Source organism: Aliiruegeria lutimaris, assembly GCF_900099935.1.
Lineage (GTDB): Bacteria > Pseudomonadota > Alphaproteobacteria > Rhodobacterales > Rhodobacteraceae > Tropicimonas > Tropicimonas lutimaris.
Map to the genome: position 1 here is coordinate 1 of NZ_FNEK01000029.1, position 57,061 is coordinate 57,061.

54 protein-coding genes and 2 pseudogenes (1 of these 56 cut by a window edge) are annotated in these 57,061 nt (G+C 63.0%); 24 read left to right on the forward strand and 32 right to left on the reverse strand.

All coding sequences use genetic code 11. The annotated features are described in order from the left end of the window. From BLR85_RS14475 to BLR85_RS30250, 3 genes are all read right to left on the reverse strand, one after another. On the reverse strand, positions 1–273 hold a 273-nt coding region (locus BLR85_RS14475), incomplete at its 3' end, for a helix-turn-helix domain-containing protein (RefSeq protein WP_139188403.1). Positions 274–842: 569 nt separating this feature from the next. Further along, complete coding sequence (locus tag BLR85_RS29155) at positions 843–1,013, reverse strand: hypothetical protein (RefSeq protein WP_170844579.1); 171 nt, start codon at positions 1,011–1,013, stop codon at positions 843–845. A gap of 10 nt (positions 1,014–1,023) precedes the next feature. Further along, positions 1,024–1,152, reverse strand: a complete 129-nt coding sequence (locus tag BLR85_RS30250; RefSeq protein ID WP_280138482.1) for a hypothetical protein — start codon at positions 1,150–1,152, stop codon at positions 1,024–1,026. Positions 1,153–1,640: 488 nt separating this feature from the next. On the opposite strand from BLR85_RS30250, the gene BLR85_RS14480 reads away from it, so the two are divergent. From BLR85_RS14480 to BLR85_RS14490, 3 genes are all read left to right on the forward strand, one after another. Next, positions 1,641–2,573 carry a DnaJ C-terminal domain-containing protein gene (locus BLR85_RS14480; protein WP_244520739.1) on the forward strand — a complete coding sequence of 311 codons (933 nt, stop codon included), beginning with the start codon at positions 1,641–1,643 and terminating at the stop codon, positions 2,571–2,573. Next, positions 2,570–2,923, forward strand: coding sequence for a hypothetical protein (locus BLR85_RS14485; RefSeq protein ID WP_093157338.1), 354 nt, complete (start codon positions 2,570–2,572; stop codon positions 2,921–2,923). The genes BLR85_RS14480 and BLR85_RS14485 overlap by 4 nt, the downstream gene beginning before the upstream one ends. Positions 2,924–3,395: 472 nt before the next feature. Continuing rightward, positions 3,396–4,334, forward strand: coding sequence for a DMT family transporter (locus tag BLR85_RS14490; protein WP_244520740.1), 939 nt, complete (start codon positions 3,396–3,398; stop codon positions 4,332–4,334). Here BLR85_RS14490 and BLR85_RS28520 read toward each other — a convergent pair. The 5 genes from BLR85_RS28520 to BLR85_RS14510 all read right to left on the reverse strand — a co-directional run bounded on the left by BLR85_RS28520 (position 4,265) and on the right by BLR85_RS14510 (position 8,871). Then, on the reverse strand, positions 4,265–4,705 hold the full coding sequence (locus BLR85_RS28520; protein WP_139188404.1) for a hypothetical protein: 441 nt from the start codon (positions 4,703–4,705) through the stop codon (positions 4,265–4,267). The two genes, BLR85_RS14490 and BLR85_RS28520, sit on opposite strands and share 70 nt — an antisense overlap. Positions 4,706–5,148: 443 nt before the next feature. Continuing rightward, complete coding sequence (locus BLR85_RS14495) at positions 5,149–6,444, reverse strand: TRAP transporter large permease (protein WP_093157341.1); 1,296 nt, start codon at positions 6,442–6,444, stop codon at positions 5,149–5,151. Further along, on the reverse strand, positions 6,444–6,977 hold the full coding sequence (locus BLR85_RS14500) for a TRAP transporter small permease (protein WP_093157344.1): 534 nt from the start codon (positions 6,975–6,977) through the stop codon (positions 6,444–6,446). The genes BLR85_RS14495 and BLR85_RS14500 overlap by 1 nt, the downstream gene beginning before the upstream one ends. A gap of 70 nt (positions 6,978–7,047) precedes the next feature. Beyond that, complete coding sequence (gene dctP / locus BLR85_RS14505; RefSeq protein WP_093157347.1) at positions 7,048–8,046, reverse strand: TRAP transporter substrate-binding protein DctP; 999 nt, start codon at positions 8,044–8,046, stop codon at positions 7,048–7,050. A gap of 129 nt (positions 8,047–8,175) precedes the next feature. Then, a complete protein-coding gene (locus BLR85_RS14510) occupies positions 8,176–8,871 on the reverse strand; it encodes a hypothetical protein (protein WP_093157350.1) in 696 nt (231 codons plus the stop codon). A gap of 245 nt (positions 8,872–9,116) precedes the next feature. Between BLR85_RS14510 and BLR85_RS14515 the strand changes: the two genes are divergently transcribed. From BLR85_RS14515 to BLR85_RS14545, 7 genes are read left to right on the forward strand one after another with little or no spacing between them, the layout of a single operon-like run. Continuing rightward, on the forward strand, positions 9,117–10,094 hold the full coding sequence (locus BLR85_RS14515) for a Bug family tripartite tricarboxylate transporter substrate binding protein (protein WP_093157353.1): 978 nt from the start codon (positions 9,117–9,119) through the stop codon (positions 10,092–10,094). A 12-nt stretch (positions 10,095–10,106) separates the two neighbouring features. Continuing rightward, positions 10,107–10,577, forward strand: coding sequence for a tripartite tricarboxylate transporter TctB family protein (locus BLR85_RS14520; RefSeq protein WP_093157356.1), 471 nt, complete (start codon positions 10,107–10,109; stop codon positions 10,575–10,577). A 17-nt stretch (positions 10,578–10,594) separates the two neighbouring features. After that, positions 10,595–12,100: a tripartite tricarboxylate transporter permease gene (locus BLR85_RS14525; RefSeq protein WP_170844580.1), complete on the forward strand. Its 1,506-nt coding sequence runs from the start codon at positions 10,595–10,597 to the stop codon at positions 12,098–12,100. A gap of 43 nt (positions 12,101–12,143) precedes the next feature. Next, positions 12,144–12,962, forward strand: coding sequence for an SDR family oxidoreductase (locus BLR85_RS14530; protein WP_170844581.1), 819 nt, complete (start codon positions 12,144–12,146; stop codon positions 12,960–12,962). Beyond that, the gene (locus BLR85_RS14535; protein WP_093157361.1) at positions 12,956–13,705 is read left to right on the forward strand and encodes a FadR/GntR family transcriptional regulator; all 750 of its coding nucleotides are present in this window, start codon (positions 12,956–12,958) and stop codon (positions 13,703–13,705) included. Before BLR85_RS14530 ends, BLR85_RS14535 begins: the two co-directional genes overlap by 7 nt. A 1-nt stretch (position 13,706) precedes the next feature. After that, on the forward strand, positions 13,707–14,369 hold the full coding sequence (locus BLR85_RS14540; protein ID WP_093157364.1) for an RraA family protein: 663 nt from the start codon (positions 13,707–13,709) through the stop codon (positions 14,367–14,369). Between the two features lie 23 nt (positions 14,370–14,392). Next, positions 14,393–15,982 carry a fucose isomerase gene (locus tag BLR85_RS14545; RefSeq protein ID WP_093157367.1) on the forward strand — a complete coding sequence of 530 codons (1,590 nt, stop codon included), beginning with the start codon at positions 14,393–14,395 and terminating at the stop codon, positions 15,980–15,982. A gap of 265 nt (positions 15,983–16,247) precedes the next feature. On the opposite strand, the gene BLR85_RS14550 is transcribed toward BLR85_RS14545, so the two are convergent. Next, complete coding sequence (locus BLR85_RS14550; RefSeq protein ID WP_093157370.1) at positions 16,248–17,642, reverse strand: ATP-binding protein; 1,395 nt, start codon at positions 17,640–17,642, stop codon at positions 16,248–16,250. After that, positions 17,639–18,360 (reverse strand): annotated as a pseudogene (locus BLR85_RS14555) (response regulator). Before BLR85_RS14555 ends, BLR85_RS14550 begins: the two are co-directional and overlap by 4 nt. A 173-nt stretch (positions 18,361–18,533) precedes the next feature. On the opposite strand from BLR85_RS14555, the gene BLR85_RS29880 reads away from it, so the two are divergent. The 5 genes from BLR85_RS29880 (at position 18,534) to BLR85_RS29885 (ending at position 21,506) form a co-directional block, all read left to right on the forward strand. Continuing rightward, positions 18,534–19,184, forward strand: coding sequence for an EF-hand domain-containing protein (locus tag BLR85_RS29880; protein ID WP_093157373.1), 651 nt, complete (start codon positions 18,534–18,536; stop codon positions 19,182–19,184). Between the two features lie 63 nt (positions 19,185–19,247). Next, a complete protein-coding gene (locus BLR85_RS14565) occupies positions 19,248–19,577 on the forward strand; it encodes a hypothetical protein (RefSeq protein ID WP_139188406.1) in 330 nt (109 codons plus the stop codon). Positions 19,578–19,584: 7 nt separating this feature from the next. Beyond that, positions 19,585–19,752, forward strand: coding sequence for a hypothetical protein (locus BLR85_RS29160; RefSeq protein WP_170844578.1), 168 nt, complete (start codon positions 19,585–19,587; stop codon positions 19,750–19,752). Positions 19,753–19,784: 32 nt separating this feature from the next. After that, the gene (locus tag BLR85_RS14570; RefSeq protein ID WP_093157379.1) at positions 19,785–20,171 is read left to right on the forward strand and encodes a DUF302 domain-containing protein; all 387 of its coding nucleotides are present in this window, start codon (positions 19,785–19,787) and stop codon (positions 20,169–20,171) included. A gap of 558 nt (positions 20,172–20,729) precedes the next feature. Further along, positions 20,730–21,506, forward strand: coding sequence for a hypothetical protein (locus tag BLR85_RS29885; RefSeq protein WP_244520741.1), 777 nt, complete (start codon positions 20,730–20,732; stop codon positions 21,504–21,506). A 3-nt stretch (positions 21,507–21,509) separates the two neighbouring features. Here BLR85_RS29885 and BLR85_RS14580 read toward each other — a convergent pair whose 3' ends face one another. From BLR85_RS14580 to BLR85_RS14605, 6 genes are all read right to left on the reverse strand, one after another. Continuing rightward, positions 21,510–22,157: a response regulator gene (locus BLR85_RS14580; protein WP_093157382.1), complete on the reverse strand. Its 648-nt coding sequence runs from the start codon at positions 22,155–22,157 to the stop codon at positions 21,510–21,512. After that, entirely contained in the window at positions 22,154–23,545 is a 1,392-nt protein-coding gene (locus BLR85_RS14585) for a sensor histidine kinase (protein ID WP_093157385.1), read from the reverse strand. The genes BLR85_RS14580 and BLR85_RS14585 overlap by 4 nt, the downstream gene beginning before the upstream one ends. A 70-nt stretch (positions 23,546–23,615) precedes the next feature. After that, positions 23,616–23,813 carry a YgaP family membrane protein gene (locus BLR85_RS14590; protein ID WP_093157388.1) on the reverse strand — a complete coding sequence of 66 codons (198 nt, stop codon included), beginning with the start codon at positions 23,811–23,813 and terminating at the stop codon, positions 23,616–23,618. Positions 23,814–23,879: 66 nt separating this feature from the next. Beyond that, positions 23,880–24,482 carry a Crp/Fnr family transcriptional regulator gene (locus BLR85_RS14595; RefSeq protein WP_093157391.1) on the reverse strand — a complete coding sequence of 201 codons (603 nt, stop codon included), beginning with the start codon at positions 24,480–24,482 and terminating at the stop codon, positions 23,880–23,882. Between the two features lie 99 nt (positions 24,483–24,581). Beyond that, positions 24,582–25,475, reverse strand: coding sequence for a c-type cytochrome (locus BLR85_RS14600; RefSeq protein WP_093157394.1), 894 nt, complete (start codon positions 25,473–25,475; stop codon positions 24,582–24,584). An 8-nt stretch (positions 25,476–25,483) separates the two neighbouring features. Continuing rightward, on the reverse strand, positions 25,484–25,948 hold the full coding sequence (locus BLR85_RS14605) for a c-type cytochrome (RefSeq protein ID WP_093157397.1): 465 nt from the start codon (positions 25,946–25,948) through the stop codon (positions 25,484–25,486). A gap of 97 nt (positions 25,949–26,045) precedes the next feature. On the opposite strand from BLR85_RS14605, the gene BLR85_RS14610 reads away from it, so the two are divergent. Further along, positions 26,046–26,906 carry a LysR family transcriptional regulator gene (locus BLR85_RS14610; RefSeq protein ID WP_093157400.1) on the forward strand — a complete coding sequence of 287 codons (861 nt, stop codon included), beginning with the start codon at positions 26,046–26,048 and terminating at the stop codon, positions 26,904–26,906. 122 nt (positions 26,907–27,028) lie between these two features. On the opposite strand, the gene ilvD is transcribed toward BLR85_RS14610, so the two are convergent. Then, positions 27,029–28,723, reverse strand: a complete 1,695-nt coding sequence (gene ilvD, locus BLR85_RS14615; RefSeq protein WP_093157408.1) for a dihydroxy-acid dehydratase — start codon at positions 28,721–28,723, stop codon at positions 27,029–27,031. A gap of 288 nt (positions 28,724–29,011) precedes the next feature. On the opposite strand from ilvD, the gene BLR85_RS14620 reads away from it, so the two are divergent. Next, a complete protein-coding gene (locus BLR85_RS14620) occupies positions 29,012–29,944 on the forward strand; it encodes a LysR family transcriptional regulator (protein WP_212635092.1) in 933 nt (310 codons plus the stop codon). Positions 29,945–30,021: 77 nt separating this feature from the next. On the opposite strand, the gene BLR85_RS14625 is transcribed toward BLR85_RS14620, so the two are convergent. Next, positions 30,022–32,736, reverse strand: a complete 2,715-nt coding sequence (locus BLR85_RS14625) for a cation-transporting P-type ATPase (RefSeq protein ID WP_093157415.1) — start codon at positions 32,734–32,736, stop codon at positions 30,022–30,024. A gap of 380 nt (positions 32,737–33,116) precedes the next feature. Between BLR85_RS14625 and BLR85_RS14630 the strand changes: the two genes are divergently transcribed. The 7 genes from BLR85_RS14630 to BLR85_RS14660 all read left to right on the forward strand — a co-directional run bounded on the left by BLR85_RS14630 (position 33,117) and on the right by BLR85_RS14660 (position 43,607). After that, positions 33,117–35,693 carry a Hint domain-containing protein gene (locus BLR85_RS14630; protein WP_093157418.1) on the forward strand — a complete coding sequence of 859 codons (2,577 nt, stop codon included), beginning with the start codon at positions 33,117–33,119 and terminating at the stop codon, positions 35,691–35,693. 382 nt (positions 35,694–36,075) lie between these two features. Next, positions 36,076–38,505, forward strand: coding sequence for a Lon protease family protein (locus BLR85_RS14635; protein ID WP_093157421.1), 2,430 nt, complete (start codon positions 36,076–36,078; stop codon positions 38,503–38,505). Continuing rightward, on the forward strand, positions 38,502–39,287 hold the full coding sequence (locus tag BLR85_RS14640; protein WP_093157423.1) for a hypothetical protein: 786 nt from the start codon (positions 38,502–38,504) through the stop codon (positions 39,285–39,287). The genes BLR85_RS14635 and BLR85_RS14640 overlap by 4 nt, the downstream gene beginning before the upstream one ends. Before the next feature lie 115 nt (positions 39,288–39,402). Further along, positions 39,403–40,455 carry a pyruvate dehydrogenase (acetyl-transferring) E1 component subunit alpha gene (gene pdhA, locus BLR85_RS14645; protein WP_093157426.1) on the forward strand — a complete coding sequence of 351 codons (1,053 nt, stop codon included), beginning with the start codon at positions 39,403–39,405 and terminating at the stop codon, positions 40,453–40,455. Beyond that, a complete protein-coding gene (locus BLR85_RS14650) occupies positions 40,448–41,428 on the forward strand; it encodes an alpha-ketoacid dehydrogenase subunit beta (RefSeq protein ID WP_093157429.1) in 981 nt (326 codons plus the stop codon). Before pdhA ends, BLR85_RS14650 begins: the two co-directional genes overlap by 8 nt. Further along, positions 41,425–42,504 carry a dihydrolipoamide acetyltransferase family protein gene (locus tag BLR85_RS14655; protein ID WP_093157432.1) on the forward strand — a complete coding sequence of 360 codons (1,080 nt, stop codon included), beginning with the start codon at positions 41,425–41,427 and terminating at the stop codon, positions 42,502–42,504. The genes BLR85_RS14650 and BLR85_RS14655 overlap by 4 nt, the downstream gene beginning before the upstream one ends. Further along, a complete protein-coding gene (locus BLR85_RS14660) occupies positions 42,501–43,607 on the forward strand; it encodes a Glu/Leu/Phe/Val family dehydrogenase (protein ID WP_093157435.1) in 1,107 nt (368 codons plus the stop codon). The genes BLR85_RS14655 and BLR85_RS14660 overlap by 4 nt, the downstream gene beginning before the upstream one ends. 17 nt (positions 43,608–43,624) lie before the next feature. Here the strand turns inward: BLR85_RS14660 and BLR85_RS14665 are convergent, their stop codons facing one another. The 14 genes and pseudogenes from BLR85_RS14665 to BLR85_RS14735 all read right to left on the reverse strand — a co-directional run. Beyond that, the gene (locus BLR85_RS14665; protein ID WP_244520742.1) at positions 43,625–44,332 is read right to left on the reverse strand and encodes a DUF5765 domain-containing protein; all 708 of its coding nucleotides are present in this window, start codon (positions 44,330–44,332) and stop codon (positions 43,625–43,627) included. 121 nt (positions 44,333–44,453) lie between these two features. Further along, positions 44,454–44,933, reverse strand: coding sequence for an Hsp20/alpha crystallin family protein (locus BLR85_RS14670; RefSeq protein WP_093157441.1), 480 nt, complete (start codon positions 44,931–44,933; stop codon positions 44,454–44,456). A 300-nt stretch (positions 44,934–45,233) separates the two neighbouring features. Continuing rightward, positions 45,234–46,331, reverse strand: a complete 1,098-nt coding sequence (locus tag BLR85_RS14675; protein WP_093157443.1) for an ABC transporter permease — start codon at positions 46,329–46,331, stop codon at positions 45,234–45,236. Beyond that, complete coding sequence (locus BLR85_RS14680) at positions 46,331–47,449, reverse strand: ABC transporter permease (protein ID WP_093157446.1); 1,119 nt, start codon at positions 47,447–47,449, stop codon at positions 46,331–46,333. Before BLR85_RS14680 ends, BLR85_RS14675 begins: the two co-directional genes overlap by 1 nt. Next, positions 47,446–49,146: an ATP-binding cassette domain-containing protein gene (locus BLR85_RS14685; protein WP_093157449.1), complete on the reverse strand. Its 1,701-nt coding sequence runs from the start codon at positions 49,144–49,146 to the stop codon at positions 47,446–47,448. The genes BLR85_RS14680 and BLR85_RS14685 overlap by 4 nt, the downstream gene beginning before the upstream one ends. Continuing rightward, complete coding sequence (hlyD, locus tag BLR85_RS14690) at positions 49,146–50,141, reverse strand: secretion protein HlyD (RefSeq protein ID WP_093157506.1); 996 nt, start codon at positions 50,139–50,141, stop codon at positions 49,146–49,148. The genes BLR85_RS14685 and hlyD overlap by 1 nt, the downstream gene beginning before the upstream one ends. A gap of 658 nt (positions 50,142–50,799) precedes the next feature. Continuing rightward, positions 50,800–51,705 (reverse strand): NAD-dependent epimerase/dehydratase family protein, encoded by a 906-nt coding sequence (locus tag BLR85_RS14700; protein WP_093157456.1) that lies wholly within the window; start codon positions 51,703–51,705, stop codon positions 50,800–50,802. A 199-nt stretch (positions 51,706–51,904) separates the two neighbouring features. Further along, positions 51,905–52,342, reverse strand: coding sequence for a diheme cytochrome c (locus BLR85_RS14705; RefSeq protein ID WP_093157459.1), 438 nt, complete (start codon positions 52,340–52,342; stop codon positions 51,905–51,907). A gap of 18 nt (positions 52,343–52,360) precedes the next feature. Further along, positions 52,361–52,753: a DUF1924 domain-containing protein gene (locus tag BLR85_RS14710; protein WP_244520743.1), complete on the reverse strand. Its 393-nt coding sequence runs from the start codon at positions 52,751–52,753 to the stop codon at positions 52,361–52,363. Beyond that, entirely contained in the window at positions 52,750–53,880 is a 1,131-nt protein-coding gene (locus BLR85_RS14715; protein WP_093157465.1) for a cytochrome b/b6 domain-containing protein, read from the reverse strand. Before BLR85_RS14715 ends, BLR85_RS14710 begins: the two co-directional genes overlap by 4 nt. Before the next feature lie 90 nt (positions 53,881–53,970). Beyond that, positions 53,971–55,281 (reverse strand): sensor histidine kinase, encoded by a 1,311-nt coding sequence (locus BLR85_RS14720; RefSeq protein WP_139188407.1) that lies wholly within the window; start codon positions 55,279–55,281, stop codon positions 53,971–53,973. A gap of 41 nt (positions 55,282–55,322) precedes the next feature. Then, positions 55,323–55,994: a response regulator transcription factor gene (locus BLR85_RS14725; protein WP_093157471.1), complete on the reverse strand. Its 672-nt coding sequence runs from the start codon at positions 55,992–55,994 to the stop codon at positions 55,323–55,325. A gap of 5 nt (positions 55,995–55,999) precedes the next feature. After that, on the reverse strand, positions 56,000–56,377 hold the full coding sequence (locus BLR85_RS14730) for a PepSY domain-containing protein (protein ID WP_093157474.1): 378 nt from the start codon (positions 56,375–56,377) through the stop codon (positions 56,000–56,002). Then, a pseudogene (locus tag BLR85_RS14735) lies at positions 56,374–57,061 on the reverse strand (efflux RND transporter permease subunit); it runs 2,496 nt beyond the window's last position. The gene BLR85_RS14730 and the pseudogene BLR85_RS14735 overlap by 4 nt, the downstream one beginning before the upstream one ends.

The window sequence follows — 57,061 nt, forward strand, 5'->3', positions numbered from 1 at the left end:
GTCCGATACCGTGCGGGGCCTTCCAGGGCGATATTCGTCGGTCAGACCCTCGATCCGGTCCTTCACGAACCGCCTGCGCCACTTGCCCACCGTGTGCTCATGCACCCCAAGTCGCGCACCGACCTCCTTGCTTTGAAGCCCCTCCGCACAGAGCAGGATCATCCGACACCGGTCCGACAGCGAGCGCGGAGCCTTGTGCCGTCGGATCTGAGCCTCGAGAAAGCTGCGCTCATCGGCACTCAGAATCACCTCGTCTGCAACCCGGCCAACCATATCATCCCCCCGAAATCACTCGGATCAATGATACGAACTACAGTTCCAGGTGACTAGATATATGTATTTTTGTAGAATCTTTTGCAGCATATTGAGGTACTTGAGAATCCCGCAAGACGTCCTCCATGCCCCCGCCACGCCAGGTACACAGCTTCCCTGCTCGCGGATATACGATCCCTGTTCCGTCAGAAAATTTCCCTGTTAGGCTTCAAGAAATTCCCTGTTCCGGATTCAAGCAAAATCCCCACAAACCATTGATACTAATGGTACAAAGCACGAAATACTGCCGGAATGCCCCCTGTTTTTCCTGAGTTTTCCCTGTATTTTCTCTGTTTTCGGGGAATTTCGGCCCAGACCGGTTAGCCTCAGACTGCCTGCACTGCCACTCCCCCCTGAAAGCCTTACGATATTGGTGGTTTCGCCCTCTTGTGTCCCACGCTCTGGGGCCGATGGGACACCTTCGTTCCAGGCGCGTTTCTGCGCGGCCTCGGCGGCGAGCTTCCGGCTGTCGTTTTTTCCGTGAAGCGCTGCGTGGTTTTCGTCCCGGCATGGACCAGAACCGCGCCGATCTAACAGACCGAGGCACCGGCCTCCGCCATCATCTCGGCGACGCCCTCGGGGATGCCGTGCTGCGAGCGGGTCGCCTTCTTCACGGTCTCGCCCTCGGCGTTCTCCGCCTCGAAGCAGAGACCGGCCCGTATGATCCATTGGCGGACCCGGTTGCCGAGCCCGACTGCCATTCCAGAAACCTCACGCCGTTGGTGACCCGCTCGTTTTCCGGCCTGAGATCAGCGTGTCGCCGATCCGGTTGGCCAAGGCATAGGAGAGGCGGAACCAGAGCCGCGCCATGGTGCCGAGGCCATGCCACTTCTGGAACATCGCGATGTCCGCCGGTGATCAGGAAACCGCTCCTCCGCCCTCTTCATGGCTGCCAGAGACCTGCGGAGATTGCGGAGGCGGGGCAACAATCGATGCTGGTTCATCGAAGAGTCAGTGAACGAAGAAGAACAGGATGCACGAGGGGCTCCCGCGTCGCGAAGACCGCCTCCCTGTCGCCAATAGTTGCAAATTTGAGACACATCTTCCCCAATTTCTGGTAAAAGGTGAACCTCATGGCCAACGCGCTAGGTGGTCGATTGCAGCCGGCACACGGCTCATCCCCAATTTGCCGGTTGGGTTCGAACTGTCCCGTTGCGAGCAGTCACGCGCCTTTTGACCCTCTGTGCTGGCGGCACCCCGACAAGGCCGATCTGCCGTTCTGTTCCGCGATCACGCGAGGCGTGGTAGCGCAATCCGCTGGCAATAGTTCGTTTTGTCGCCAATAGTATTGGCGAACTGACTGCGACGACGTTTGCATGGGACACGCCATGAATCCCTATGAAGCCCTTGGTGTTAAGAAGACGGCGACAGCGGAAGAGATCAAGAAAGCTTACCGCAAGATCGTGAAGGAAAGCCATCCGGACCTGAATCCCGGCGACTCGGCCGGCGAAGAACGCTTCAAGGCCGCTTCTTCGGCCTATGACCTCCTGAAGGACCCCAAGAAACGCGAGCGGTTTGACCGCGGCGAGATTGACGCGCAAGGGCATGAGCGGCCGGAAGCGCATTTCTACCGCAACTATGCCGGCGCACGGGACAATCCCTATGCCGGCGGACAGAAATTCGACGACTACGAGGATGTCTCGGATTTCTTCACCGATTTCATGCGCAGCGCGCATGGTACCCGTGGCGGCGCCGGGCACGAACATCTGCACGGATTCCATGCCGACGGCGCGGATGTGCGGTACCGGCTTGAGGTTCCCTTCATGGACGCCGCGCTTGGCGGCACTACGCGGATCATGCTTCCCGACGGCGCGTCGCTCGAAGTGCAGATCCCGCGTGGCATTTCCGAGGGTCAGACGATCCGGCTGCGTGGCAAGGGCGGCCAACCGATTGGCAAAGGGCGTGTGGGGGACGCGCTCATCACCATTTCCGTGGCGCCCCACAAGCTGTTCACCCGGGAGGGTGATACGGTCCGCATGGTTCTGCCGATTAACATCTACGAGGCCGTGAACGGCGCCAAGGTCGAGGTCCCGACGATCAGTGGTCCGGTCAGTCTGAGCATTCCCAAAGGCGCCAGTTCCGGGCAGGTACTTCGGCTGCGTGGCCGGGGCATCGCCCCGCGTGGCCGCGAAGAGCGTGGCGATCAATTGGTGGAGCTGAAGATCGTCGCGCCCCCGAGGATCGACGACGAACTCGCCGAGTTCATGGAACGCTGGAGACGCAAACACTCCTATAATCCGCGGGAGGGGATGAAGCCATGACGGTTGTCTTCACAGACGAGCAGATCATCGCGGAAGTGCCCGGGCTCGACCGGACGATGCTCATGCGCTTCGTGCAGGCGCGTATCGTTATCCCCGTGGACAGGCCGGCGGAAAAGGCGAAAGGCTTCCTGCCGGTCGATGTGGCGCGCTTGCGGCTCGCCTGCGAACTTTGCGAGAGTTTCGAATTCGAGGACGACGCACTCGGCGTCGTGATGGGGTTGGTGGACCGGCTGCACGCGACGAGGTCGAAACTCCAGGCGGTCCTGGAGGCGGTCGAAGACCTCCCGGAGGAACAGAAGCTGAAGGTGGCCGAAGCCGTCAAAAGCAGATGGTCCCAAGGAACCGACTAACCCGACTGGCTGGCAGCGCAGGACGCCAGAAGACGTTAGATCGATCGGGCTGCCGTTTTCGATTAGGCCGCTTTGATCGAGGTGCACCGGAGAAGGTGCGCAGCCGTCCTTGAACAAGAGACTGTTCTAGGAAGGGGCTTTCATAGATCCCGAGCAGCCGGGCTCCGCAAGGGAAAGAGAGCGCTTTGGCATGGATGTCGATGAGGTTCTCGCGGGTTTCACGAGCATAAACCTTGACGCATTTCTTCCGGTCGTCATTGTGCCGGCTTGGGAGACGGTGACCGTTGTCGTCCGTCGATTGCCGCCGCTTCGTGGCTCCATCGCCTGCAGTGCAGAATGCTGTGGTAGTCGACGGGGCTCTGTGCTTCACTCGCCCGGCATATGATCTCCCCACAGATTGCACCGTTCACAGGTTCGCGCTGCTTCCGCCATTCCAGCGTATTGACAGTGCGGCGCCGGAGCCAAGAAACCGATGACAACCACGCCAACGGCACCACTCAACTCACAGCCCACGGCCCCCCAGATCGACAATATCCGCGGCGTCGTGTTGATGGCTCTTGCCTTCGCGCTGTTCTCGGTCTGCGACATGCAGGCAAAGCTGCTCACCGGGGAATTCCATCCTGTGCAGATCGTCTGGACGCGCCAGCTTGCTCTTCTCGCCGGTGTCGTGGTTGCGCTCGGCGTCCATGGGCCGGGCTTGTTTCGATCACGTCACCCGGCGCTGCAGGTGGTTCGCGGTCTTCTGGTCGTCGCGTCCGCGGCCTCCTTTATCTCTGCCATTCGCTTCGTGCCGCTGGCTGACGCAGTGGCGGTGACCTTTATCGCGCCCTTCATCGTGACGATCCTGAGCGCCCGCCTGCTCGGCGAGCATGTTAGCTGGCAGCGGTGGATGGCAGTGGCGGTGGGCTTTCTTGGCGCAATGATCGTGATCAGGCCGGGCATGGGGGTGATGCATCCGGCGATGCTGCTCATCGTGGTCGCGGCAACCTGTTTCGCGCTCCGCCAGGTCCTCTCGCGCCGCCTCGCAGCATCCGACCGCACGATCACCACTGTTGCCTACACCGCGATCGTCAGTGTCGCCACGCTCTCGCTGCCGCTCTTCCTGTTCTGGCAGTCCCCCGAAACCGGCCGCCAATGGGCGCTGCTCGGCGGCATGGCCCTGACCGCCGCACTGGGGGAATGGTTGGTCATCCGGGCATTGGAAATCGGCCAGGCCGTCGTCCTCGCGCCAATCCATTACAGCATGATGATCTGGGCCACGTTCTGGGGTTGGTTGATCTTCGACGACCTGCCAGACGGCTGGACCGTCACCGGAACTGCAGTCATCATGATCACCGGGCTTTACATCCTGCGCGGAGAACGCTCCGGAAATCGCCTTTTCTCGTTTGGAAAGCTCTCATCGAAGCGCTGAGGACCTCCGAAAAAGCGAAACCATCGCATTCCGAAAGGCTGCGCATCGTTGACGGCGTGTGGGCTATCCATGACGTCCTCTCCACTCAGCGTCACACGCATCCTCGCCTTGAGATAGAACGTCTCGGCATCGCATGTCATGTCGGTATAGAGAGCCGACGCACTCAACCAGCCCGCAAGCCCCATCTCGTATTCCAGGTGCAGCTTGAAAAATGCCGAAAGAGGGTCGTTCGAATGGGTACGGATCTCGCGCCGCAGGTTGTGTGAAAGCAGAGTGCCGTTCTCGTAAAAACGCAGCACGCCTTCCCCGAAAATGCCCCCCTTTACATCGGTGACACAGGTCACCTCGCCAGTGAGGATGTCGGTCGCCACACCGCGTTCCAGTTCCGCAGGACGGAGCATGGTGATTGGACAGGATGGCTCGGCGAACGGATCTGCAAGCGCACGGGCGCATCGGGGCGATTGTTCAGTCGGCCATCGCCGGTCAGTTGCATGCTTGTCACGGCGCGGCCACCGGCCAGTGGGAAACTGCCCACCTGCCCGGCTTTAATGGGCGTGTCGCGTCCGGTTCGACAGGATCGTCGATGTAGGCGCGCAGCTCTGGCTCCTCCATGAAGCCGGTATCGCGCCCCTCGAGCAACTGATCCCAGCAGCGCGTTGCCTCCCGAAGAAAACCTATCGCCGGATCTGGCGCGCAGTCATGCGGAGAGACATGGCCCAGGTGTCCGATGATCCCCGCGCAGGCACGTTCAGGTTCTCCAGCAGACGCGGAACGGAATTGATGTACTGGAACTTTCACTACACCGAACGTGTCTCTAGCCACCGTATCCGTAGAGACGCGGCAGTGCGAGCACGATGCCGGGCGCAAATGTGATCACCGCCAACCCAACGATCAGAATGAACAGGAACGGCAAAAGGCTTTGGATCGTCTGCCCGATCGGCGCCTTGGTAATACCGCTCACGACAAAGAGAAGGAGCCCATACGGGGGCGTGGCAAGTCCGATCATTGTGTTGACGACGACGACGACCCCGAAATGGACCGGATCCACTCCGAGCGCGAGCGCCGTTGGCAGGAAGATCGGCACAATCACCAGCAGGATCGTGCTGGCTTCCAGCAGGCAGCCCAGGCCGAGAAGCAAAACGTTGACCATCAGCAGGAAGCCGATCTGGCCAAGATTCGTATCTGCCAGCCCAGCCCGGATCGTGTTGGGAACTTGCTCGACGGTGACCACGTAGTTGAAAGCGAGCGCTCCGGCGATCAGGATACCAACCGAAGCGGTTGAGCGCGCACTCTGGCGGACGGTGTTGTAGGCTTGTGAAAGGCTGACCGAGCGATAGAACACCGTTGAGACGACGAAGGCGTAGAGCGCGGCGACAGCGGCCGCCTCGGTCGGAGTCGTTACGCCGCCATATATCCCAACAAGCAGGATTACAGGCATCATGAGCGCTGGCACCGAGCGCAGCGTGATCCGGGGAATCTCGCGCAGCGGCACCGGATCGTCCTTGGGGAAATCGTACCGGCGCGCGAGCGTCGCGTTCATGATCATCAGCAGCACACCCAGGATCAGCCCCGGCGCGACTCCGGCGAGGAACAGGTAGCCGATGGAAGTATCCGAGACGAGGGCATAGAGCACCATCGGGATCGAGGGCGGAATGATCGGGCCGATAATGGCGGACGCCGCGGTGATCGCACCGGCATAGGCGGGAGTGAATTTACCATCCCGAGTCATGAGGTTGATGATGATCCGCCCCATGCCGACCGCATCGGCGATGGCCGAGCCGGACATGCCCGAGAAGATCAGCGAGGCGACGACATTGACATGTCCCAGACCACCTCGAAACCGGCCGACGGCGGCACGGCAGAAATCAAGCAGCCGGTCGGACAGTGAGCCGACATTCATCAGGTCCGCGGCCAGGATGAAGAGCGGGATGGCGAGCAGGACATAGGACCCGTAGAGGCCCCGCATCATCTGTTCCGCCGCGATGCCCATATCCTGCCCAACGATCAGCAGGTAGAAGAGCGAAGCTGCCAGAAGGGCATGTCCGATCGGCAGGCCGACCAGCGCGGTGAGCACGATTACCGCGATCGTCAGCGAGAATTCCCAACTCATCAGACGTCGTCCTCCGATGAAATGTGACGCACCTCGGCGACGGGGTCCTCTGCCGGCATCCGGCCGAGCAAGGCGGTGCCGAAAATCCAGGCGTAGCGAAGGATCGATCCGAAGAGGAAGATCACGAAGGCGAAGAAGACGTAGTTATAGGGGATGTCGAGATAAGCGGTATCTTCGATCTTCATGAAGGTGACGTAGTCCCAGGAAGCCGGGAAGGCGATGACGTAAATGCCTACGAGAAATAGCGAAAAGATCAGGCGGAAGACCCGGCGGATTTTCGGAGGCACGCTTGCGTAAATGATATCGAAGCGGATCTCGTCCCGCTCGCTGACAGAAACGGACTGGCCCCACATGATTACCCAAAGCCAGGCAATGACACAGACCTCGACAGTCCAACTCACGGGCTTGTCGACCACGTAACGCATGAACACCTGGATGATGAACGCGACGAACATGGATCCCAGCAAGATAGTTGGAACCGCGTCGGCCGCGTATCGCGCCCATGTCAAAAGCCGGCTCTTACCTGCGCTCATGTGATCTCCGTGTATTCTTCCCGCGGGCCCGTTTTTTTTGGACCCGCGGGTTTGTCTCTTCCGGGGAACGTTACTGGCTCGCGCCCAGGGCGTTGATCGCTTCCAGCATACCCTCGGGCCAGGACCCGGCGAACTCGGATTCAAGATATTTCGCCTGCGCGAATTTGCGGAAGGCATCACGATCCGGCTCATAGACCTTCAGGCCTTCGCCCTCGAAGAAGGAGACCAGTTCCGCTTCCCGCTCCTGGTGACGCGCCGTGCTCTTGGCAATGGCCTCGTCCACGGCCGTTTGCAGCAGTTCCTGCTGTTCGGGCGTCATGTCGTTCCAAACCTTGGAGCCGATGCTGAGAACATCGAACCCGACAAGGTGGCTGGTCAGAACGATCTGCTTCGTCACCTCGTAGAACTTCATGTTGTAGTCGTTCGGAAGCGGGTTGTCCTGGCCGTCGATGGCGCCGGTCTGCAGGGCGGTGTAAACTTCGCCATAGGCCAGCGGCGTCGGGTTGGCGCCAATCGCCTCGCCGAGGAACTGCCAGGCATCGCCGCCGGGCATCCGCAGGGTGATCCCGTCGAGATCTTCCGGCGTCATCACTTCCTCGTCGCCCCGCAGGTTGACCTGCCGGCTGCCAAAATAGACCGGAGCGAGGACGTGCAGGCCGATGCCCTCTGCAATCGCGTTAAGCTGGTCGCCGACCTCGCTGTCGAAGACCTTCTCGAGGTGATCGACATCCTGAAGCACGTAGGCCGCGGTCAGGATCGACCATTCCGGAACCTGGTTGGCAAGTGCCTGCGGCGCGACCAGCCCCATTTCGAGGTTGCCCCGCTGGATAGCCGTGAGTTCGGAACCCTGCGGTACGAGTGTCGAGGCATTGTAGACTTGCAGGTCGAAGACTTCGGACACCGCCTCGGAGATTTCCGCGAAGGCTTCTGCGCGGATGTCGTTTTCCGAAACAACCGAGGACAGCCTGAGGACCGGAAGGTCCTGGGCAAGCGCCGCGGGAACGACGGTCAGCATGGTCGTGGTGGCGAACGCTGCGGCAAGTGTCGCGCGGCGTGTCATGTTTTTCATGTGTTCCTCCCTGGTTCACTGACAAATTGGACCGCATGGTCCAATTGACATGCCAAATACCCCACTGTTGGCGCAATAAGTCAATACCTTTGAAAATCGGCTCGGAGCGGAATCGCTCCGCACGCAGCGTTAAGAGCTCGCCAAACCGCGCCCGAACGCGGCCCGGGCGGAGCGACACGCCTCCTCCGCGGTGGCCGTATGGTGAAGATCATAGCAGCCCGTGGTGATGTCCGGCATTGCTCCGATTTTCCGCAATTCGTCGGACGAAATGGTTCCTGCAATGGCGCGATCGAGCGCCGCTGCATCATAGGCACTGGCGATCAGAAGCCATGGCATGGCCTGGTCGGGACCGCGCAGGGATTGCTCCCGGGTCATCGGAGGGGGTTGGTCCGGCTTCAGGAAATGAGCGCCGACTATTGCCTTTTCCCGCGTGACGGAAGGGAGCACCTGCTGCTCGATGTCGCGCGTCAGTTCCGCCTCGGCTCCTTGCTCGGGGTTGAACCTGATTGCAACGGCGGCGGTTCCAAGCCCGAATCCAGAACTCGCGACAACATTACAGAAACCCCGCACCATGCCACGAAAGCGTGGCATCATTTCTTGGGTCCACGGCGAGGGGTTGTTCAACCGGGCGAGATACGGCTCGGATGTGGCAACGGCAACATCCAAGACTTCGTATGTCACGAGGTATCTTGGAGAACCTTTTGTCGCCACCCAGCGTATTGCCCGCAAGAAACCGTCGACAGAAAGCCGTTCCTGAAAATGCTCCCGGCTGTGCCAATCGTCGTGATCGGCGACATCTCCTGCGATGTCGTAGAACAGAACCATTGCCGCGTCACTGCATAGCGCCAATTCAGCCACCCCCCCTGGTCGACGTCGCTCCCTGATAGCCTTCGATTGACGCGATCGCAACGGATCGGACGAAACAGCCAGCGCCCCCGGACGGAGCCGCGACAAGATGGCCCTCAGTCACCCCATCTCTTGACATATGACTTATGTCATAAGATGGTTTTCACCGTTCGCAAGAGCCACATGAAATCGGCCGGGAGGGCCGGCTTGAGGAGGAACTCATCATGAAAAAAACTATGATCGCCATATCGGCGGGCCTGTTTGCCGTTGTCGGCCTCGCCGGCGCAGCCCAGGCTGAATGGCCCGAACGGGCCGTGACCATCGTCGTTCCCTGGTCCGCCGGCGGCGGCACGGACGCCACCGCGCGCACGCTCGCCCAGCAGCTCGAAGCGCGCTTCGGCCAGCCCTTCAACGTCGTCAACCGCACCGGCGGCGGAGGGCTCGTGGGCCATATCACCATCGCCAACGCCCCGGCCGATGGCTACACGCTGGGCGTCATCACCATCGAGACGACGATGTACAAGGCGCAGGGCATCCCCGGCGCCGAGCCCGAGAACTACACCCTGATCGGCCGCTTCAACGCCGACCCGATCGGCATCAACGTGCGCGCGGATGCGCCCTACGAGTCGGTCGAGGATCTTGTCGCTGAAGTGAAGGCCAATCCCGGCGCGATCAAGGCCTCAGGCGCCAACCGGGGCGGCCTCTCGCACCTCGCCTGGGTCGGCATGCTGAAGGAACTGGGAGTCGACACCGAGGCCAGCCCGTGGGTTGCCTCCGCCGGCTCCGCCCCCGCGATGCAGCAGCTTGCCGCCGGCGCGATCGACGTCGTTTCCACCTCCCCCGCCGAGGCGCGCGCGCTGGTGGAGGCCGGCGAGGCCAAGACGCTCGCGGTCATTTCCGGGGAACGCACCGAGGTCTTCCCGGACCTTCCGACGACGGACGAGATCTTCGGCATCAAGTGGTCTCCCCTGCCCTTCCGCGGCCTGGCCGGCCCGGCCGACCTGCCCGAGGAAGTAACCGCCACCCTGTCTGACGCGCTGGCAGAAATCACCGCCGATCCGGAATTCAAGGAATTCATGGCCTCGCGCGGCTTCTCGGTCGCCTATCAGGACGCAGCCACCTTCACCGACACCGTCATGACCTCCCGCACCGGGCTGGTCGAGGCGATGAAGGCTGTCGGCCTCGCCGTCGAAGAGAAGTAACGGGAGGACGCCGTGCGTATTGATGACAGACTTGTCGGGCTATTCTTTTCGCTTCTCGGCCTGGCGACGATCCTCGCCGCGCGGCGCCTTTCGTCTGTACCGGGCACGGTTTACGGGCCCGATCTCATGCCGATACTGATCGGGCTCGGCATGACAGGCTTCGGCCTCAAGATCCTCTGGGCGGGCTTTGCCACGGCCGGCAACGCCCCCTGGATCGACCTGAACGCCTGGAATGGCCGCACGCGCGGCATCCTCTCGGCACTCTGGACAGTACTCGGGGTAGCTGCCTCGATCCCGCTTCTGAGCACGCTCGGCCTTCCGCTCTACGGGCTGCTCTTTTGCCTGCCGCTGATGATCCTCGCCCGCGCAAGGCTGATCGTCGCCGTTCCTTCCGTGCTGGGGACCGTCCTCGTCGCACAGTACATCTTCGGCGAGATGCTGCATGTACCGCTGCCCGCCGGCCTGATCCCGCTTCCCTGGTGAGAAAGAGGTGACCTCGGATGACTCCTGACACGCTTCTTACCGCCCTCGGCATCGTGATGCAGACCGACGTTCTGCTGGCCGTGCTTGGCGGTGCGGTCTACGGCCTCTTCATCGGCGCGGTGCCCGGGCTGACCGCCACCATGGCGACGGCCCTTCTGGTGCCGGTCACGTTCTACATGGCGCCCGTTCCCGCCATCGCAACCATCGTCGCCACCACCGCCATGGCGATCACCGCGGGCGACATTCCCGGCGCGCTGCTGCGGATACCCGGCACGCCCGCCTCCGCGGCCTATGTCGACGAAGCCTACGCGATGACGCTCAAGGGCAAGGCCGAGCCCGCCATGTCGATCTCGATCTTCTTCTCCGCCTGCGGAGGCCTCTTCGGCGCGCTGGCGCTGCTCGTCATCGGCCCGGCGCTGGCGCGGATCGCGCTCAACTTCTCCAGCTTCGAATTCTTCTGGCTGGCCATGCTCGGCTTGATGACCTCGGCCCTTGTCTCATCGCGAGACCCTGCCCACGGCTTCATCTCGCTGCTGATCGGCCTTCTAATCGCCACCGTGGGGCTCGACGTGACCTCCGGCCAGCCGCGCTTCACCTTCGGCTCGGTCGAACTCATGGGCGGGGTGAGCTTCATCCCCGTGATGATCGGCATGTTTGCCTTTGCCGAGATCCTCCGCGGCTATTCTTCCAACGCGACCCTTCCGCCTCCTCCCGACGTCGGCGCGGCACGGCCCTTCAAGGGCATCGGCGGGTTGTTCAAGCGCTATCCGTTCAGCTTCCTGCGCGGCGTGACGCTTGGCACATCCGTCGGCGCGCTGCCCGGCGTTGGCGGCGACGTGGGTGCCTGGATCGCCTATGGCATGTCGCGGCGCTTCTCCAAGACGCCGGAGAAATACGGAACCGGCCACGAGGAAGGGCTCATGGAAGCGACGTCGTGCAACAATGCCGGCCTCTCCTCCGCCTGGATCCCCGCGCTTGTCTTCGGCATCCCCGGCGACGCCGTGACCGCCATCGCGGTGGGCGTGCTGTTCATGAAGGGGCTGAACCCCGGCCCGCGGCTCTTCGCCGAGAACCCCTCGATGCCGACCGCGATCATCATGACCTTCTTCCTCGCGAACCTGCTGCTCTTCCCCCTGGGCTATCTCGCCATCCGTTCCGCGCGCCACATCCTGTCCGTACCCCGGGCGGTGATCGTGCCGATCATCCTGATTTTCTCCATCTTCGGCAGTTTCGCCATCAACAACACGATGTTCGGCGTCGGCGTCATGCTGGCCGCGGGTCTCGCCGGCTACCTGCTGGAGGAAAACGGCTTCCCCATCGCGCCGATCATCCTCGGGCTCGTGCTCGGGCCGGTGCTGGAACGCAACTTCATCATGTCGATGCAGATCGCCGACGGCAATCTCCTCGGCTTCTTCGAACGCCCCATTGCCGCCGTGCTTGGCGTCGTGGTCTGCGCACTGCTGCTCCTGCCGCTTCTGCGCGGGCTGCTGCGCAGGCGCAGCCGCACGGCGAATGCCTCCTGAATCCCCCGGCGGCTTCTCAAGATACAAGGAAAGCGAAACCATCATGGAAAATCCGTTCAGCGTCAAAGACAAGGTTGCCGTCGTGACCGGCGGGCTTGGCCAGCTCGGCACGCAATTCACCACCTCGCTCGTCGAGGCCGGCGCCAAGGCGGCGATCTTCTCCCGCCGTCCCTTCTCCCGTGAACAGATCGCCGAGAAGTTCGGAGACATGGCCGACAGCATCCGCGTCTACGAGGCCAGCGTGCGCGACAAGGCCGCGCTGGAAGCCGCAACCGAGCAGCTCATCGCCGACTGGGGCGTGCCGCATATCCTCGTCAACAATGCCGGCATCGATTCCAAGCCCGACGGCGGCGCCGAGCAGAACGCGCCCTTCGAGGTCTACCCGCAGAAATTCTGGGACGAGATCATCGACACCAACCTGACCGGCGTCATGCTGACCACGCAGGTTGTGGGCTCGAAAATGGCCGAAGCCGGGCGCGGTTCGATCATCATGGTGGGCTCGATGTACGGCATGGTCTCGCCCAACCAGGCGCTTTATGCCTACCGCGAGGAGCGCGACGGCGAGCCCTTCGTCAAGGCGATCTCCTATGCCGCGTCTAAATCCGGACTGCTGAACATGACGCGCTATCTCGCCACCTACTGGGCGAAAAAGGGCGTTCGGGTGAACCTCGTGACCTTCGGTGGCGTCAAGACCGGCTCCTTCGACAAGGAGTTCATCGACGCCTTCCTCGAACGCGTCCCGATGGGCCGTCAGGCCGAGATTGAGGAATTCGGGCCAATCGTGCAGTTTCTGGGTTCCGAGGCTTCGAGCTATATGACGGGAGCCAATCTCGTACTGGATGGAGGATTCACGGCGTGGTGACACCGAGGGACTTGCGCAAGCCGCCGGCACGGGAGCGTCTGCACGCGACCGTCGCCGAGGAGCTGGAAGAACAGATACTCACCGGCGAGCTTTCCGTCGGCGACAGGCTTCCCTCCGAAAGTGCGATTGCGCAATCCTTCGGTGTGTCCACCCGTTCGGTGCGCGAGGCGATCCAGGTTCTGGAGACAAAGGGCCTCGTGCGGCGGCGACATGGCGAGCGCACGGTGGTCGTGCGCAACGATGTCTCGCATTTCCTCGGCACACTGGCGATCAACCTGCACCAGCTTTTCGCCTCCGATCCAGCCTATCTGCGCCAACTCATGGATGTGCGGCGGATGATCGAAGTGGAAGTCGCCGAGAGCCTCGCCCGCCGCGAAGTGCCCATCGGTCCAGAATTTTCTCAGGCTCTAGCCGAGTTGCGCGCAGCGGCCGATTCCGGCGATCACGAGCTCTTTGCGGAGCGCGACGCGGGCTTTCACGCCGCTCTCGTGGCCTCGGCAGGAAACGCCGTGCTGACGGAGCTCTACCGCCATCTCTTCGATCTGATCATCAGCGTCATCCGGGTATCGAGCCGGGTGCCCACAAAATCCCTGGAGCGGGCCTACGAGGAACACGCCCGCATCCACGACAGGATCGCCTCGCGCGATCCCGCTGCGGCCGCGCAGGCGGTCCGCGAGCATATCGACAACAGCGCCTCCTATCTGGAAATCGCACTCAGGCAGGCGCAGGAAAAGGACGACTGAGATGGACAAGTTCGACTATTCGGACACCGACTGGCAGGCGATCGAGCGCCTGAAGAAATGGTATTCCGGCGATCTGCATGATAGCATGGAAAGCCTTGGCTTGTGGGGCTACCTGCCGGGCCTGTCGCTCTTCGGCGCGCTTGAGCCCGGCGCCGTGGTCTGCGGACCGGCCGTGACGGTTCAGTTCGGCCCGTCGCAGCGGCGCGGCGAGCCTCAGGACGTCTATCACAACGCCATCGACAACGCGCCCGAAGGCGGGATCATGGTGGTCGAAGCCTCCTGCGCGGCGGGCTCCTGCACCGGCGGGCTGATGTCCACCGGTGCCAAGACCCGCGGTCTGGCCGCGACCATCGTCAACAGCACCGTTCGAGACATCGCGGAGGTCCGCGAGATGGGCTACCCGCTCTTCGCCACCGGCCTCAGCCCGGTCGGCGTGACCGGCAAGAAAGAACCCAGAGAGAGCCAGGTCCCGATCCAGATCGGCGGCGTGACGATCTGTCCGGGCGACGTGATCTTCGCCGATATTGACGGAGCGGTCGTGATCCCGAAGGAAAAACTGCGCGCCGTGGTCGAGGCCGCCGAAGCGCTCGGCAAGAACGAGGCCGCCTGCCGCGTCCGGCTGCTCGCGGGCGAAAAGCTGCAATCGGTCTGGCCGGCAGCCTGAGCGCCAGACGGAAGGAGAAACCAATGAGCGAGATCATTCTTGTTGCCAGCGGGGATTTGCGGGAGAGCGCGAACGTGCGGTGCTGGCCGGCGCAGAACGCGATGGAAGCGAAACTGGCAAAGGTGCTGGCGGGGATGGGGCACGAGCTGAAGCGTGCTCACCCGGTCAAACCCGAGGGGCATGGCTTCATCGCCAGCCAGCGCGAGGGCATGGATGTCTTCGCCGGTATTGACTCGAAGGCACCGCTGATCGTCGCCGAGGCGGTCTGGCAATATTCGCACCACGTTCTGGCCGGGCTGGTCTCGCACAAGGGGCCGATCCTGACAGTCGCCAACTGGTCCGGGCAATGGCCGGGGCTGGTGGGGCTGCTCAACCTCAACGGCTCGCTGACCAAGGCAGGCGTGGCCTATGCCTCGCTCTGGAGCGTGGATTTCGAGGATGACTTCTTCCTCAACGGCCTGCGCGAGTGGCTCGACACCGGCACCGTCACCCACGATGCCAGCCATGTCACGCCCTTCGATGCCAGCAGCGTTTCCGAAGCCGACCGGGCGCTCGTCGCCGGAATCGCCGACGATCTGCGGCGCAACAAGGCGATCCTTGGCGTCTTCGACGAGGGCTGCATGGGCATGTACAATGCCATCATCCCCGACGAACTCCTGATGCCGCTCGGCATCTACAAGGAACGGCTGTCACAATCAGCGCTCTACTTCGCCACCAAGCAGGTGCCCGAGGCCGAGGCCTGGGCGGCCTATGAATGGATGCTGGACCGCGGAATGACCTTCCATCTCGGCACCGACCCGGCAACCGAACTGACCGAGGCGCAGGTACTCGACCAGTGCCGGATGTATATTGCGGCAGTGCGGCTGGCCGAGCAGTTCGGCTGCGAGGCAATCGGCATCCAGTACCAGCAGGGCCTGAAAGACCTTCTGCCGGCCTCGGACCTTGTGGAGGGCATGCTCAATAACGACGACCGTCCGGACGTGACCGGTGCCGATGGCACGGTCATCCGCCCGGGCCAGGCGATCGTGCATTTCAACGAGGTGGACGAATGCGCCGGCCTCGACGCGCTGCTGACCAACCGCGTTCACCGCGCCCTGTGCCAGCCGGTCGAGACCACGCTGCACGACCTCCGCTGGGGCGATGCCGACCTGTCCGGCAGCCGCGACGATTTCATATGGGTGTTCGAGATCTCCGGCGCCGTGCCGCCGGCGCATAACGAAGGCGGCTGGGCCGGTTCCGAAAGCCTGCGGCAACCGGCAATGTTCTTCCCGGCCGGTGGCGGCACGCTCAAGGGGATCGCAAAGGCGGGCGAAATCGTCTGGTCGCGTATCTTCGTCGAGGGCGGTGCGCTGCACATGGATATCGGCCGCGGTCAGGCGGTAAGCCTGCCGGCGGAGGAAACCGAGCGCCGCAGCCGGTCGACCAATTACGAGTGGCCGATCATGCATGGCGTCCTGACCGGCGTCAGCCGGGACCAGATGATGGCCCGCCACAAGGCGAACCACATCCAGGTGGTCTATGGCAATTCCGCGGAAGAAGCTGACCGTGCCATGAAGGCGAAGGCAGCGCTCGCCAGGGAACTCGGTCTGAACGTGTCGATCTGCGGGGTCTGAAACACCCCGGGACAGGGACTGGAATGCCCCTCTGAGCCGGTCCAGCGTCTGGTTCCGGCAAACGGAGGAGAGGAGATGGCGAGCACGCGGCACGATGCGGCTCGCCATTCGTGGCTTTCGTTGCCCGAACTACAAAGGGAAAATTCGGCGGCCCTGGGGCTCTCTGGAATGTCCTGGCCATTACACGCTCATCATTCCAAGGCGCTTCTCCGGCCATCTCTTTCCTGAAGCTCTGACCTCGCCAATTGCCCGTGAAAGAGAAGCTTCAAGCGAGCGGCAAGGTCACCGTGGCTTTCAGCCCGCCACCTTCCCGGTTCTCAAGCGAAATGTCGCCGCCATGAGACTGGACGATTGTCCGGGCGATAGACAGCCCCAGGCCTGTACCGCCCGTATCCCGGGATCGAGAGGATTCCAACCGGACAAAGGGGGCGAACACATGCTCAAGTTGATCCTCGGCAATCCCCGGTCCGCGATCCTGGACGGCGACGCACACCGACTCCCCGTTACGCCAGACGCGAATGTCGGCGCCGCCGCCATAGCGAATGGCGTTCTCGATCAGGTTTCTCAACGCACGGCGCATCGATGTCTGGCGGAGTTGGACGTCGACCTTTCCGGGAATGGTCTGGAATTCCAAATTACCCAAGGTCGTGCCCATGTCGGCAACGAGGGCCGCGACCAGCTCCCCAAGGTCAACCGTTTCGACAGGATCGGAAGTCGAGACACCACGGGCGAAGGCGAGCGTGCTTTCGACCATCTCCTGCATTTCCTCGGTGATCGCGACGATCCGCTCGCGGGTCTCGTCCTCCTCGATCATCTCGGCCTGGACGCGCAGTGCGGTCAGCGGCGAGCGCAGATCGTGGCTCAAAGCCGCCAACAGCCGCGTCCGGTCATCGACGAAGCGCCGGATCCGCTCCTGCATCCTGTTGAAGGCGCTGGTCAGGCTGCGTAATTCGTTCGGGCCGGACGGAGCGATGCTTTGTGCCTCGGCGCCTCGTCCGAACTCCTGCGCGGACCGGGCCAGCACCCGAAGTGGGCCGGTCAAACGCCCCAGGGTGATCCAGACCGTAACCCCGATAAGGATTGCGGAAATGGCAAAGGTCGCGATCGCCGTCCAGGCAAGCTGATAGGGCGGGCGATGGAAGCGTGTGACGACGTTGAGCCAGGAGCCATTCGCCATCGCGATGGAGATCTTCATCTCTACCGAGGATATCGGGACTGGCTGCATCGCTCGGTGCATCTGGGCCATCTGGCCCGACATGCCCGGCATGCCGGGCATCGGTGGCGGTTGGTCGTCGGTCTGATGCAACTCCAGGCGGACCTCCGGTAGAGGGCTCGTCCCGATCTGCCCTGCGATCTGCCCGGCCAGCATTTCGGTGCCATGGTCCGCATCATCCACGGCGGGCGCGGCAGCCAGCGAAAAGCGCACCAGGGGGGAATCGGCCGCCCGCAGGACCGAACCATGCAGATCCTCGGGCGCCTCGGCGATCAGGCGGGCCACGTTCGCCGCACGGCTGGCGGCCTCCTGCCCGAGCGCAGTACGCAGCGCCATCTCGCGCTCGTCGGCGAAGAGCCACGCAACAAGCGCCTGCGCCAGCGCAAGCGTCAGCAGGATCAGCAACAGCAGCTGCCCCCGCAGGGATCCTGGCAGAAACCGGCTCATGTCTCGACCTTCACATCGCTGGCGAAGCTGTAGCCACCGCCCCGGACAGTGGTGATCAGGCCGGGCCGGGCCGGGTCTTCCTGGATCTTCTTGCGCAGGCGGCTCACCCGGTTGTCGATGGTGCGGTCGAAGACATGGGCGGCACGGCCGGACGTCAGTTCCAGCAACTGTTCGCGGCTCAGCACGAAGCGCGGGCGTTCAAGAAAGACCGTCAAAAGCCGGAATTCCGCGGTGGTCAGGTGGACCTCGCGTCCGTCGGCGTGGCGCAATTCTGCCGGTCGGTGTCGAGCGTCCAGCCCGCGAAATGCACACGGCGGCTGGTCAGGCTGCCGGCATGTGTCTCGGCACGCCCGCTGCGTCTCAGGATTGCCTTGATCCGCGCCAACAGCTCACGTGGGTTGAAGGGTTTGGGCAGGTAGTCGTCCGCGCCCACCTCCAACCCAATGATCCGGTCGGTCTCCTCGCCCAGTGCCGTCAGCATGAGGATCGGTACGGTACCTTCCGCGCTCAGCCGACGGCAGACAGAGATCCCGTCCTCGCCGGGCATCATGACGTCAAGCACAACGAGGTTGAAGCGACCGGTCTTCAGCTTCGCGTCCATCTCCACGGCGTCGCGGGCATTGCTAGTACGCATGCCGTTGCGCTCCAGATACCGGCTCACGGCATCGCGGATCTCGCGGTGATCATCGACGATCAGGATATGCGGTGCGTCCGTCATGTTCCCCACATAGCGCATCGAAACGGGGGCGGCGCGGGAATTTGGTCGCGGGAGGTATCAACCCGCCGCTGCTGCGACAAACCGAAACAATTCTCTTCCCTATTGGCATCATGCTGCGACACGCGTCGCCCAGATTGGAGTCATCAGAACGAAGACACACAGGAGACGTGGTCATGAAACGCTCAAGGAAAATCGCAGTCGCGCTGATCTCGTTCACCGCGGTCGGCGCAGCCGTCGCCATTCCGGCACTGGCCCACGGCCCACAGGGCGGTGGCTGGATGCAGAACCTTCAGGGCGGCCCCGGCGGAATGATGCAAGGCTGGCAAGGCGGGCCAGGAATGATGCGCGGTCAAGGAGGTTACGGCGGAATGGAACCGGGCGCGATGCGTGGCATGAGTCCGGCAATGATGGGCGGCCCCGGAATGATGGGTCGGCCGGCTGGTCCTGGCATGATGCCGGGTTTCGGTGGCCCCGGAATGATGGGCGGCGTCTTCGGCGATCTCGATGCGAATGACGATGCCACCGTGACAGCAGACGAAGCCCGCGATGGCATGGCGGCGGCGCTGGCGGAAAATGACGGCAACGGCGACGGCACCCTCTCACTGGAGGAGTTCAAGGCGCTTCACGATCAGGCGATCCGCCCGCAGATGGTGGACCGGTTCCAGGCCCTGGACGAAGACGGTGACGGCCAACTGACCCAGGACGAAGTCACGGCGCCGGCCGACTGGATGGCCCGGATGCAGGCCCGTCGCGCCGCGTTCTGGCAGGATTGCCCCTGGTTGCAGGATGACAGCCAGGCGGATGCCCCCGAAGGCAAAAACTGATCTCGCGTCAGGACGGCCCGGCTGAGGGCCGTCCGCAGCTGATTTGTAGCACGGGAGGAGAAAATGGCACGTGAGCTGAGACGAGGTTTTATGGTTTTCGCTGCGCTGGCGGTTCCTTCGTTTGCACTGGCCCATGGTCCGGGTCCCGGCAATCAGCATCCCCTCGGTGGGACAGGCTGGCAAAACTCGCCCTGCGCCACGACGGGCACCACGGCACCGCCCTGCGGGGCGGCGCCAGGAACCGGGGCACTTGGCCCCTACGGCAACGGGATGCCAGGCCCGGCCGCCGGTCGCGGGCCGCAGATGATGCAGGAATACGGCATTTCTCCACGCCGGGGCACGAACTGGCAGCACCAGCCGGGCAACGGCCCCGGCATGAACTGGCGCAATTGATACGGTGATGGAACCCATCGCCGCCGGACGCGTTATCGACAGGAAAGGGAATCAGAGGATGATGAGTGGATATGGGCACGGCTGGGGCATAGGATTTGGCGGCATCTGGATGATCCTGCTGACCCTCGTGACGCTTCTGGCAATCCTGGCTCTCGTCAAATACATTTTGAAATGACGCCCGTCCCACTACAGAAAGGAAACGTTCCAATGAGCTATACCGTCGACAGGCTTTTCCGGAGTGGAGACTTCGCGGATATCGAGGACCGCACGCGCAAGGCCCTTGCCGACAAGGGTTTCGGGATCCTGACCGAGATCGATGTGAAGGCGACGATAAAGAAAAAGATCGACGCCGACATCGCGCCCTACAAGATCCTTGGCGCCTGCAATCCGAACATGGCTTACATGGCTATCGGGCTTGAGCCGCGCGTCGGCGCGATGCTGCCCTGCAACGTGATCCTGCGCGCGGTCGACGAGGGCGTCGAGGTCAGCGCCATCGACCCGGAAGCCTCCATGCAGGCCATCGACAACGAAGATCTCAAGAAGGTGGCCGCCGAGGTGCGCGGGCTTCTGAGCGAGGCGCTGGAGGACATCTGACGCCCCGGACGTGCCGGCGCGCCGCGTCAATGACTGCCGTCGCCTTGCGGCGTCAGCCACCGGAAAGTCTAGATCCACTCTATTGCGAACGCAGCCACGAATGCCATGGCTGCGAAGGCTACGATGAGTGTAACGGTCTGCGTTTTACCGCTGCATTGGCTCGAAAGGGTCAGCACCAAACCGGTCCGGACCTTTTCGGGACCGCCTTGAGAAAACGGACAGGACGAACGGTTCACAACGATGAGACTAGCCTTGGTCCCCATCAAGTGCTGGCCCAGGCGTTACAAACATACCCTGCCACATCAGGCGCTCATCATGCGCCCAGCGGTTCCGCCAACTCTACTCGGAATTGAGCGCTGAACCCGCAAACAACGTCCGGCGCACTCGAATATCGCGACAGTTTGGCCATGCCGGGAACTGGCCGGACCAAAGCGGCGATATCACCCGACCTAGGTCTGAAGAATATCCGCGGCTCCCGGGGTTTCATGGCGTCATGGGGCAATTGCCCCGCCAGACCACTGCCCTGCACAACGACCGGGCCATTTTGGGAGCCATCACATGTTGAAAGAAATCCGTAACCTTCTGTCTTCCACCGCCAGCCTTTCCATTGCTGCCGCTCTTCTCGCCGCTGCACCGCTCGAAATCCGTCTCGACCGCGAGACCGCGGTTGTCTCGTTCGAAAGCTCCATGGCCTGGGCCAAGGGGGGTGATGATGACCGAGATGACGACCGGGACGATGACCGCGATGATGACAAGGACGATGATCGCGACGATGACCGCTCCGGCAGTGGAGGTGGCGGCAGTCAGGACGATGACAAGGACGATGATGACGACAACAGCGGCCGTGGGAGCAACAATGATGACCGAAGCGGGCGCGATGACGACAATGACGACAACAGCGATCGCGGGCGCAGCAGTAGCCGCGACGGGAGCGACGACGACAATGGGATCGAAGTGACCTTCAGCGACGGAAGCAAGGTCGAAATCGAGAATGGCCGGTACGAACGCAAGGACGCCAGCGGTCGCACCGTCGAGGAACGCCCGGCACGACAGAGCGACTACGCGAAGCTCCAACAGGCCGGAACCGCGTCGGGCGGCACCCGAAAGACGGATGACGGAACCGGCCGCGTCGCCGGCAATGGCAAGTTCCGTGGTGGCGGAACCGTCGCCAAGGCCGAAAACGAAAGCGGGAACATCGAGATCACCTACACGGATGGCTGGAAGGAAGAGATCGAAAACGGGCGTTACGAGCTCAAGGACCCGCAGAACCGGACCGTTGTCGAGCGCCGTGCACGGCAATCCGACTACGCACGGCTTTCCAAGGCGTTCCCGTAAGCCTCAGCCCTCCGGCCAGCGGCCGTGCGCCATCAGCGCGGCCTCTGTCCGGTTGCGGACCTGTAGTTTCTGAAGAATGATGGTCATGTAATGCTTGACCGTCTTTTCCTGGAGGTCGAGTGCACGCCCGACCTCCTTGTTGCTTTTGCCCGTGGCGACGAGCCTGAGGATTTCCTCTTCCCTTGCCGTCAGGCTGTTCAGCAGGTCTTCTTTCGGCTCCTCTGAACTGGGGTTTCGCATCGCCTGTAGAACCTTCATGGCAAGGCCCGGAGAGACATAGCTGCGCCCTGCCGCGAGATCCTCTATCGCGGCAATCAGATCCCGGCCGCCGATCCCTTTCAGGATGTACCCGTCCGCGCCGGATTTCAGGGCCGTGAAGACATCGTCATCCTCTTCGGAAACCGTCAGCATGGCCACGACGGGCGGAGTATCGAGACATTTGATTTGCCCAAGCGCCCACAGACCGCCATCCGGCATGGAGAGGTCGAGCAGCACGAGGTCGGGTGAGAGTTCCCGGGTCATCTCCAACGCGCGCCGTCCCGTCTCGGCCTGTCCGACGACATCGGTGGCCGCGTGGCTGCCAAGCAGGGCCGCAACACCTTCACGGAACAGCGGGTGATCGTCTGCGATCAATACGCGCAGAGGGGTCATGTCCATTCTCCCAGATCGAATTCCAACCGGAGTTCACAGCCCGCCTCGACGCCTTTTCCGGCATGAAAAGTTCCACCGAGGCTCTCCACCCGGTCGCGCAATCCCGAAAGGCCGAGTCCGAATGGGGTGCGGGCCGGATCGAAGCCCGAGCCGGCATCACGCACGGTGAGGGTCAGCCTGTTCGAATGACAGCTCAAGGCAACGACCATCCCCACCGCTCCGGCGTGGCGGTTGGCATTGTTCAGACCCTCCTGAACGAAACGAAACAGGCAGATCCGGGCGGCCAGCGGCACTTCCACCGCGATGTCGCAGGCGGTCTGCGTTGTAACATCATTGCCCGTTCGGGACCGGTGTTCCTCGACCGCCTTCGCGACGATCTCGGCGGGTGTCCTTTCCGCGACATCCGGCAACGAGAGCCCTCTCGAGATTGTCCGGATCTCGGCCAGCGCGGCCGAGATGGCACTTTCCACGCGGTCGATCTCGGCTTGCCGGTCCGGAGAACCCTGTTCGTCGCGCAGGCTGTCGAGCCGTAGCGCCGCGAAGGCAAGCTGCTGTGCCGGCCCGTCATGCAGGTCGGCGCCAATCTGGCGCAACGACCTGTCGGAGCGTTCCGCCGACCGGCCGGCGGCATCGCGTACGCGCCGGCGCAGCTGCTGGTTGCGCTGCGCCAGGCTCTCAAGCTCCCGAAACTGGCTCTGGAGCCGCTCTTGCTGGCGCGCGATGACGCGACTGCCGCGCAAGACGATGAGATAAAGGACAGCGCCCAGCCCGCCGAAGGAACCGATCACGGTCATCCAGGAAACCCGCCGAGCCCGTACAAGGTCCAGCGCAAGCTGTTCATGCACTTCGTAAAACTCGGCAACGGCAATGATTTCTCCGGTGTAGTACTCACGAATCGGGCTGTAGATCTCCAGCAGCGGCAAACCAAGCGCCTGTTCCCCGACATCTTCCGCGTCCCCGAGGGCATCGAACTCGGCCGCCACCTGCCCCTCCCAGGCGGAGTGCAGGTCGTCGGTCACCGGAAAGACCTCACCGACAATGGACGGATCGGATGCTTCGACAACCACCCCGTCCTGCTTCCATATCTTGTAGGAGATCACCCTTTTCCCGATTGGCGTGTTCTCGAAAATCTCCTCGAGGGCGCGCCGGGCGCCGGGAGACAGCCTGTCCTGGTCGGAAAACTGCTGACCGATCGGCGCCAGCACGCTCTCCATGAAGAGCGCGGTGGAATTGGCGCTGTTACGGACGACATTTTCCTCGATCCTGCCGGACACGACCGTCCCGACGAGGATCGCCGACAAGACCAAAACGGCTCCGCTGGCAACCGCGTATTGAGTCGCCAGCGAAGCGCCTTTCCAGAGAGAGGTTTCGGCCGAACGGGGTTTCATAGCTCCCGTTATCCGCCGTTTCGGCGAAGCTGCATACGGTCTTTGGTCCGAAACCCGGAGGGCTTTGCTGTCAGGGGGTCTTCGACAGCGGGCAGGTTCTGAAGCCAAACACCGCATAGAGCGGGCAGAAGCCGATGAGCCCGGTCACCAGCGATACGACACCGAGCCACCCCCAGGGCGTTGCCGGTCCGACAAAAACCAGCGACAGAAGCACCAGGCCCAAAATGATCCGCAATACGCGGTCGATCGTTCCTTCGTTTCGGGACATGTTCGTTCTCCTTTGCATGTTCTACCCCGATCCTTGCAGACAGATTCGGCCCTGTCGGTGACATTGTCACCCGGCCTCCCGTGCAATTCGTTCCAGCCTGCCGAAATCGAGAATCTCGATCTCGCCGCGCCGGCGGGCGATGATTCCGTTGCGCTCGAATTCCGCCAACCGCCGGCTGACGAAGGCGCGCCCGGAGGCCGTTTCGGCCGCGAGGCCTTCATGCGTTGTCAGAACCAGGCCGTCGCTCGCCAGCCGTTTCAGAGCGCGGGCCAGCCGTGCATCGAACCCTGTCAGGGCGACTTCTTCGACAAGTTGCTCATACTCGGAAAACCGTCCTGCCACGGCCCGAAACACATCTGCGCGAAACCCCGCATCTTCTGCCAGAAGGCGTTGAAACGCACCATGCGGAAGCATCTCCCCTTCGATATCCGTTTCCGCGCGCCCCTCGGCCGAATAGCGGCGCCCATCGACGAGGCAGGAAAAGGTCTGCAGGCACAGGCCGCCCGGCGTCACGCGGTAGAGCACCACCTCCCGTCCGTTCTCGGCCGTCAAGGTAACCCGGACACTGCCGGTGTGCAGACGGACGAATCCGGGGCATTCCTGTCCGGGGCGGAACAGAAGAGAGCCGGCAGGAAGCCGAAGCGGCGTACTCTCAGACGGGATGTGCATGGCTCAACGCTCGACATTGTTAAAACGGCCGGACACCAGGCGGGGCAACGCCGGAGCCCCGAGCTTGTGGAACACTGGCCCGGCAGCCCCGTCTTTCGGTTAGCCACCGGATGCGGGCACGATTTTCAGATAGGCCGCGATCGCCGCCCGGTCGGCATCGGTCAGGTGGCTCGTATTCTCGACAACCGCCACCATTTCACCACCCACGGAATCGTATTCCGGCGTGAAACCCGATTTCAGGTATTCCGCTATGTCCGCTTCGGACCAGTCGAGACCGCCCGGCGTGATATCCGGAATGCGCCCCTTCCCGTCCGGGCTGGGCGCCCCGGAAAGCCATGCCGCAGTATCGAGCCCGCCAAGGGCGTTACGCGGGGTATGGCATTCTGCGCAGTGGCCGGGGCCTTCCACAAGGTAGCGACCGCGCTGCTGGACCTCCGTCAATGTGCCATCCACGACCCAGTCATCCGGGGCAAAGAGCAGTTTCCAGCCACCAAGCGTCCTGCGAATATTGAAGGGAAAGCCCACCTCGTGCGGCTCGCTCAGCGTTGCATCTGCCGGCAACGTGCCGAGGAAAACATGGAGCGAGATCGCGTCGCCCACGCTCATCCGCGCATAGGAAGTATAGGGAAACGCGGGGTAATAATGCGACCCGTCCGGTGAAGTTCCCTTCAGAAGCGCGTCGGCGAACGCGACCGGCGTCCAGTCTCCGATACCCGCGACTGGGTCCGGCGAGATATTCGGCGCGACGAAGGTGCCGAAATCGGAGGCAAAGCGCCGCCCGCCGGACAGGACCAGCTTGGCGTCGCCCTCGGCCCCCGGAGCGGAGTGGCAGGACGCGCACCCCCCTGCGTAAAACAGAGTTTCTCCAAGAGCGAGATCAGGTGTGAAACCTTCTGCCTCCGAAGGGTTGATGTGCTCGGGGCCGGTGAAATACCACCCTGCCCCGAGCGCGAGAACTCCCACGACGAGAGTTGCTCGGAACGCCGACGCCATGGGCCGCCTCAGTTTTCAGCGGCGCGATACGCCTTGTGGCAGGCGCCGCAGGCCGCGCCAAGCCCACCCATTGCGGCTTGCAGCGACGCGAGATCGGTTCCCGCCGCCGCTTCCATCGCGGTTGCGGCCTCTGAAAGCGCCGTGGCCTTTGCAACAACGTCGTCGAAATTGGCCCAGAGCTCGGGCAGCGCGCGGGTATTGGGATCGGCCGCATTGTCCGTTCCCTGCGGCCAGAGCGCCGAATGGTCGAGTTGTGTCAGCAATGCCAGATTGCCCGCCGCGCTGGATGCGGCCTCGGCGTCATAGGCCACGGCTTCCTTTGCCATCGCCCCGAGTTGCCCAAGGTTGAACGCATAGAGCTGCATGATGTTCTTGCGGGCGGAAATGGCGGGGTTGGGCTTGTCCTGGGCCAGGGCCGTGCCGGCGACGGTTGCCGCGAGACCGCAACATACAAGGATGGAAGCGAGACGCATGAATACACTCCTGTTGATTTGTCTTTAATGACACCCACAGTTTAGCCTGTAAAAAAATTTTGATGACTCGCCATACATTTTTGTTACCTATTAAAAAATGAACAAGTCACTTTGGGACGACATCCGATATGTCCTCGCCGTTGCCGAGACCGGCTCGCTGAATGCCGCCGCCACCCAACTGGGTGTCACGCACGCGACCGTGCTCAGGCGGGTGTCGATCTTCGAGCAGAAACATGGACAAGCGGTTTTTCAGAAACGGCCGACGGGATATCGCGTTTTGCCAGAGGCCGAACCGATCCTGGCGGAGGCGCGAAATGTCCGCGACGCGGTTCTGGCGCTGGATCGTGCCTTCCTCGGGACCGATCCCTCGCTCTCGGGACCGGTACGTATCGCTTCGACCGACAGCATCTGCACCTGCATCCTGCCGCCGATTGTGGAGGAGATTTCGAGGATCCACCCGGACCTGGAGATTGTCCTCCAAAGTGCCAATTTCCGTCATGACTTTCTTCGCCTGTCAGCGGATATCGCGGTGCGCCCCGCAATTGGCCTCGAAGAGGGAATGTTCGGAGAAAAAGCCGGTTGCTTTGAATTTGCCGCTTACGCGACCGACAACTGCCGGGATGTCTGGCTGCGACTGGAAGGACCGCTTCAGCACATTCCCGTTGCAAAATGGATGCAGGAATCCATTGCCCCGGACCGGAGCAGCATCGGCTCCGACAGCTTTCTTGTGCTTCGGGAATTCATCGCGGCCGGCGCCGGATATGGGATCTTACCCGAATATGTCGGTGATGCAGATCAGCGTTTGACCCGGCTTGCGGCTGCAATCCCCGCATTCAGGACGCCGATCTGGGTGGCGACTCTCAAGGAACTCTCGAACAATGTACGCTTCCGCACGGTCCGGGAAATCCTGCGCGCCGAGATAGCAAAGACTCTCAGGCCGATTTCCGCGACGGTGTAGGACTTGCGAAAGAGCCGGCAACGTTTTTTGCCCAGCGTCAGGCAGGCGGCGCTGTTGGCTCCGTCATCCGATTTTTCGGAAGCCGAGGGGCGTTTTAATTTCTGATTGAAATGAAGCTGCGGTCAGCAGGCCTCCTCCGGTACCCGCAGCACCGCCCCGTCAGCGGCCGAACTCGCCAAATGCGCGTAGATGCCGAGATAACCTCGCGTGAATTTCGGCGCGGGACGGCTCCATTTCTCCAGCCGTTCGGCGATCTCGGTATCGGATGCGTGCAATTCCAGCTTGCCGGCAGGAATGTCGATGGTAATGCGGTCGCCATCCCGCACCGCCGCCAGCGGTCCGCCGTCGGCGGCTTCCGGCGAGATATGTCCAACAAAACAACCGTTGTTGGTGCCGGAGAAGCGTCCGTCGGTGATCAACGCTGTCTTTTTCGCCAGGCCCATGCCGTAAAGGTACTTCATGGCCTTGAACATCTCGCGCATCCCCGGGCCGCCCTTGGGCCCTTCGTAGCGGATGACCACGACATGGCCTTCCTCGATGCGTCCGGCGAGGATCGCCTCTTCAGCGGCTTCCTCGGAGTCGAATACGCGCGCCACGCCGCTGAAGACATGCATTGCCGGATCGATTGCGGCCGGCTTGGTGACTGCAGTCGCCGGCGCCAGATTGCCGCGCAGGATGGCGAGCCCCTTCTGCTCTCCGAACGGGCGGTCCATGCTGCCAATCACCTCCGGGTTCGGCGGGAATTTGTAGCGGTATCCTTCGAGGTTTTCTGTGACCGTTCCGCCGCTCACCGTCAGGCAATCACCGTGCAACAACGTGGCGACGGCCTGCATGACCCGCGGGATGCCGCCGGCCTTGTGGAAATCTTCCATGTCGTATTTCGAGGCGGGATTGACCTTGGCGACCTGCGGCGTTGACGCGCTCAGGCGGTCATAGGCGTCCATCATCTGCGCCCCGCTGATCCCAAGTTCGGCGGCGACGGCGGTCAGGTGAAGCACCGCGTTGGTCGAACCACCGGTCGCCATCAACACGCGGATCGCGTTTTCCAACGCCTCGAAGGTAATGATGTTGTCGGCAGTCACGTTCCGAGCCACCAGATCGACGATCACCTGCCCGGTGGCTTCGCCGAGGCGCAGCCGGTCGTTGTAGACGCCGGGCACAAGCGCGGCGCCGGGAAGGGACATGCCCATCGCTTCTGCCATGCAGCACATGGTGTTGGCGGTGCCGTAGAAGGCGCAGGAGCCACAGGTCGGGCCACAGGATTCTTCCAGGTTGCCGTAGGTGGCTTCGTCGATCCGACCGCTTTTCAGCATCCCGAGCCCTTCGGACATCGTTGTCAGGTCGGACTTGCGCCCGTCGGACTCGACCCCTCCGAGCATCGGCCCTCCGGGCAGGAAGATGGCCGGGATACGCAGGCGCGCGGCCGCCATGAGCATGGCCGGGACGATCTTGTCGCACGAGCCGAGCAGAACGATGCCGTCGAGACGGTGTGCCTCGACCATGACCTCGATATCGCTGGCGATCAGGTCGCGCGAAGGGAGGATGAAATGCATGCCGGCATGTCCCTGGGCGGTGCCGTCGCAGGCCGCGATGACGCCGAATTCGGCAACCGTTCCGCCCGCCATGTGGATGCCCTTGCGCACATGGTCGGCGAGTTGACGCAGGTTGGTATGTCCGGGAACGAGCTCGTTCCATGCGTTGGCGATGCCGATGATCGGGCGATCGAGATCCGTCTCGGAGTAGCCGGCCGATTTGTAAATGCTGCGGTTGAAGCACCAATCGGGCTTTTTCAGGATATCGCTGCTGCGGTTGGTCATTTCTGTGTTCCCAAGGCGGACATCGGCCCGCGTGCCCTGGCCAGCGTGCTCGTCGCGAACGCGGCCATGTCTTCCCGGCAGTCCACCATCTTGTGACGGCTCGGTTCCATGACGGTCTCCCGCGTGGGCACGCTAACGGTCGGGGACCGTAGGCGAGCAATCAATACAAAACAAATGAATTAATTTCTCGGAATGATATAGAAAATGGTATGCTTTTGCTTGGAACGTGACCTTATGAATGATCCAATCCGGACGCCTCGGCATCATCCCCGCCTGAAGACGCGACAGATGACCTTGCTGATGGCGCTCGACGAGACGCGCAACATTCACCGTTCCGCGGAAGAAACCGGTATGAGCCAGCCCGCGGCCTCGAAGATGCTCAAGGATATCGAAGGCGTATTCGGCGTGCCGCTGTTCGACCGGCTGCCACGCGGCATCCGACCAACAGAGTACGGCGAGGCGGTCATTCGCCACGTCCGCATGGCACTGGCGTGCCTTGCGCAGGCGCAGGAGTCGGTCGCGACGCTACAGGCGGGACTGTCCGGAAAGGTCAGTGTCGGCGCGATCATCACGCCCTGCCCTTCGCTGGTGCCGCAGGCGATCATCCGCACCAAGCGCGAGGCGCCAAATCTGAATATCAGCTTCGAGGTCAGCACCAGCAACGAGTTGGTGGCGGACCTCAAGCGCGGCCAGGTCGACTTTGTGCTCGGGCGGATCCCGGAACAGGAGGACCAGCCGTCTCTGCTCTACGAGGAAATCTCGCGCGAGGTGCGCTGCGTCGTGGCGCGCGTCGGACATCCGCTGATGACGCGCAGCGACCTGAATCTTTCAGACCTCGCCCGTTTCGGCTGGATCCTTTCGGCGCGCGGGACCATCCTGCACAACCGCATCGACATGATGTTCCGCACCGCCGGCCTGGATCTCCCATCGAACACGGTCGAAACCACGTCGGTGCTGGTCGTCATGAACATGCTGATGCACACCGATTTTCTGCACGCCGTGCCGGTCGACGTGGCGAGTTTCTACATGCGCACGGGCGAGATCGCCATGTTGCCGATCAATATTCCCTGCGCGGTGGAGAACTACGGGATCATCAGCCGCCGCGACGCAATCGCGTCCCCCGGCGCGTTGCTGTTGTTGCGGCATGTGCGCGAGGTGGCGGCGGAAATCTTCGAACTGGAGCCCTCGGCGCCGACCACGGAGCCGTTTCCCCGTTTTTAGCCCCGTCACCTTTCGTCTCGATGGGCAACACGCGGCTGTCCGTGGCGAGGAGAGCAGACGGCCGCCCCCTTTTTGTTTCAGTTGGTGTCGGGCTGCCCTTTGCGGGCGAACACCAGCCGCATCTGCTTTTCGGTTTCCAGCAGGGCGAATACCAGCGCTCCTACGGATACGATCAACATGCCGTCGGTCAACGGCACCGGGTCGGTCCCGAAGATGGATTGCAGGGCCGGCAGGTAGGTGATGGCGAATTGCGCAGCGATCACCGTCAGGAGGCAAACCCATACCACGGGTGTCCCTCGCGCCGCCGACCACGTCAGCGAGGTGCCATGGATGTTTCGAATGAAGAACAGGTAAAAGATCTCCAGCACCACAAGCATGTTCATCGCCATGGTCTGCGCCAGTTCGAGCGAATAGCCCGCTTCGGTGGCGTAGAAGAAGATACCGAAGACCGCGCAGAGGAACAACGTCGAGGCAAAAACGATCTGCCAGGCCAGGGCGCCCGTCAGGATCGGTTGATCGCGCTTGCGGGGCGGACGACACATGGTGCCCGTCTCGGTGGGCTCGAAGGCGAGCGACAGCCCGAGCGTCACCGCCGTGATCAGGTTCACCCAGAGGATCTGCACCGCTGTGATCGGCAGCGAAAGCCCCGCGAAAAGCGCGACCACGATCGTCAGCCCCTCGCCGGCATTGGTTGGCAGCGTCCAACTGATGACCTTGGTGATGTTGTCGTAGACAGTGCGGCCCTCGCGCACTGCCGCAACGATCGAGGCGAAATTATCGTCGGCCAACACGAATTCCGCCGCGTCCTTGGCCGCTTCGCTCCCCTTCTGCCCCATGGCGATCCCGGCATCGGCACGTTTCAGCGCCGGGGCATCGTTCACACCGTCGCCCGTCATCGCAACGATCAAGCCTTGCGACTGCAGGGCTTTCACGAGGCGCAGTTTGTGCGCGGGCGAGGTGCGGGCGAAAATGTCGATCTCTATGGCGGCCTCGGTGAGCGCGGCATCGTCCATCGCTTCGATGTCGGTGCCGTTCAGCACCTGCCGGGGATTCATCAGCCCGATCCGTTCGGCGACGGCCCGGGCGGTGGCGGCGTGGTCGCCGGTGATCATCTTCACGCGAATGCCCGCCCTGTCACACTCGGCCACCGCGTCGATGACCTCAACGCGCGGTGGATCGATCAGGCCGATCAACCCGATCAGTGTGAGCTTGCCATCCAGATCGGCCGTATTGAGCACGACATGCTCCTGCGGCACGGCGCGGGTTGCCACCGCGATCACCCGTTGTCCGTCAGCGGCCAGTTCCTCGACCATTCCATGCCAATGTGCCGGGTCCAGTTCCTCGTTGCCGCCTTCGGGCGCGCGCTGGTCGGCGCACATCGCCAGCACTTCCTCGGGTGCGCCCTTTACGTGGATCCGCGCATGGCCCTCGTGGTCGTGATGCAGGGTCGCCATGTAGCGATGGGCCGCGTCGAAGGCGATGGCGTCCGTTCGGCTCCAGAAGCGGAAGGGTTCAGCGCCTTCCTTCGTGATCTTCCCTGCCAGCGCCATCAGCGCGCCCTCCATCGGGTCGCCCTCGACGCGCCAGCCATCCGGTGAGCCGTTCAGCATCGCGTCGTTGCAGAGCCCGGCGGTACGGGCGAATTCCATCAACACCACGTGCTCGTCAGGATGGGCATCGGCCTCGCGCCACTTCACCGCGCCCTCCGGGGCGTAGCCCTGACCATCGACGGAATAGAGATGTTCGGCAGCAACAAGGGTGGTCGCCATCATCTCGTTGCGGGTAAGCGTACCGGTCTTGTCCGAGCAGATGACCGAAACCGCGCCCAGTGTCTCGATCGCGGGCAGCCGCCGCACGATGGTGTTGCGCCGCGCCATCGCCTGAACGCCAACGGCCAGGGTGATGCTGAGTACTGCCGGCAGACCTTCGGGAATCGCCGCCACGGACAGGCCGACCACCGCCATGAACAGGTCCGCGAAGGCGAGATTCCCGACAAAATGGCCGTAGATCAACAAACTCCCTGCAACGAGCAGGATGAAAACCGTCAGCCATTTCGCGAAGATGTCCATCTGGCGGACCAGCGGCGTGGTCAGGGTCTCCACTTCCGACAGCATCCCGCTGATCTGTCCGATCTCGGTGTCGATGCCGGTCGCGACGACGACACCCCGCCCCGATCCCGCAGCAGCTAGCGTCCCCGAAAACATCATCGAACTCCGGTCTCCAAGGACCGCCTCGGCCTCGACAGGCGCGGTGCCCTTGTCCACGGGGACGGATTCCCCGGTGAGGATCGCTTCCTCGACCCGCAGACTGCGTGCTTCGGTCAGCCGCAGATCGGCGGGCACACGGTCGCCTGCCCGCACCAGCACGATATCGCCCGGCACCAGCTCGGCCGCGTCCACGGTCATCCGCCGCCCATCGCGCAGAACGGCGGAGCGCAGCGCGAGCATCCCGCGGATAGCGTCCATCGCGTTTTCGGCGCGGCCTTCCTGTACGTAACCGATGACGGCGTTGACCAGGACGACGGCCAGGATAACACCGGTATCCACCCAGTGCTGCAGGACTGCGGTAACACCAGCCGCGCCGATCAGGACATAGATCAGGACGCTGTGAAACTGCGCGACAAAGCGCAGGATGGCTGGCCGACGGGGCGGCTCCGGCAACCTGTTCGGGCCATCTCTCGCCAGGCGGCGCGCCGCCTCGGCGGATTCAAGGCCGCTTGCGGTTGTCCGGAGAATCGCAAGCACATCGTCTGTTGCGCTGGTATGGAATAGCGGTTTCGTCGTTTCCGGCATCGATTGTCACCTGGCTGACGCAGGACCGCTTGGCGATTCTTAAGACATACCCTCCCGCAGGCCCACGCTTGCGTCTCCCAACGCCCATTCTACGGCAGTTGCAAGAAATCTGCCTTGATGCGGAGCAGTTCCACGCCCGTTCTGACGCAAAACTCTGCGAGGTCACGCCCTTCACGCCCTGTTCGATCGCAGATTCTCCGGCATCCGTGCCTGTGTGCGTGATTGGAAGACGCGCGGATCGGAGAATTTCGGACGTTCCTTAACGCAATAGTCACCCGAACTGGGGAAGCTCCCACCACCAACGTCCGAGAGAACCGGAAAACGCAACGGGTAGAACGCCCCGTCGGGTGTCGCACGCAAACAGGACAGGGTCATTCGCCATGACGCAATTCGTACTCGGTGGTTATGGAGCAGGACAACTTTCGTCTTCCTCCGAAACGGGCATGATAAATGTGTCCGATATGGTGACGCTCGACTCCTCCTGGGATGCATCGACCGACCTGCTGCAGATCGTGATCGAGGATGACGATCCGACACTTTCGGGAGACAGTAGTTTCAACGAGCTCGGGAACGATTGCTCCCAATATGCCGTGATCACGGATACCTCAGGAAACGTGGTCGCCGAAGGCCAGGCCTATCTCGAAAACTACGCCGTTCTGACCGACGGAAACGGGAACGCTTTCTCGATCTACGCCCTTGAAATAGAAGGCGGTTTCGGCGCGGTTATTTCGGTTCCGGAACTGGTTCCAGGGGTCAGTTACTACACGGCATCGATCAACGACATCACCGATCTCAACGATCCGGATTACGCGGAATTCGCTCTGGCACCGAGCTACGACCCGGACCTGGCCCAAGTCTATACCGGCAGCGCCTATGACGACACGATCACGGCGGGAGACGGTGACGACAGCATATATTCCGGAGCCGGTAGCGACATCATCGAGGGCGGCGCCGGCAACGACTATATCGAGTACGGAACCGGAGGCGACACAGTCGATGGCGGCGATGGCGACGATATCATCGACGACCGGCCTGGCATCCAGGAAGGAGATTACGTCGACGTTCTCTCCGGCGGCGCGGGCAATGACACGATTTACGCCGGCGGCGGCGCGGACTTGATCGATGGCGGCACGGGCAATGACTGCCTCTTCGGTGAAGCCGGGAACGACACGATCGCCGGCGGCTACGGAGACGACTTCATCGGCGGTGGTGACGGCGACGACCTGATCGACGGGGAGGAAGGGGCCGATTTCATTCTGGGCGGTTCCGGTGCGGACATTGTTCAGGGCGGGGACGGCAACGACACGATCTATTTCGAAACCGGGGGCGAGTGCTCCACCGATGGCGACGAGGTCCACGGCGGCGCGGGCGACGATTTCATCGACGATGCGGCCGGCGTTCAGACCTATGATTTCGACGACAGGCTCTTTGGCGACGCCGGCAACGACACGATCTTTGGCGGCGGAGGCGACGACGAAATCCACGGCGGCGAGGATGACGACTATCTCGACGGGGAGTCGGGAGACGATCAGATCTGGGGCGACGCCGGCAGCGACACGATCCTAGGAGGCGCCGGGAACGACAGCCTTTATGGCGGCGACGACCAGGACAGTTTCATCGTCGGGGAAAACTGGGGAAACGACACCGTCGACGGCGGCGCGGGCGGCATCGATTTTGACACGCTCGATTTCTCCAATGCCACCGCAGCGATCTCCGTCACCTTCGACGGGACAGAAAGCGGAAGCGCAACAGATGGCACTAACACGGTATCCTTCAGCGAAATCGAAGCGATAACGGGTGGAACCGGCGACGATATTATCGATGCCTCTGCCGACGCGTCGGGTCTTGCGCTCGAAGGAGGGTCCGGCAACGACTGGATCTCCGGCGGTGGTGGCGACGACACGATCACCGGCGGCACAGGCGACGACACGATTCAGACCGACACCGGACAGGACACGATTGTTCTTGCCGACGGTTTCGGCAATGACACGATCACGGACTGGGATTTCTCCGACAGCAACGAGGACGGTTTTTCCGACGACCGGCTGGATGTGTCGAACATGACCAATCTCGATGGCGCGCCCCTCACAGGTTATGACGTCAGCGTGTCGGAGGATGCGAGTGGCAACGCGGTCCTGACCTTCCCGCATGGCGACACCCTGACCCTGACCGGGGTCGATGTCTCGGCTGTGGACAGTGCCGCGAAACTCTATTCCATGGGCATTCCTTGCTATTGCGCCGGCACGCGTATCATGACCCCCACAGGGGAAAGGGCGATCGAGGATCTGCGGGCCGGCGACATGGTCTCGACCATCGAGGCCGGCCCGCAGCCGGTTCTCTGGATCGGGCGACGAACGGTATCGCTGGCGGAGATGCTGGCCAAACCAAAGCTGGCGCCGATCCGGATAGCCGACCGGGTTCTGGGCAATGAGGGGGATCTTCTCGTGTCTTCACAGCACGGGATGGTCGTCCCCCATCCCGAAAACGCCGGTGAAAAGGTCCTCGCCCGAGCGACCCATCTCGAACGCCACGCGGATGATCGTATCCGCAGGGAGGAACCAAATGGTCCGATCACCTATATCCATCTACTTTTCGAAACGCATGTGACCGTTCTGGCCAACGGAGCGACCGGCGAGAGTTTTTATCCCGGCCTCTTCGCCGTTGCAGGGCTTGACCGGATCCAGCGGAAGGATCTCTTCACGCGGTTTCCCAAGTTGCAGATTCTGATGCATGTCGAAAAAGGTCCGGCAGCCCAGGAAGCCGCAAAGGTTGTCTACGGACCGCAAGTACTGCCCTTCCCGTCCAACAAGATGATCGAGACACATATTGCGACGCTGCTAGGGGCATTCCAAGCCAGCCCGCTAGCCGGCCATATCCAGCGGAGCTCATATCGGGAAGACGCCACTTGGTCCGGGGAAAGTCGGCGAATGCCCGTATCCGGGATGCTCAGCGCCTGACGCACGTCGTTTTTCGCCACAAGTGGAGCCCCCCCCCCCGTTCTCCATGAATGGATTCGGGACCTAACTTTGCCTTGAACCTGGCTCAGTTCTTCATTGGCCAGCCCGCCTGTTCTTCCCCGCCAACTCAGACGGCAAGCGTGGCAAAGCGTCCGGATTTCGGGCCGCGCCTCCCTGGGCCAGAAGGGTTCGCTCATGCCACCTCTCGGATTTCGAGCGATGCTTCATGACAACCATCGGGAATCCCTGGTCCCGCCCCGAACGCGGGGCAGTTCCCGATGTTTGTCGGCATCTTGACGGAAATCAACGTTCACACCGGAGTTTTCGTGCATTCTCTTATCCATCGAGCAGGCAGCATCGTGGCCATACCAGGAGATTGCCCATGATCGAGGTCTCCACATCGACGTTGTGCAAACGGCACGACCCGAACGCCTTTACCGCCACAGTCCCGGAACCGGTTGCCGAAACTGTAAGCCTGGTCGGGCAGGATCGTTCCAGAGAAGCGATTCAGTTGTCCGCAAGTATCAGACATGACCTGTTCAACCTGTTCGTCACAGGACCTGCGGGAAGCGGCCGTCACGCCGAGGTTCTCGGGATCCTGCGGGAACATGCAGCGGACCGGCCGGTGCCGGTTGACTGGGTCTATGTCAACAATTTCGACGATCCGCAGAAACCGCGCGCGCTCGAATTGCCGGCCGGAAAGGCGATCATGCTTCGAGATTGCATGCAAAAGCTCGTGGACGACCTGGCAAATGACATTCCGGCCCTCTTCGAGTCGGACGAGTACCAGTCCCAGCGCAGACTGATCGAGGAGGAAGTCGAACAGTCCCAGGAAACCGCGATGGCGGAATTCGCGGATAGAGCACAGTCGGAAAACATCGCGCTTCTTCGCACGCCGATGGGGTTCATGCTGACCGCAATCCGGGAAGGCAAGCCGCTCAAGACGGAAGATTATGGAAGGCTGCCCGAACAGGAACAGGCGGAAGTCGACGAAAAAATCGCGCGTTTCCAGGAACAGCTTGCCGAGGTCATGCGCGAGGCGCCGAAGCTGGAGCGGCAGGGGCGCAATCGGATCGAACAGCTGAATGCCGACATGGCGGAACGCGCCGTGAGCGCCCGCATCGAAGAGGTGGCGACGGAACTTCGTGGGATCGAGTCGGTCGCATCCTATCTGACCGACGCGCAAGCCGATATCATTGCCAATGCGGAACTGTTCCTGAAATCCGGAAAAGACAGGAATGACGGCCCATTCCCGGAGGCAATTCGCAAGTATCACCAGGATCCGGAATTCGGTCGCTATGCGATCAATGTCATGGTCTCGCATGCCGAGAACGGGGATCTTGGCGCCCCGGTCGAAATGGAAGACCTTCCGACGCTGGACCGTCTGACGGGTCGGATCGAGCATGTCTCGCACATGGGATCGCTGATGACGAATTTCACCATGATCAAGCCCGGGGCACTTCACCGGGCCAATGGCGGATACCTGATCCTCGATGCGCGGCGTGTCCTGGTCGAACCTTTCGCATGGGACGCGCTGAAACGGTGCCTGAAGAACCGCAGGATCACGATCACCTCGCTTGCGGAACGGATCAGCCTTGCCTCGACGATCACGCTGGAGCCAGACCCGATTCCGCTTTCGGTGCGCGTCGTGCTGGTCGGTGACAGGGTGCTGCACGCGTTGCTTGTCATGTTCGATCCGGATTTCGCGGAACTTTTCAAGGTCCAGGCCGATTTCGAGGAGAGCGTCGACCGAAACGGGGAAAGCAGCGCGGGAATGTCCGGTCTGCTGGCCAGTCAGGCAGCGCGGGAGAACCTTCGTCCTCTCAACGCCGCCGGCATGGCGCGCCTGCTCGACGAAGCGGTGCGGATCGCCGAGGATTCCCGCAAGTACTCGCTGAGGGTGGAGGCGTTGACCGACCTGATGTGCGAGGCCGATCACTATGCCAGCCAGCGAAGTGCCGACGTGATCGACGCCGCCGACATTGCCGCGGCGGTGGATGCGCAGGACCGGCGTGCGTCCCGGATCAGGGATCGCATGCACGAGGCGATCACGCGGGGCACGATCCTGATCGATACGTCCGGAGAGAAAGTCGGACAGGTCAACGGCCTGTCGGTCATCGGGCTGGGCGATTATGTCTTCGGTCGCCCGTCGCGCATCACCGCGAGGGTTCGCATGGGCGCCGGCAAGCTGATCGACATCGAGCGCGAGGTCGAATTGGGCGGACCGCTGCATTCCAAGGGGGTGATGATCCTCTCGGGCTATCTTGCCGCGACCTTCGCGCTGGACGTGCCGTTCTCGCTTCATGCGAGCCTCGTGTTCGAGCAGAGCTATGGCGGCGTGGATGGCGACAGCGCCTCCTCGACCGAGCTCTACGCGCTGCTCTCGGCACTTTCCGGCTTACCGATCGACCAGGGGGTTGCCGTTACCGGGTCGGTGAACCAGGCGGGCGAGGTTCAGGCGATCGGTGGTGTGAACCAAAAGATCGAAGGATTTTTCGATATCTGCGCTGCCAAGGGCTTGAGCGGGAAACAGGGCGTGATCATCCCCAAGACCAATATAGACCACCTGATGCTGCGACCGCGGGTCGTCGAGGCGGTGGCCGCCGGCATGTTCCGAATTCTCGCCGTGGAGACGGTCGAGGAAGGTATCGAAGCGCTCACCGGTGTGCCCGCCGGCAAGCGTGGGCCAGACGGGGCCTTCGAGGCGGGCAGTGTCTATGCGCGGGTGGAGGAGCGTCTTCGGGACTTCGCCGAGCAACGGCGGAAATTCGGGCGCAACAAGCAGGTCAACTCCGAGGAGGGCACGCGGTGATATCGTCCATCAGCAAGAAACGGGTGCTGATCGCCGCCGGCAGCTATGTCGACGCCGCCGCGGCAATCCGGCTTGCAGAGCGGATCGCCTCCGGGCTGATCGCCGAATTGGGCGGGGTGCTTATCGATGACGAGGCCATCGCCGAGACGACTGGTCTGCCCGTCCAGCGGGTTGTGACGTCCGGCGGAATGCTGGTGCAGGTGCCGTCCCGCTCCCGTTTGGCGGGCCTGATGCAGAGCGATGCAAGGGCGTTTCGCTCCGGGCTGTCCGGCGTAGCGAGCGCCTGCACCGTCGAATGGGTGTTCGAGCACCGTCGCGGCGATTTGATTTCCGGTATCTGCGAGGCCGCCCGCGGTTGGGACCTGCTTTTGGTCGGGCACAGGACAGGCCGCCGCCGTGTCGGGCGGGTCGTGCTCGTCGATCACGCGTTGTCTCCTTCCTCGGAAGCGGCCAGCCTGGCCCGTGGTATTGCAGACCGCCTTGGGACGGATGTGGCCACGATTGCCGTGAACGGCCAGAGCGGGGGGGCGGATGAACCGGATACCAGCCCGGAGATTGTCCAGTCCGAGCAAGCGCTTCTTGCCCGGATCAACCGCATCAACGCGGCGCTGGTCATCGTCGACCTTGCCGAAGGCCCGCTTCGGGGACGCGAGCAGTTGCGGCACCTCATCGAGGCGTCCAGATGCCCGGTTCTGGTGCTGAACGCTTCCCGGGCAGAGCCGGCCATCGCTCATTCGGCGATGATCCCCGAACCACCGAGACGGCCGGAGATGGACATGTGAACGGCGTTTGAACGGAATCAGGCGATAATTCGACGACCGGAACACACGGGACAGGCAAGGGAGAGCCGAACGGGAAGAACGACGGGACAGACCGAAGGAAAGGAGTGACGCAGCCATGACACGCTTCGATTTCGGCCCCATGCGCTTCCTCGACCAGGCCGGGCAGGTCGAGACCGCGCTGCCCGGATTCGCGCAGGAGCGCGAGGCGCTTGCCGCGCTCTACCGCGCGATGATCCTGACCCGACAGTTCGACACCAAGGCCGTTGCCCTGCAACGAACAGGGCGGCTCGGCACCTATGCTTCCAGCCTCGGACAGGAGGCGGTGAGCGTTGGCGTGGCGAGCGCGATGCGAGACGAGGACGTGCTCCTGCCGTCCTTTCGCGAGCATGGCGGGCAGCTCTGGCGCGGCGTTACCCTGAAGGAACTGTTCCTGTTCTGGGGCGGCGATGAGAGGGGCAATGATTTCTCGGGGCCTCGCAAGGATTTTCCGGTCTGCATTCCCGTCGCGACGCAATTCCCACAGGCTGCTGGCGTCGCGCTGGCCATGCAGGTGCAAGGCACCGGCGGCGTTGCGGTGGCGATAGGGGGTGACGGGGCCACCTCCAAGGGCGATTTCTACGAGGCGATGAATATTGCGGGCGCCTGGACGCTGCCGGTCGTTTTCGTGACCAGCAACAACCAATGGGCGATCTCTGTTCCCCGCGCCGAACAGACCCACGCGGCCGCGATTTCCGACAAGGCCATTGCGGCCGGCATACCGGGCGGACGGGTCGATGGAAACGACGTGATCGCGGTCCGCGCGGTGATGGAGCGGGCGCTCGACCGCGCGCGTGCCGGTGAAGGCGCCACGTTGATCGAGGCTGTGACCTATCGGCTAGGGGATCACACGACCGCCGACGACGCCAAGCGATATCGTGGCGAAGCGGAGGTCAGCGCACATTGGAAGTCCGAGCCGCTGGTTCGGCTGCGAAATTACCTCGTGCAGGCACATGGTTGGACAAAGGACGAGGAGGAGGCCCTTCAGAGAAGCTGCCGGGAGGACGTAGAGACGGCAGCAGAGGCATATCTCGCAACCGCCATCCCGCCCTCGCGCTCGATGATAGAGCATCTGTTCGAGACCGTTCCGGACGATCTCTCAGAACGTTTCGGGGAGGCGGGAAATGGGTGAGCTGGCACTGGTAGAGGCCGTTCGAATGGCCCTCGCGCGCGCCCTTGAGGACGACCCGCGCGTGATCCTGCTCGGCGAGGATATCGGCGTGAACGGTGGCGTCTTTCGCGCGACCGATGGGCTCGCGGCGCGTTTCGGCGTCGACCGGGTACTCGACACACCGCTGGCCGAGACCGCCATTGCCGGGATCGCAGTGGGCGCCGCAGCGCATGGGCTCCGGCCCGTGGCCGAGATCCAGTTCATGGGTTTTCTCTACCCCGCGCTGGACCAACTGGCCAACCACGCCGCGCGCCTGCGCAACCGCACGCGCGGTCGCTTGACCTGCCCGATGGTGCTGCGCGCGCCGTTCGGTGGCGGCATCCATGCGCCGGAGCATCATTCGGAGAGTTTCGAGGCGATGCTCGCCCATGTGCCCGGTCTGCGGGTCGTTGTGCCGAGTTCGCCGGCGCGGGCCTACGGGCTGCTGCTGGCGGCGATCCGGGACCCGGATCCGGTCGTGTTCCTGGAGCCGAAGCGCCTCTATCGCTCTATCCGTGAAGAGGTCACCGATGACGGTGCGGCCCTGCCGCTCGACCGGGCAGTTATGCTGAGCGCCGGCGAGGATGTGACACTGGTCACATGGGGGGCGATGGTACAGGAAGCCCGGGAGGCGGTGGAGGGGATGGCCGCCGAGGGGGTCTCGGTCGAGTTGATCGACCTCTCCGCGCTGAAACCCATCGACCGGGCGACGATCCGAAGGTCGGTCGCCAAAACCGGGCGCTGTGTCGTGCTGCACGAGGCGCCGTTGACCGCCGGGCTGGGGGCGGAGATCGCCGCTGATCTGGCCGAGCACTGCCTGACCCACCTGCTGGCGCCAATCCGGCGGGTTGCGCCGCCGGATGTCGTCATTCCCTATCCGCGTCTGGAGGACCATTACATGCCAACGACCGGGCAGGTCGTCGGAACGATCAGGGAGGTAATGGAGTTCTCATGACCGAATTCACGCTGCCTGACCTCGGCGAAGGCCTGCAGGAAGCCGAAATCGTCACATGGCACGTGACGCCCGGCGACAACATCATCGCCGACCAGCCGCTGGTCTCGGTCGAGACCGACAAGGCGGTTCTGGAGATTCCCGCACCGGTCAGTGGCCTTCTTCTTCGGCGCTTCGCAGAGGAAGGCGACATGGTTGCCGTCGGCGCCCCACTGGCCGAAATCGACACGGAAAGCGCAACGGATGCGGGTGCCATCGTCGGTGACCTGCCGGATGGAACGTCCGGCAAGCCGTCTGCCGAACGTGCGTTGCAGGATCGTCCGAGGGCCGTGCCCGCAGTGCGCCGCCTTGCGCGGGAGAGTGGGGTCGACCTGTCCACGCTTACGGGAAGCGGCCCGGGAGGCGCTATCCTGTCGCGCGATGTCGAGGCTGCTGCGGCCCGGGGCACACCAATTCGCGGTGTCCGCCGCGCAATGGCCGGGGCAATGGCACGATCACGCGACGCGATCGTTCCAGCCACGGTGACCGACCAGGCCGTGATTTCCGCCTGGACCGAGACCGAGGAGCCGACACCACGCCTCGTTCGGGCCATCGTCGCAGGCTGCCGGGCCGAACCGGCGCTGAACGCCTGGTTCGAGGATGACCGACTGACCCGGCATGCGGCCATCGATCTCGCCATCGCCGTCGACACGCCCGACGGGCTGTTCTCTCTGGTCCTGCGGGATGTTGGCCGCTGCACGGACGTGAAAGCGCGCCTGGCCGCCTTGCGCCAGCGGGCAATGACTCGCGCTCTCACGCCCGACGAATTGCGCGGCGGCACGATCACGCTTTCCAATTTCGGTACCCTTGGCGGGCGCTTTGCCGTCCTCGTGGTGTCGCCGCCGCAGGTGGCGATCCTGGGTGCCGGGCGGATTTCGGAGGAATGCGTGGCAGAGAATGGCCAAGCCGTCGTCCGGCCTGTCCTGCCCCTGTCACTGACCTTCGATCACCGCGTCGTCACCGGCGCCGAGGCCGCGCGTTTTCTTGGCGCGGTCCGTGCCTCGCTGGAACACCCATCGCTTGAGGAGGAACAGCCATGACAAGCCCCTTTGCGTTGACAGACAGCTTCGGCCCCGAAAAGATCGTACATCTGAGCAATCCCGCCGCAAGGTTGAAGGCCATCGTCGTGATCGACAACACGGCCCTCGGCGCCGGTATTGGCGGCACCCGCATGGCACCGGACGTGACCCTGGAGGAATGCGCCCGGCTCGCGCGGGCGATGACCCTGAAAAACGCACTGGCGGGACTTCCCCACGGCGGGGCGAAATCCGTCATCTGCGCCGACCCGTCGATGCCCCTGGCCGACAAGGAACGGCTGATCCGGGCCTTTGCCCGAGCCATCTCGACTCTCGACGGTTACGTGCCCGGCCCCGACATGGGAACCGACGAGACATGCATGGCATGGATCAAGGACGAAACCGGGCGTGCGGTTGGCCTTCCCCGTTTGCTGGGGGGAATCCCGCTCGACGAGATCGGCGCGACCGGCTTCGGCGTGGCCGAGGCGCTGGACGCGGCTGCGCCGTTCAGCGGCATTGTTTCCGATGGTGCGCGCGTGGCCATCCAGGGCTTCGGCGCCGTTGGCCGCCATGCCGCGCTCATTCTTGCCAAGAGAGGGGCGCGTATCGTTGCCGTCTCGGATTCCGGTGGCTGCGTGTCAGACCCCGACGGCCTTTCGCTCGACAAGCTGCTGGAAATAAAGGCGGCCGGTGGTAGCGTGACCGATCTCGAAAACGTGGCAACCGCCGCCCGCGACGACGTGATCGGCATCGATTGCGACATCCTCGTTCCCGCCGCCCGTCCGGATGTGATCCATTCGGACAATGTGGACGCCGTGCGGGCACGGGTCATCGTCGAGGGGGCAAACATCCCTGCAACGATCGAAGCTGAGACCGATCTTCACCGGCGCGGCATTCTTGTCATCCCGGATTTCGTGGCGAATGCGGGCGGTGTGATCTGTGCATCCATAGAGGCACGCGGCGGAACCGAAGGACAGGTGCTCGGCGTGATCTCCGAACTGATCCGCCGCAACACGACCGAGGTGCTTCAGCGGGTCGGGCAAAGCGGCGACCTGCCCAGGGACGTGGCAAGAAGACTCGCCGAAACCCGTGTCCGCGGCGCCATGGATCTCAGACGGTCCTTCTGAACGGCAGTGTGTTTGGCCTATCCGGTCTGCGGATGATGCGCCCCCATGACTCGGTAACGCATCCACTTGCTGGTCCCGATGGCGATGATCCCGATTGAAAGCAAGCACCAGACCGCAGGCATCTCGTTTGGGTCCGAGGTCAGTTGCCAGGCCAGAACCGGCCCGGCCAGGAAGTGGAACAGGACGAATTTCCACGCCCCGTAGGAGAGCGGCAACAACAGGACCGCGGTGACATATGCCGGGAACTGCAACTGGTATCCGATCACATCGCTGATCGGGTTCCAAAGCCCGTTGAGCGGCACTTCCCATGCGATGTGCCAACTTCCCGAGACCAGGCACAGGCCCGTGCCGCACATGATTTCACCGGGAAGGCATGAACCGAGCGTTTCCAGCGGAACCAGCCGCAGGACAAGTAGAGCCGAACAGGCGGCGGCCACCGTGAAAACCAGGCGGCGCTGCATGGACTCCACCGGCCTAGGCGCGATCTCCATCACGAAAGCGTTTACCACCAGCGGCTGCAACGCGATGTGCAGGTAGGACAGCAACGTGACCGTCTGGTTCGTCGGGTCGCCGCATTGGTCCACGACGAGATAGCCGACGGCCTGGAGCGCCTCGATGAACGAGAAGTAGAGGAGCGTCCCCCATATCGCCAGTGGCTCGCCCTTGCTGCGGGTGTACCCGGCAGCAGCCGCTCCGGTAACCGCCATCGCTACCGACGCCGTCATGCTCCAGCACATCCGAAGCCCTCCAGCGAATTTGTTTCAGGTCGCCCGAAGCAAGGCTGCTTGCCACGGGCAATTCGTCCGAACGCGGGCGCCGTTCAGGCGCCCGCGTGAGACCGGCCTGTCAGGCACGGGTGATCTCGATCTTGCGGGCCTCGCTGACGGCATCCGCGGGTTTCGGGACCGTGACGGTCAGGACACCGTCCTTCGCCGACGCGGCAACCGTATCCGGGTCGATGTCGAAGGGCAGCGCGATGGTGCGCATGAAGGCGCCCGAGCGACGTTCCACGCGATGGAACTCCCGCCCTTCCTCCTCACCCTTTTCGTCCTTCTCGGACTTCTTTTCGCCCCTCACCGTGAGCCGATTCCCGGCAACGGAGAGATCGACATCCTTCAACTCGATCCCCGGCAATTCGGCGGTCACACGGACCGCGTCATTGGTCTCGCTGACATTCGTGCGCACGGCGAAACCGCTCTTCATCAGGTCGTGGCCTACGTCGAAATCATCGAAGAGGGTATCAATCTGCTTACGCAGCATCCCGAACGGATCGTCATCGCCCTTCGCGCCATTCCAAGAGGACGGCAACCAGCTACGCTTTGTCATAACAGCCTCCCTTCTTGCTTTCAGATTGCGGGATTGTCGCGCAAAAACGCACGCCGCGCCATGATCCGTATCATCAAGACGCGCCAGCCACCCATTTACCGCCAAGTCTCTCCACTTTCTCGGATTTCCAAAGTCTTGAGAGCCTTGCTGCAGCGCCTGCGGACCTGTTCCCGCGAGCCTGCGGGCCCGGTTTTCCCTTCGGCAGGTGGTCTCCGGCGCACTGATAAGTTGCCAAACTGCGATGACGGCAATCGTGCCAAGATCGTTTGAAGTTACGGAGCCCGAGCAACCGGCGGCATCTCACTCCATTCGCGCTCTGAAAAGTGCAGAGGAGACACCGAGTGTCACGATCGCGATCACCGCAAGCGGCCAGGTATTCGCCCAAAGATCCGGCACTGTCATGTCCTTCAGGAACACCCCCTCGCTGACGATCAGGAAATGCTTCGTCGGATCGCCCTGGGCCAGAATCCGGAGCCAGCCGGGCATGTTGTCGACAGGGGATGCGTAGCCCGAGAGCAGGATCGCAGGGACCGCGACCAGGAACATACCAAGGAAGGCCTGCTGTTGGGTTTGGGACAGCGACGAGACGAGCAGACCGACGCCGGCGAGTGCTAGCAGATAGAGCAGCAGCGAGATGTAGAAGAAGGGAACCGAGCCCGTTAGCGGCACGCCGAACAACGTCGAAATCAGCACCATGTAGATCGTTGCGTTGATAAACCCGACAAGCACCGGCGGAATCACCTTTCCGATCAGGATCTCGGGAACGCGGAGCGGCGAGACCATGAGTTGGTCGAAGGTGCCGAGTTCCCGTTCGCGGGCAACCGCCTGTGCCGTCAGGCCGAGCCCGGAGATGGTGGTAATGATGACGACCAGCCCCGGCATGGTGAACCAGAGGTAGAGCAGGTTCGGGTTGAACCAGTGGTTTACAATCGCGCCCGTCCGGGCCGGCGTGGCCGAAAGCTCGGCGCCGAGGTCGGCAACGATGGTGTTGAGATACCCCAGAACGATCTGCGCCGCGTTGGATTTCCGCCCGTCGAAAATCGCCTGCACGACCGCTGGCCGTCCCGCCGCCACATCCGCGCTGAAGCCCTGCGCGAAACTCACAACCGCGATCGTCTGTTGGCGGTCGATGGCCTGCCGCATCTCCTCCGGCGAACTGATCGGCAAGATCGCCACAACATTTGGACTGCCGGCGATGCGCTGCGTCATCTCGATGCTCCACCGCCCGCCGTCGCGATCGTAAATCCCGACGGCGATGTTCTTTACCTCCAGCGTCGTTGCGAAACCGAGCACGAAGAGCTGGATCAGCGGCGGCATGATCAGGATTATCCGGGCGCGCGGATCGCGCAGGATCGCCCAGAATTCCTTGATCGTGATCGCCATGAGCCGAGCAAGCATCAGGCGATCCTCCGATGCGTCACACGTATTGCAAGGGCGAAATAGATCAGCCCGAAGCCCAGCAGGATCGCGATGGAATGGAGGAACATTGGCCAGATGTCACCGACCGTGAACAAGGTCTGCAGGGACGGAACAAGATAGCGCGCGGGAACCGCGTAGGTGATGATCTGGATCGGCACCGGCATCGAGGCGATCTCGAAGATGAACCCGGAAAGGACCATCGAGGGCAGGAACCCGATGAGCAACGCCATCTGGCTGGCCACAAACTGGTTCTTGGCGATGGCGGAAATCAACAATCCCTGGCCGAGCGCAGGCACGAGAAAGGCCGATGAGACCGCCAGCAATCCCGGGATCGAGCCGCGAAACGGAACGCCGAAGACGAAGACGGCCAGCCCCGTGCACAGTGCCACCGATCCGAGACCAAGGATGAAATAGGGAAGCACCTTGGACGCGAGCAGTTCCGACATCGCCACCGGCGTCGCCATCAGCGCCTCCATCGTGCCCCGCTCCCATTCGCGTGCCACCACCAGCGCGGTCAACAAGGTCCCGATCATCGACATGACGATCGCGATCGAGCCCGGAATGAGGAAATCCCGACTGGTCAGTTCGGGGTTGAACCAGAAGCGCGGGATCAGGTTGATCGGACGTTCGGCAGCGACGCCATGATCGAGCGCCTCTCCCTGCGCCCATTGAGTCTGAACCCCCTGGGCATAGTTGGCGACGAAGGACGCGGTGTTGGGGAGCGAGCCATCGGTGATGATCTGGATAGTCGCCTGCGCCTGGCCGGACTCCATCCGGGCACCGAAATCCTGGGGGATGACAATGATGCCGCGCAATTTCCCGGCAACAAGCTCGGGTTCGAGCGAGGCCAGTTCCCGTGCGAAGGTTACGTCGAACCAGCGCGAATTTCGGAAAGCCATGCCGAGGCTGCTCGCCACCGCGCTGTCATCCTCCAGTGCGAGGCCTATCCTCACCTCGCGGACATCGAGCGAGACCGCGGTGCCGAAGAGGAACAACAGGATCAACGGCAGCACGAGGGCAATCAGGAAGGTCGATGGATCGCGCAGGATCTGTCGACTCTCCTTGATCAGCAAGGCCATGAAGCGACGCGGGTTCATGCGGCTTCATCCTTGCTCTCCGAGGCCTCGATCAGGGAAATGAACGCCTCCTCCAGTGTCGGGTCGGGACGATCCGGCGTCGCCGCGTCCCGCTTCAACACGTCCGGGCTGCCAAGCGCGATCTGCTCGGCGCGATAGATAACCAGGATGCGATCGCAATATTCCGCTTCTTCCATGAAATGGGTGGTGACCAGAACGGTGACACCCTTTTCAACCAACCCGTTGATGTGAGACCAGAACTCGCGCCGCACGATCGGATCGACGCCGGAAGTGGGTTCGTCGAGGAACAGGGTCGGCGGTTCGTGCATCACCGCGCAGGCGAGCGACAGCCGCTGTTTGAAGCCCAGTGGCAAACCTCCGGCGTTCTGCCGCAGATATGGGCCCAGGTGGAAAATCTCCACCATGCGCCCAAGCGCCTCCCGCCGTTTCGCGCCGGTAAGCCCATAGGCTCCGGCGAAAAAATTGAGGTTCTGGCGCACGCTCAGATCGCCGTAGAGCGAGAATTTCTGAGCCATGTAACCCAGAGACCGGCGCGCCGCGGAACGGGAGTGGCGAAGGTTGTGCCCCGCCACGCGGCCGTCGCCGGAGGTCGGGGTCAGAAGACCACAGAGCATCTTGAAGGTGGTTGATTTTCCCGCGCCGTTTGGACCCAGCAGCCCGAAGATCTCGCCGCGCGGAACCTTGAAGTCGATGCCATTGGCAGCGGTGAACGGACCGAAACGCTTGGTAAGTTGATGCGCCTCGATGGCCGGCAGGTCGTTTTCCGGCACCGCCCGGTAGTGCTCGGCCAGCAAGCTGTGTCCTTTCGGACCGCCGCCGAGGCGATCCACGAAGGCGTCTTCGAACCGGGCCGGAACGGGCTCGGCGCCCTTCGGCGGCGAGGCACCGGCATTCGTCAGGAACCGCACCGAGGCTCCCTGGATGGTCGCATCCCGGATCGCCGGATCCGCCACCAACCCGGCCAGAAGACGCCGTTTGCCCGGTCCATCTCCCCGCATCCGGAAGCACCGCCCGGCGGCCTCCCGCGTCAGATCGCCGGGCGGGCCTGCATGGATCAGGCGGCCTTCACTGAGCAGGAACACCTCCTCGCATTTCTCGGCCTCGTCGAGATAGGCGGTGGACCAGAGCACGGCGATCCCTGCCTCGGTGAGCTTCCGGACCATCGCCCAGAGCTCCCGCCGCGATAGCGGATCGACACCGACCCCGGGCTCGTCCAGCAACAACAATTCCGGCGTTTCCACTAGGGCACAGGCCAGGCCGAGCTTCTGTTTCATGCCGCCCGAGAGCCGTCCCGCGAGCCGTTCGGTGAACGCTCCAAGATCGGTGAAACGCAACAGCTCGGCAAAGCGATCGTCCCATTTCCCGGTCGGCAACCCTCGCAACTCGGCATAAAGCCGAAGGTTCTCGATAACGCTGAGATCCTCGTAGAGACCGAAGCGTTGCGGCATGTATCCAATCCGCTTGCGATCCGCCTCGGTCGCCGGCTTGCCGAGAACCGTCACCTCGCCCTCATCGTGGTCGATCAGCCCGGCCAGCAGCCGGATAAGCGTCGTCTTCCCGGCACCGTCCGGGCCGACAAGGCCGGTCATGAGGCCCGGTCGGATCTCCAGAGAGATATTGTCCAGCGCCGGCGCGCGCGCTTTGCCGAAACGGCGGGAGACGTTGCTCAGCACGGCCGCGGGCACCGGATTAGCCATCACGGATTGACCTCGGGCACCAGCACGGTGACTGGCATGCCCTGGCGCAATGCATCGTCAGGGTCCTCGACGATAATCCGAAGCCGGAAGACAAGATCCGTGCGCAGGCTGGGAGTCTGCACCGATTTGGGCGTGAACTCGGCAGTGGGCGAGATGAAGCCGATCGTGCCGTGGTACACCCGATCCGTACTGTCGGTCGTGACCTCGACCGCGCGCCCCGGCACGACCATGCCAAGATCCGGCTCCGGGACATAGGCGCGAATTCGGACCGGGCGATCGATCGCGATGGTGTAGACCGTCCCACCGGCGGCAACGATCGCGCCGGGTTCGCGGGCACGGGTCAGCACGAAACCGTCCTGAACCGCGGTCAGGGTCGCGTCCTCAAGGGCGGTCTTCGCCTGGTCCCGCGCTGCCAGCGCAGCCGACAGCGCCGCTTCGGCGGCGGCTATATCCTCGGCGCGGGTACCGGCACGCACCAGCGACAGAGCCTGCTCGGCGGAAGAGAGCATCGCCCTGGCCTCGAGAAAACCGGCTTCGGCGGTATCGAGCTCCGCCTGGCTGATCGCATCGCTTTTCACGAGTCGACCAAAGCGGTGGAAAGCCAGTTCCGAACGGTCCAGGGCCGCCTTGCGCTGGTCCACCAGGGCCTCTGCCTGCGCAATCTCCTGGGGGCGATTGCCCGCCACCGCCTTGTCCAGCGCTGCCTGTGCAGCGGCCACCTGCGCTTCGGCCGCGGCCAGGGTCTGCTGCAGTGGTACCGGATCGAGCCGGGCCAACACATCACCGGCAGCGACCCGGTCTCCCTCCTCAACCGGCATCTCGGAAATCCGTCCGCCGACCCGGAACGCGAGATCCACCGTGCGGACATCGACATTGCCGTATAATGTCAGCGCTTTAGACCGCTCCGGTTCGAAATAGCCTTCCTTCCACGCCCACGCGCCCCCACCAGCAGCAACGACCAAAGCGAGGACGGCGACGATCAATGGCTTCTTCATGATGCATCCCCCCATTCCGGGATAGCGCAGTCCGAACAGTCCTCGCAAAACCGATCTGCAGCCGTTCTGATCACCCTGTCCTAGGTGGCAGCTATCGGTTTGCCTGGCTGTCGGGACTCTGACACTGGCATCTCCTTGCCCCTGATTATGGATTAGTCCATTCGTTCGAATGCCATTTCAAGGGTCAATTTCCCGGCAGAGCAAATGCTTGCGGCTTCTGGGGACGCCGTGAAGAGACTGGCCGAAGGCGTCACCTGTCAAGGTGTCGTCAATATCGCTGATCAGCAGCCAGGGTCGGCTTTGACTTGGCGATATTTGCGTCACTTTCCTGAAGAGTTGTCGCGCCTGCTGGGAATGTCGGAATGGCGGGTTCTGGAGTGAACCGGCTCCTGCCCCGACCAGGCGCGGTGCGGCTTCTCCACCGTTTCCTCGCCCTTCAATGCTTCCAGCGCCACTTTCGCTTTGAACTTGGGCGCGTTCCGCTTGCTTTCGACATCTCTGACCTCCTTCTCGTCGAAGATCAGCAGACCGCAATTCGTAGCCTACGTCAGCGTCCGAATTTCTCGGAGTAGCTCAATGTTTTCAATCCGAAGCAGGACAGCGCGTGCCGTTGGAGCAGCGCCATTCGGCAGTCATTGCGGCGCCGGTGTGCCCGCAATCAGCACGGTTCGAGTTCAACCTCTTCGACATAGTCGCGCCAGTCATATTTCTCTTCGAAGCCGAGCACCGTCCGGATCTTCAGATTAGAAAAGAGCGCTTCGTCCTCGTGCAGGTCCCGCCGGATCGGCACTTCCGGGTAGAAACGCGCGATGATCTCGCTGTTCGGGATGTTCACCGAGTTGGTGTCGTTTCCGGCATTGAAGATCTGGAAGCCAAGCCCATCCGCCCTCAGGCAAAGATCGACAATCTGGCCGAGGTCACGCGCGTCGATATAGCAGAAGAGGTTGCGCCGCCGGACGGCCGGATCGGCAAAGAAAGCCGGAAAGCGGTCGTACTCATGCGGTTCGATCACGTTACCGATGCGGAGCCCGTATATGTCGAAGCCCGAGCGGCGCTGGAACGCGCGGGCGGTCTTCTCGTTGACCACCTTGGACAGCCCGTAGCTGTCCATCGGGTTGGTGTCATGTTCCTCGTCCACCGGAAGGTAGTCCGGCAGCGCCTCGCCATCGGCAAAGCAGACGCCATAAGTCGTCTCGGAAGACGCGAAGACGATCTTGGGGATGCCGAGCTTCACCGCCGCCTCGATCACGTTATAGGTTCCGATCGTGTTGACCCGGAACGTCTCGTGATCGGGGTTGATCAGGATGCGCGGGACGGCGGCGAAATGCACCACCGCATCGAATCTCGGCACACCGGTACCAGGTTCCAACTCATCGAAACCGGCATAGCTCGTCATCACGTTGAACATCGCGCCACTATCGGTGATGTCGGCGATCAGGTTGTCGATCCCCGGCTCGTCCAGCGGCGTCAGGTCCACATTGACCACCCGGTGGCCTCTTCCACGAAGGTAGCGACACACGTGTCGTCCGGCCTTGCCGGAGCCGCCTGTGAAAAGAATACGCATATTTCCCCCCAGTCTTACGCGTTCGACGACTCCCCGTCCCCCGATCATGGGCAATGGGAACAAATCCCGACCTGGACGTGTCAGACCCGGCGCTCCGACGATTGCACCTCAGTCAACGTTGCTTGTCCATGCATGTTAGCTTTTTTCTCCTGACAGCAGGCTGACGGACGCTTCCGTCAACCTGCTGTCCTGCGCGGTCTCAGTCGTCTTCGAAGATCCCCTGCTCGGCCCGCTCGTGGCAGGCATTGCAATTGGCCCAGGATTTCGCCTTTTCGAACTGGCGTTTCGAAACTTCTTCCTCATGCTCATGCCGGAACCAGGGCAGCTCCGAGATGCGTTGCGGCACGGCGCCGTCTCCGGAAAGGTCCCGCCCGGCATTGGCCACTAGGTAAGCCTCGATTTCGGCGCGCGTTTCCTCGTCCAATCCGGCGTTTTCGCCGAAGTGGTCCTCCAACGTGGTCATCATCACTCTCCAGGATTGCGCTGGCAGGAAGCCGGCCGGATAGGCCATGTGGCAAGCGCTGCATTCCTCCAGCGTGGCTGCATGGGTCACGGGAGGCATGTATTCCATCTCGTCCGCAAAGGCGGAGCCGGCAAACGCCATGGCCACGGCGGCGAGGATCGGGGTCTTGATCATGATCGGGTTTCCTTGGTTTCAGAGGCTGGAAAGCCAGGCGATGACATCGGCCTTTTCGGCGGAGGTGCAGTCCCGGCCAAGCACGGAGTTGCAGTTTCGGCCGAACCATTTCTCGACGAATTTCAGGTCGGTAAGCCGTTCCGGATTTGCTAAGGGTGCGAGTGGCTCGATCGGCTTGCCGGTCCGCGCCAGCCCTGCCGCTCTCGGATCGGCGCCGTGGCAGGTCGTGCAGGAGGGCGTGTCGGGCTTGCCGCCAGTATGGCTGGCCGTGAAAAGGGCCTGTCCGCGCTCAGCGGACGCCGCGACGCCGGCTTCCGCGGTGTAGTTCGCAATCAAATCTGAGGGTGTCGTGGACTGCGCTGCGAGCGGAGCGGCCAACAGGCAGAGCGGCAGGATCAACAGGTATTTCACTTTGATGGCTCCTTGGGAATTTGAATGTGGAAGGGGCTGAACCATCCGGTCTCGGCATCGCCGTGGCAGGCCGAACAATTCGATTTCGAGTAAACAGGGGCGCGCAGGAAGATCTCTTCCCGAACGTCTTCGTGCAGATGGTTCCAGACGCGGCTGTCGGTCATGGATACGGCCGAGGTCCCGAGGGTGCCTGCAAACATCCGTGCCGGACGGGTTTGAACGGTCGCGGCATCATGAGCCACGAGCCAGTCAGTGATCCGAGCCGTCGTCTCGGGATCGAGGCTGGCATCCTCGCCATAATGGTCTTCGAGCCCGGCCATGAGCGCGCGCCACTCCGACCCCGTCAGCAGGCTGGGATGATAGGCAAGGTGACAGGCGGAACACTCATCGTCAAAACTCGCATCCAGCTCGGCCACCGGCGCGCCGACAGGTGCCCGGCCACCGTTCGGCAGGAGCAGGGTGGCGGTAACGGCAAGCCCAAGGATCAGGAACAACGCGATGAACGGACGCGCACGCTCCGGGTGGCCGGTGTGGTCTCCGGGGCGGCTCTCCTTGGTACCGGAGAGCATGGAGCGGACCAGATTCTCCCGGCTGCGGCGGCTCTCGAAGATCGCGGCGGCGATATGGGCGAGGATCATGACCAGCAGCAAAACCGCAAGCGCCTCATGGATCTCGAGCCCCGCCGCGCCAACCGGATATGGCAATGAGAGCAATGGCCCCGTTCTCAAGACGCCGCCCAGCCCCGCAAGCCCGGTGACTCCGAGCATCAGGACGATGCCCATCAGACCCAGCATCATCACCCCGCCAGCCGGGTTGTGCCCAAGATACCGGCCAGACTCCTTGCCCGTCAGGTGGGAGAGAACCACGGCAGGCCGGCGCAGGAAGTTGGCGAACCGCGCATGGGTCGGCCCGAGAAAGCCCCAGATTACCCGTGCAACCACCAGCGCAACGGCCGAAAGACCGGCGACGATGTGAAGTGCGATCCAGGAGGCGTCGAACAGGAAACCGGTCACGGCAACGATGGTGATGCTGGCCACGAGTAGCCAGTGAAACAGGCGGACCCAGATATCCCAGACACGAACCCGTTCCGGGCGGATGCTTATCTCGGTAGTCGTTGCGTCGGTCATTCCATGTCTCCCGGGCCCGGATTCGGGCGGCTGGAGACAGGATGACATGGGGGTGCTGACGCCGGGCTGACCGTTGATGTCAGGGATTTGTCAGCTTTGGGCGGGCGCCGCCGGAAGGGTCACGCGGACCGACAAGCCGGGGGTTCCGGGGTGAAGCTCCAACCCGCCGCCAAGCGCCTCGGCAAGCTCCGACGCAATCGCCAGCCCGAACCCGCTCCCCGGGGAGCTCTCATCGGCACGCACTCCGCGACGCGTCATCTCGGCCAGCCTGTCGGGCGGGATGCCGGGGCCATCATCTTCAACACTTATCTCGACGTTTTGCCCAACCCGGCTTGCATCGATCCGTATTCGGGAGGTCGCGTGGCGCGCCGCGTTCTCGGTCACCGCGCCCAGGATCTCGGTCAAATCGCCGGCATCCGCCCGCGCGGACAGCATCGGCTCGACATGGACCGACCACGTTCTTTCATCACCGGGCGCGCTGCGGCGGAGCACGCGCAGGACGGCCTCCAGCACCTGCGCAATGTCGCAAGAGGCGGTCTCGCGATGGAGCGAGGCCCGGGCCCGCATCAGTTCCCGGTCGACATGGCCTCGCATCGTCTCGACGGTTTCCTCGATCGCGTCCGCGTGGCTCTCCTGCCCGTTCGCGCGTAACCTCCCCGACTCGCCCAGAAGCGCCTGCAGCGGCGTCTTGAGCCCGTGTGCCAGATCCGCGGCACGCATTCCGGCACGGGAAATCTCCTCCTCGCGCTCGGACAGCAAGGCGTCCACCTCACTCGCCAGTGGGATCACCTCGGTCGGAAAATCCTCGCCGAGCCGACGCGACTGCCCGGACCGGATAGCCCCGAGCCGGGCCTCGACCCGCCCCAGCGGCCTGAGCCCGATGGTGACCTGCGCGGCCATTGCGAGGATCAGCACCACAGCGAGGATCAGCAGGAAGGGCAACAGGTCCGAGGCAAAATCCCTGCTCGCGGCCTGCAGATCGGCACGATCCACGGCGACGGCTGCCCGCATCGGCGTCTCGCGCAGCCGCGGTGGAAGGATCACGCTGCGTTCGACCGTCAGCAGCGACTGCCCGCCCGGTCCTTCAAGCGTGTGAACATGTTCCCCGCCATCGGGTAGTTCATCGACTGGCAAGGGGATCTCATGGTCCCAAAGCGAGCGCGACCTGAGCAGGCGCCCCTCGACCGATATCTGCCAGTAAAGCCCGCCAAGCGGGCGGTGGAAACGCGGATCGGCGGGCCTGTTGGAGAGAAAGATCTGCCCCTCCGCGTCCCTTTCGACGCCCGAGAGCACCTGATCCAACTGGACCGAGAGTTCCGCAAGGGCGCGCCGTTCAACATGCGCGGCGAAAAGCCAGGAAATGCCCGCGGCGGCGATAGCCAGTGCGAACAGAACCGACACCGCTCCCGCAACGAGGAGCCGGAGGCGGAGCGAATAGGATCTCACCCGCCCGGCCCCAACGGCTCAAGGAAATAGCCGAAACCCCGGCGGGTTCCGAGCACGCCCGGACCGAGCTTCCGGCGCAGGCGGGTTACGACGGCTTCGAGCGCGTTGGCCTCCCGCGCATCCTCGTCCCCATAGAGATGTTCGAGCAGTTCGCCGGGCGAAATGATCCTGTCCTTGTGCAACATCAGGTAGGACAGGAGCCGGTATTCAAGCGCGGTGACCGATAGCGGAACGCCGCGCAGCGACACGGACATTCGGTTGGTGTCGATGGCAAGCTCACCCGCCTCCTGCAGCGCCGAGCCGCGCCCGGCGGAGCGCCGCACAAGCGCCCGCGCGCGGGCGACCAGTTCTTCCATGCGGAACGGCTTGGGCAGGTAGTCGTCGGCGCCCGCGTCGATCCCTTCGACGCGCTCCGCCCATGCTCCGCGCGCCGTCAGCACAAGCACGGGCATCTCCCGGCCGTTTCCGCGCCAGCGCTTCAGAACCGTCAGTCCGTCGAGCCGCGGCAAGCCGAGATCGAGCACCACAAGGTCATACTCCTCGGTATCCCCCAGAAACCACGCGTTCTCGCCGTCGCCGCAGGATTCCACGCGAAACCCGGCGCTCTCCAGCGCGGCTTTCAGATCGGAAGCGATCCTTGCGTCGTCCTCGACGACCAGCACGCGCATAGGCTTCAGTCCCCCTCTTCCTCAAGGATATCGCCGGTTGCAGCATCCACCAGGATCTCGAAGATTCGCCCTTCCGGCGTAATCATCTCGAACTCGTACACATACTGCCCGTTTTCGCGTTCCAGTTCGACCTCGAGTGGCGTGGCGGAATAGCGCTCCGAAACATCCTGCATCACCGTCGCAAGAGGCAGGATTTCATGGCGGGAAGCCGCCTCGCGCGCAAGGTCATGATCGGACTCGGCTGTGGCCGGCCCGGCGAAAAACAGGATCAGGAGAACGCAGAGGTGTTTCACGACCGCCAGTATCGCGAATTCGACCTGACAACGGCCTGACAGCCGCTGCCCATCGCGTGCACGACCGGCCCCGTCTGCGAGCTCGGTCACGATGCCGGCGCCGAGGCCCCCGCCTGTTCCTTCACCCGTGCCCGGTTGAAGATCCGCGCCACGACCACGAAGAAGAGCGGCACGAACACCACGCCCAGCACCGTACCGGTGATGGTTCCGCCGAGCACGGCGGAGCCGACGGCTGTACGGCCTCCGGCACCGGCCCCGGTGGACAGCACCAACGGAACCACGCCCAGCGTGAAGGCAAGCGAGGTCATGATGATCGGGCGGAAACGCTGGCGCGCGGCCTCCTTCACAGCGGAATGGAGATCCTCGCCCGCCTCGAAACGCTCGCGCGCGAACTCCACGATCAGGATCGCGTTCTTGCCGGTCAGGCCGATCACCGTCAGCAGCCCGACCTGGAAGAAGACGCCGTTCTCGAAGCCGAACCAATAGGCCGCGCCCATCGTGCCGAGCACCCCGATGGGCATCGCCAGCATGACAGAGAACGGGATCGACCAGCTTTCATAGAGTGCCGCGAGGCACAGGAAGATCGCCGCAAGCGAAAGCGCATAGAGCATCGGTGCCGACCCGCCGGATTTCAGCTCTTCCAGCGACAGCCCCGTCCAGGCGGCGCTGTAGCCGGGGGGAAGTTCGGCCACGAGGCGTTCGATTTCGGCGATCGCCTCGCCAGTGGTCACGCCCGGCGCAGGCGAGCCCTGGATCTGCATCGCTGGGATGCCA

Bases quoted from the DNA above. Each gene is read 5' to 3' on its own strand.
- BLR85_RS29155 (WP_170844579.1), bottom strand. From the start codon at position 1,013: ATGGCAGTCGGGCTCGGCAACCGGGTCCGCCAATGGATCATACGGGCC.
- BLR85_RS30250 (WP_280138482.1), bottom strand. From the start codon at position 1,152: ATGTTCCAGAAGTGGCATGGCCTCGGCACCATGGCGCGGCTCTGGTTC.
- BLR85_RS14480 (WP_244520739.1), top strand. From the start codon at position 1,641: ATGAATCCCTATGAAGCCCTTGGTGTTAAGAAGACGGCGACAGCGGAA.
- BLR85_RS14485 (WP_093157338.1), top strand. From the start codon at position 2,570: ATGACGGTTGTCTTCACAGACGAGCAGATCATCGCGGAAGTGCCCGGG.
- BLR85_RS14490 (WP_244520740.1), top strand. From the start codon at position 3,396: ATGACAACCACGCCAACGGCACCACTCAACTCACAGCCCACGGCCCCC.
- BLR85_RS14495 (WP_093157341.1), bottom strand. From the start codon at position 6,444: ATGAGTTGGGAATTCTCGCTGACGATCGCGGTAATCGTGCTCACCGCG.
- BLR85_RS14500 (WP_093157344.1), bottom strand. From the start codon at position 6,977: ATGAGCGCAGGTAAGAGCCGGCTTTTGACATGGGCGCGATACGCGGCC.
- dctP (WP_093157347.1), bottom strand. From the start codon at position 8,046: ATGAAAAACATGACACGCCGCGCGACACTTGCCGCAGCGTTCGCCACC.
- BLR85_RS14510 (WP_093157350.1), bottom strand. From the start codon at position 8,871: ATGGTTCTGTTCTACGACATCGCAGGAGATGTCGCCGATCACGACGAT.
- BLR85_RS14515 (WP_093157353.1), top strand. From the start codon at position 9,117: ATGAAAAAAACTATGATCGCCATATCGGCGGGCCTGTTTGCCGTTGTC.
- BLR85_RS14525 (WP_170844580.1), top strand. From the start codon at position 10,595: ATGACTCCTGACACGCTTCTTACCGCCCTCGGCATCGTGATGCAGACC.
- BLR85_RS14530 (WP_170844581.1), top strand. From the start codon at position 12,144: ATGGAAAATCCGTTCAGCGTCAAAGACAAGGTTGCCGTCGTGACCGGC.
- BLR85_RS14540 (WP_093157364.1), top strand. From the start codon at position 13,707: ATGGACAAGTTCGACTATTCGGACACCGACTGGCAGGCGATCGAGCGC.
- BLR85_RS14545 (WP_093157367.1), top strand. From the start codon at position 14,393: ATGAGCGAGATCATTCTTGTTGCCAGCGGGGATTTGCGGGAGAGCGCG.
- BLR85_RS14550 (WP_093157370.1), bottom strand. From the start codon at position 17,642: ATGAGCCGGTTTCTGCCAGGATCCCTGCGGGGGCAGCTGCTGTTGCTG.
- BLR85_RS29880 (WP_093157373.1), top strand. From the start codon at position 18,534: ATGAAACGCTCAAGGAAAATCGCAGTCGCGCTGATCTCGTTCACCGCG.
- BLR85_RS14565 (WP_139188406.1), top strand. From the start codon at position 19,248: ATGGCACGTGAGCTGAGACGAGGTTTTATGGTTTTCGCTGCGCTGGCG.
- BLR85_RS29160 (WP_170844578.1), top strand. From the start codon at position 19,585: ATGGAACCCATCGCCGCCGGACGCGTTATCGACAGGAAAGGGAATCAG.
- BLR85_RS14570 (WP_093157379.1), top strand. From the start codon at position 19,785: ATGAGCTATACCGTCGACAGGCTTTTCCGGAGTGGAGACTTCGCGGAT.
- BLR85_RS29885 (WP_244520741.1), top strand. From the start codon at position 20,730: ATGTTGAAAGAAATCCGTAACCTTCTGTCTTCCACCGCCAGCCTTTCC.
- BLR85_RS14580 (WP_093157382.1), bottom strand. From the start codon at position 22,157: ATGACCCCTCTGCGCGTATTGATCGCAGACGATCACCCGCTGTTCCGT.
- BLR85_RS14585 (WP_093157385.1), bottom strand. From the start codon at position 23,545: ATGAAACCCCGTTCGGCCGAAACCTCTCTCTGGAAAGGCGCTTCGCTG.
- BLR85_RS14590 (WP_093157388.1), bottom strand. From the start codon at position 23,813: ATGTCCCGAAACGAAGGAACGATCGACCGCGTATTGCGGATCATTTTG.
- BLR85_RS14595 (WP_093157391.1), bottom strand. From the start codon at position 24,482: ATGCACATCCCGTCTGAGAGTACGCCGCTTCGGCTTCCTGCCGGCTCT.
- BLR85_RS14600 (WP_093157394.1), bottom strand. From the start codon at position 25,475: ATGGCGTCGGCGTTCCGAGCAACTCTCGTCGTGGGAGTTCTCGCGCTC.
- BLR85_RS14605 (WP_093157397.1), bottom strand. From the start codon at position 25,948: ATGCGTCTCGCTTCCATCCTTGTATGTTGCGGTCTCGCGGCAACCGTC.
- BLR85_RS14610 (WP_093157400.1), top strand. From the start codon at position 26,046: ATGAACAAGTCACTTTGGGACGACATCCGATATGTCCTCGCCGTTGCC.
- ilvD (WP_093157408.1), bottom strand. From the start codon at position 28,723: ATGACCAACCGCAGCAGCGATATCCTGAAAAAGCCCGATTGGTGCTTC.
- BLR85_RS14620 (WP_212635092.1), top strand. From the start codon at position 29,012: ATGACCTTGCTGATGGCGCTCGACGAGACGCGCAACATTCACCGTTCC.
- BLR85_RS14625 (WP_093157415.1), bottom strand. From the start codon at position 32,736: ATGCCGGAAACGACGAAACCGCTATTCCATACCAGCGCAACAGACGAT.
- BLR85_RS14630 (WP_093157418.1), top strand. From the start codon at position 33,117: ATGACGCAATTCGTACTCGGTGGTTATGGAGCAGGACAACTTTCGTCT.
- BLR85_RS14635 (WP_093157421.1), top strand. From the start codon at position 36,076: ATGATCGAGGTCTCCACATCGACGTTGTGCAAACGGCACGACCCGAAC.
- pdhA (WP_093157426.1), top strand. From the start codon at position 39,403: ATGACACGCTTCGATTTCGGCCCCATGCGCTTCCTCGACCAGGCCGGG.
- BLR85_RS14650 (WP_093157429.1), top strand. From the start codon at position 40,448: ATGGGTGAGCTGGCACTGGTAGAGGCCGTTCGAATGGCCCTCGCGCGC.
- BLR85_RS14655 (WP_093157432.1), top strand. From the start codon at position 41,425: ATGACCGAATTCACGCTGCCTGACCTCGGCGAAGGCCTGCAGGAAGCC.
- BLR85_RS14660 (WP_093157435.1), top strand. From the start codon at position 42,501: ATGACAAGCCCCTTTGCGTTGACAGACAGCTTCGGCCCCGAAAAGATC.
- BLR85_RS14665 (WP_244520742.1), bottom strand. From the start codon at position 44,332: ATGACGGCGTCGGTAGCGATGGCGGTTACCGGAGCGGCTGCTGCCGGG.
- BLR85_RS14670 (WP_093157441.1), bottom strand. From the start codon at position 44,933: ATGACAAAGCGTAGCTGGTTGCCGTCCTCTTGGAATGGCGCGAAGGGC.
- BLR85_RS14675 (WP_093157443.1), bottom strand. From the start codon at position 46,331: ATGCTTGCTCGGCTCATGGCGATCACGATCAAGGAATTCTGGGCGATC.
- BLR85_RS14680 (WP_093157446.1), bottom strand. From the start codon at position 47,449: ATGAACCCGCGTCGCTTCATGGCCTTGCTGATCAAGGAGAGTCGACAG.
- BLR85_RS14685 (WP_093157449.1), bottom strand. From the start codon at position 49,146: ATGGCTAATCCGGTGCCCGCGGCCGTGCTGAGCAACGTCTCCCGCCGT.
- hlyD (WP_093157506.1), bottom strand. From the start codon at position 50,141: ATGAAGAAGCCATTGATCGTCGCCGTCCTCGCTTTGGTCGTTGCTGCT.
- BLR85_RS14700 (WP_093157456.1), bottom strand. From the start codon at position 51,705: ATGCGTATTCTTTTCACAGGCGGCTCCGGCAAGGCCGGACGACACGTG.
- BLR85_RS14705 (WP_093157459.1), bottom strand. From the start codon at position 52,342: ATGATCAAGACCCCGATCCTCGCCGCCGTGGCCATGGCGTTTGCCGGC.
- BLR85_RS14715 (WP_093157465.1), bottom strand. From the start codon at position 53,880: ATGACCGACGCAACGACTACCGAGATAAGCATCCGCCCGGAACGGGTT.
- BLR85_RS14725 (WP_093157471.1), bottom strand. From the start codon at position 55,994: ATGCGCGTGCTGGTCGTCGAGGACGACGCAAGGATCGCTTCCGATCTG.